Source organism: Mycobacterium sp., assembly GCF_032159565.1.
Classification (GTDB): Bacteria; Actinomycetota; Actinomycetes; order Mycobacteriales; family Mycobacteriaceae; genus Mycobacterium.
The window spans coordinates 1-56718 of sequence record NZ_JAVHWR010000108.1 but is presented as its reverse complement, the minus strand read 5'-3'; the positions used below and the strand labels follow the sequence as shown (position 1 = coordinate 56718).

Annotated in this window: 57 protein-coding genes (1 of these 57 only partly in view); 32 read left to right on the top strand and 25 right to left on the bottom strand. The window is 67.1% G+C overall.

Annotated features, from left to right (window positions below; genetic code table 11):
• Positions 1-13, bottom strand: partial view of a hypothetical protein gene (locus tag QOC76_RS13530; protein WP_526357346.1) — the start only. 209 nt of this gene lie to the left of the window's left edge; 13 of the gene's 222 nt are visible here — the first part of the coding sequence; the start codon lies at positions 11-13; the stop codon falls past the left edge of the window.
• 357 nt (positions 14-370) lie between these two features.
• Here QOC76_RS13530 and QOC76_RS13525 point away from each other — a divergent pair, with 357 nt between their 5' ends.
• Positions 371-2146: an acyl-CoA dehydrogenase family protein gene (locus tag QOC76_RS13525; RefSeq protein WP_526357345.1), complete on the top strand. Its 1776-nt coding sequence runs from the start codon at positions 371-373 to the stop codon at positions 2144-2146.
• A gap of 68 nt (positions 2147-2214) precedes the next feature.
• On the opposite strand, the gene QOC76_RS13520 is transcribed toward QOC76_RS13525, so the two are convergent.
• The gene (locus QOC76_RS13520) at positions 2215-3813 is read right to left on the bottom strand and encodes a PucR family transcriptional regulator (RefSeq protein ID WP_526357344.1); all 1599 of its coding nucleotides are present in this window, start codon (positions 3811-3813) and stop codon (positions 2215-2217) included.
• 94 nt (positions 3814-3907) lie between these two features.
• On the opposite strand from QOC76_RS13520, the gene pruA reads away from it, so the two are divergent.
• The 3 genes from pruA (at position 3908) to QOC76_RS13505 (ending at position 6832) form a co-directional block, all read left to right on the top strand.
• Positions 3908-5536: an L-glutamate gamma-semialdehyde dehydrogenase gene (gene pruA / locus QOC76_RS13515; RefSeq protein WP_526357343.1), complete on the top strand. Its 1629-nt coding sequence runs from the start codon at positions 3908-3910 to the stop codon at positions 5534-5536.
• A 2-nt stretch (positions 5537-5538) separates the two neighbouring features.
• Positions 5539-6504, top strand: coding sequence for a proline dehydrogenase family protein (locus tag QOC76_RS13510; RefSeq protein WP_526357342.1), 966 nt, complete (start codon positions 5539-5541; stop codon positions 6502-6504).
• A gap of 64 nt (positions 6505-6568) precedes the next feature.
• On the top strand, positions 6569-6832 hold the full coding sequence (locus QOC76_RS13505; protein WP_526357341.1) for a hypothetical protein: 264 nt from the start codon (positions 6569-6571) through the stop codon (positions 6830-6832).
• Positions 6833-6836: 4 nt separating this feature from the next.
• Here QOC76_RS13505 and QOC76_RS13500 read toward each other — a convergent pair whose 3' ends face one another.
• Both QOC76_RS13500 and QOC76_RS13495 read right to left on the bottom strand, forming a co-directional pair.
• Positions 6837-7322, bottom strand: a complete 486-nt coding sequence (locus QOC76_RS13500; RefSeq protein ID WP_526357340.1) for an Rv2253 family sensor-like surface protein — start codon at positions 7320-7322, stop codon at positions 6837-6839.
• A 62-nt stretch (positions 7323-7384) separates the two neighbouring features.
• Complete coding sequence (locus QOC76_RS13495; RefSeq protein WP_526357339.1) at positions 7385-7687, bottom strand: nuclear transport factor 2 family protein; 303 nt, start codon at positions 7685-7687, stop codon at positions 7385-7387.
• Positions 7688-7896: 209 nt separating this feature from the next.
• On the opposite strand from QOC76_RS13495, the gene QOC76_RS13490 reads away from it, so the two are divergent.
• Positions 7897-8739 (top strand): SDR family oxidoreductase, encoded by an 843-nt coding sequence (locus tag QOC76_RS13490; RefSeq protein ID WP_526357338.1) that lies wholly within the window; start codon positions 7897-7899, stop codon positions 8737-8739.
• Here QOC76_RS13490 and QOC76_RS13485 read toward each other — a convergent pair.
• Positions 8736-9272, bottom strand: a complete 537-nt coding sequence (locus tag QOC76_RS13485) for an NUDIX domain-containing protein (protein ID WP_526357337.1) — start codon at positions 9270-9272, stop codon at positions 8736-8738. The two genes, QOC76_RS13490 and QOC76_RS13485, sit on opposite strands and share 4 nt — an antisense overlap.
• A gap of 40 nt (positions 9273-9312) precedes the next feature.
• On the opposite strand from QOC76_RS13485, the gene QOC76_RS13480 reads away from it, so the two are divergent.
• From QOC76_RS13480 to QOC76_RS13460, 5 genes are all read left to right on the top strand, one after another.
• Positions 9313-10725 carry an acyl-CoA synthetase gene (locus QOC76_RS13480; protein WP_526357336.1) on the top strand — a complete coding sequence of 471 codons (1413 nt, stop codon included), beginning with the start codon at positions 9313-9315 and terminating at the stop codon, positions 10723-10725.
• Positions 10722-11072 carry a VOC family protein gene (locus QOC76_RS13475; RefSeq protein WP_526357335.1) on the top strand — a complete coding sequence of 117 codons (351 nt, stop codon included), beginning with the start codon at positions 10722-10724 and terminating at the stop codon, positions 11070-11072. Before QOC76_RS13480 ends, QOC76_RS13475 begins: the two co-directional genes overlap by 4 nt.
• 132 nt (positions 11073-11204) lie before the next feature.
• Complete coding sequence (locus tag QOC76_RS13470) at positions 11205-12128, top strand: phosphotransferase (protein ID WP_526357334.1); 924 nt, start codon at positions 11205-11207, stop codon at positions 12126-12128.
• On the top strand, positions 12128-14584 hold the full coding sequence (locus tag QOC76_RS13465) for an FAD-dependent oxidoreductase (protein WP_526357333.1): 2457 nt from the start codon (positions 12128-12130) through the stop codon (positions 14582-14584). The genes QOC76_RS13470 and QOC76_RS13465 overlap by 1 nt, the downstream gene beginning before the upstream one ends.
• A gap of 2 nt (positions 14585-14586) precedes the next feature.
• Positions 14587-15972, top strand: a complete 1386-nt coding sequence (locus QOC76_RS13460; protein ID WP_526357332.1) for an L-serine ammonia-lyase — start codon at positions 14587-14589, stop codon at positions 15970-15972.
• A gap of 12 nt (positions 15973-15984) precedes the next feature.
• Here QOC76_RS13460 and dapD read toward each other — a convergent pair whose 3' ends face one another.
• From dapD to QOC76_RS13445, 3 genes are read right to left on the bottom strand one after another with little or no spacing between them, the layout of a single operon-like run.
• Positions 15985-16932 (bottom strand): 2,3,4,5-tetrahydropyridine-2,6-dicarboxylate N-succinyltransferase, encoded by a 948-nt coding sequence (gene dapD / locus QOC76_RS13455; protein WP_526357331.1) that lies wholly within the window; start codon positions 16930-16932, stop codon positions 15985-15987.
• A gap of 44 nt (positions 16933-16976) precedes the next feature.
• Entirely contained in the window at positions 16977-17582 is a 606-nt protein-coding gene (locus QOC76_RS13450) for a TetR/AcrR family transcriptional regulator (RefSeq protein WP_526357330.1), read from the bottom strand.
• Positions 17582-18307 carry an SDR family NAD(P)-dependent oxidoreductase gene (locus QOC76_RS13445; protein WP_526357329.1) on the bottom strand — a complete coding sequence of 242 codons (726 nt, stop codon included), beginning with the start codon at positions 18305-18307 and terminating at the stop codon, positions 17582-17584. Before QOC76_RS13445 ends, QOC76_RS13450 begins: the two co-directional genes overlap by 1 nt.
• Positions 18308-18398: 91 nt before the next feature.
• Between QOC76_RS13445 and dapE the strand changes: the two genes are divergently transcribed.
• Both dapE and QOC76_RS13435 read left to right on the top strand, forming a co-directional pair.
• Positions 18399-19466, top strand: coding sequence for a succinyl-diaminopimelate desuccinylase (gene dapE / locus QOC76_RS13440; RefSeq protein WP_526357328.1), 1068 nt, complete (start codon positions 18399-18401; stop codon positions 19464-19466).
• 99 nt (positions 19467-19565) lie between these two features.
• Positions 19566-21161 carry an ABC-F family ATP-binding cassette domain-containing protein gene (locus QOC76_RS13435; protein WP_526357327.1) on the top strand — a complete coding sequence of 532 codons (1596 nt, stop codon included), beginning with the start codon at positions 19566-19568 and terminating at the stop codon, positions 21159-21161.
• A gap of 57 nt (positions 21162-21218) precedes the next feature.
• Here the strand turns inward: QOC76_RS13435 and QOC76_RS13430 are convergent, their stop codons facing one another.
• Positions 21219-23294, bottom strand: a complete 2076-nt coding sequence (locus tag QOC76_RS13430; RefSeq protein ID WP_526357326.1) for an AAA family ATPase — start codon at positions 23292-23294, stop codon at positions 21219-21221.
• Between the two features lie 58 nt (positions 23295-23352).
• On the opposite strand from QOC76_RS13430, the gene log reads away from it, so the two are divergent.
• From log to QOC76_RS13395, 7 genes are all read left to right on the top strand, one after another.
• Positions 23353-23913, top strand: a complete 561-nt coding sequence (gene log / locus QOC76_RS13425; RefSeq protein ID WP_526357325.1) for a cytokinin riboside 5'-monophosphate phosphoribohydrolase — start codon at positions 23353-23355, stop codon at positions 23911-23913.
• 58 nt (positions 23914-23971) lie between these two features.
• Positions 23972-25780, top strand: a complete 1809-nt coding sequence (gene fadD6 / locus QOC76_RS13420; RefSeq protein ID WP_526357324.1) for a long-chain-acyl-CoA synthetase FadD6 — start codon at positions 23972-23974, stop codon at positions 25778-25780.
• Positions 25781-25904: 124 nt separating this feature from the next.
• Positions 25905-26729 carry a dihydropteroate synthase gene (gene folP, locus QOC76_RS13415; protein WP_526357362.1) on the top strand — a complete coding sequence of 275 codons (825 nt, stop codon included), beginning with the start codon at positions 25905-25907 and terminating at the stop codon, positions 26727-26729.
• A gap of 91 nt (positions 26730-26820) precedes the next feature.
• A complete protein-coding gene (locus QOC76_RS13410; protein ID WP_526357323.1) occupies positions 26821-27768 on the top strand; it encodes a glucosyl-3-phosphoglycerate synthase in 948 nt (315 codons plus the stop codon).
• 51 nt (positions 27769-27819) lie between these two features.
• The gene (locus tag QOC76_RS13405; protein WP_526357322.1) at positions 27820-28188 is read left to right on the top strand and encodes a DivIVA domain-containing protein; all 369 of its coding nucleotides are present in this window, start codon (positions 27820-27822) and stop codon (positions 28186-28188) included.
• The gene (locus tag QOC76_RS13400) at positions 28185-28778 is read left to right on the top strand and encodes a DNA-3-methyladenine glycosylase I (RefSeq protein WP_526357321.1); all 594 of its coding nucleotides are present in this window, start codon (positions 28185-28187) and stop codon (positions 28776-28778) included. Before QOC76_RS13405 ends, QOC76_RS13400 begins: the two co-directional genes overlap by 4 nt.
• Before the next feature lie 139 nt (positions 28779-28917).
• Positions 28918-29085, top strand: coding sequence for a DUF3117 domain-containing protein (locus QOC76_RS13395; RefSeq protein ID WP_003406247.1), 168 nt, complete (start codon positions 28918-28920; stop codon positions 29083-29085).
• Here QOC76_RS13395 and glgA read toward each other — a convergent pair.
• Positions 29082-30248 (bottom strand): glycogen synthase, encoded by a 1167-nt coding sequence (gene glgA / locus QOC76_RS13390; protein WP_526357320.1) that lies wholly within the window; start codon positions 30246-30248, stop codon positions 29082-29084. The two genes, QOC76_RS13395 and glgA, sit on opposite strands and share 4 nt — an antisense overlap.
• Before the next feature lie 148 nt (positions 30249-30396).
• Between glgA and glgC the strand changes: the two genes are divergently transcribed.
• Entirely contained in the window at positions 30397-31611 is a 1215-nt protein-coding gene (glgC, locus tag QOC76_RS13385; RefSeq protein WP_526357319.1) for a glucose-1-phosphate adenylyltransferase, read from the top strand.
• Positions 31612-31653: 42 nt separating this feature from the next.
• Here glgC and QOC76_RS13380 read toward each other — a convergent pair whose 3' ends face one another.
• A complete protein-coding gene (locus tag QOC76_RS13380) occupies positions 31654-32511 on the bottom strand; it encodes a sigma-70 family RNA polymerase sigma factor (RefSeq protein WP_526357318.1) in 858 nt (285 codons plus the stop codon).
• Between the two features lie 68 nt (positions 32512-32579).
• On the opposite strand from QOC76_RS13380, the gene QOC76_RS13375 reads away from it, so the two are divergent.
• On the top strand, positions 32580-32969 hold the full coding sequence (locus tag QOC76_RS13375; RefSeq protein WP_526357317.1) for a hypothetical protein: 390 nt from the start codon (positions 32580-32582) through the stop codon (positions 32967-32969).
• On the opposite strand, the gene QOC76_RS13370 is transcribed toward QOC76_RS13375, so the two are convergent.
• The 6 genes from QOC76_RS13370 to QOC76_RS13345 form a co-directional block, all read right to left on the bottom strand.
• Complete coding sequence (locus QOC76_RS13370; RefSeq protein WP_526357316.1) at positions 32957-33631, bottom strand: methyltransferase family protein; 675 nt, start codon at positions 33629-33631, stop codon at positions 32957-32959. The two genes, QOC76_RS13375 and QOC76_RS13370, sit on opposite strands and share 13 nt — an antisense overlap.
• Before the next feature lie 2 nt (positions 33632-33633).
• Positions 33634-34308 carry a methyltransferase family protein gene (locus tag QOC76_RS13365; RefSeq protein ID WP_526357315.1) on the bottom strand — a complete coding sequence of 225 codons (675 nt, stop codon included), beginning with the start codon at positions 34306-34308 and terminating at the stop codon, positions 33634-33636.
• Between the two features lie 18 nt (positions 34309-34326).
• Positions 34327-35949 carry an ABC transporter permease gene (locus tag QOC76_RS13360; protein ID WP_526357314.1) on the bottom strand — a complete coding sequence of 541 codons (1623 nt, stop codon included), beginning with the start codon at positions 35947-35949 and terminating at the stop codon, positions 34327-34329.
• Entirely contained in the window at positions 35946-36884 is a 939-nt protein-coding gene (locus tag QOC76_RS13355) for an ABC transporter ATP-binding protein (protein ID WP_526357313.1), read from the bottom strand. Before QOC76_RS13355 ends, QOC76_RS13360 begins: the two co-directional genes overlap by 4 nt.
• Positions 36856-37542, bottom strand: coding sequence for a TetR/AcrR family transcriptional regulator (locus tag QOC76_RS13350; protein WP_526357312.1), 687 nt, complete (start codon positions 37540-37542; stop codon positions 36856-36858). Before QOC76_RS13350 ends, QOC76_RS13355 begins: the two co-directional genes overlap by 29 nt.
• Positions 37543-37696: 154 nt before the next feature.
• Positions 37697-38377 (bottom strand): O-methyltransferase, encoded by a 681-nt coding sequence (locus QOC76_RS13345; RefSeq protein ID WP_526357311.1) that lies wholly within the window; start codon positions 38375-38377, stop codon positions 37697-37699.
• Between the two features lie 189 nt (positions 38378-38566).
• Between QOC76_RS13345 and sigE the strand changes: the two genes are divergently transcribed.
• The 4 genes from sigE to tatB all read left to right on the top strand — a co-directional run bounded on the left by sigE (position 38567) and on the right by tatB (position 41780).
• On the top strand, positions 38567-39331 hold the full coding sequence (gene sigE, locus QOC76_RS13340) for an RNA polymerase sigma factor SigE (RefSeq protein WP_526357310.1): 765 nt from the start codon (positions 38567-38569) through the stop codon (positions 39329-39331).
• Positions 39332-39420: 89 nt separating this feature from the next.
• A complete protein-coding gene (gene rseA, locus QOC76_RS13335; protein ID WP_526357309.1) occupies positions 39421-39816 on the top strand; it encodes an anti-sigma E factor RseA in 396 nt (131 codons plus the stop codon).
• A 69-nt stretch (positions 39817-39885) separates the two neighbouring features.
• Positions 39886-41379 (top strand): serine protease HtrA, encoded by a 1494-nt coding sequence (gene htrA, locus QOC76_RS13330; protein ID WP_526357308.1) that lies wholly within the window; start codon positions 39886-39888, stop codon positions 41377-41379.
• Positions 41379-41780: a Sec-independent protein translocase protein TatB gene (gene tatB / locus QOC76_RS13325; protein WP_526357307.1), complete on the top strand. Its 402-nt coding sequence runs from the start codon at positions 41379-41381 to the stop codon at positions 41778-41780. The genes htrA and tatB overlap by 1 nt, the downstream gene beginning before the upstream one ends.
• Here the strand turns inward: tatB and QOC76_RS13320 are convergent.
• From QOC76_RS13320 to QOC76_RS13300, 5 genes are all read right to left on the bottom strand, one after another.
• On the bottom strand, positions 41777-42631 hold the full coding sequence (locus tag QOC76_RS13320) for a hypothetical protein (RefSeq protein ID WP_526357306.1): 855 nt from the start codon (positions 42629-42631) through the stop codon (positions 41777-41779). The genes tatB and QOC76_RS13320 overlap by 4 nt on opposite strands.
• An 88-nt stretch (positions 42632-42719) precedes the next feature.
• A complete protein-coding gene (locus QOC76_RS13315) occupies positions 42720-43862 on the bottom strand; it encodes a P-loop NTPase (protein ID WP_526357305.1) in 1143 nt (380 codons plus the stop codon).
• Between the two features lie 59 nt (positions 43863-43921).
• Complete coding sequence (locus QOC76_RS13310; RefSeq protein WP_526357304.1) at positions 43922-45262, bottom strand: lytic transglycosylase domain-containing protein; 1341 nt, start codon at positions 45260-45262, stop codon at positions 43922-43924.
• Between the two features lie 87 nt (positions 45263-45349).
• On the bottom strand, positions 45350-45904 hold the full coding sequence (locus QOC76_RS13305; protein WP_526357303.1) for a DUF1003 domain-containing protein: 555 nt from the start codon (positions 45902-45904) through the stop codon (positions 45350-45352).
• The gene (locus QOC76_RS13300; RefSeq protein WP_526357302.1) at positions 45897-47222 is read right to left on the bottom strand and encodes a magnesium transporter MgtE N-terminal domain-containing protein; all 1326 of its coding nucleotides are present in this window, start codon (positions 47220-47222) and stop codon (positions 45897-45899) included. Before QOC76_RS13300 ends, QOC76_RS13305 begins: the two co-directional genes overlap by 8 nt.
• Positions 47223-47247: 25 nt before the next feature.
• On the opposite strand from QOC76_RS13300, the gene QOC76_RS13295 reads away from it, so the two are divergent.
• Positions 47248-48204 (top strand): HpcH/HpaI aldolase/citrate lyase family protein, encoded by a 957-nt coding sequence (locus QOC76_RS13295; RefSeq protein ID WP_526357361.1) that lies wholly within the window; start codon positions 47248-47250, stop codon positions 48202-48204.
• Positions 48205-48214: 10 nt separating this feature from the next.
• Here the strand turns inward: QOC76_RS13295 and QOC76_RS13290 are convergent, their stop codons facing one another.
• Positions 48215-48667, bottom strand: a complete 453-nt coding sequence (locus QOC76_RS13290; protein ID WP_526357301.1) for a DUF4190 domain-containing protein — start codon at positions 48665-48667, stop codon at positions 48215-48217.
• 1 nt (position 48668) lies between these two features.
• Complete coding sequence (locus tag QOC76_RS13285) at positions 48669-49472, bottom strand: DUF4190 domain-containing protein (RefSeq protein ID WP_526357300.1); 804 nt, start codon at positions 49470-49472, stop codon at positions 48669-48671.
• Between the two features lie 128 nt (positions 49473-49600).
• Between QOC76_RS13285 and QOC76_RS13280 the strand changes: the two genes are divergently transcribed.
• The 6 genes from QOC76_RS13280 to QOC76_RS13255 all read left to right on the top strand — a co-directional run bounded on the left by QOC76_RS13280 (position 49601) and on the right by QOC76_RS13255 (position 55334).
• Positions 49601-50128: a general stress protein gene (locus tag QOC76_RS13280; RefSeq protein ID WP_526357299.1), complete on the top strand. Its 528-nt coding sequence runs from the start codon at positions 49601-49603 to the stop codon at positions 50126-50128.
• A 216-nt stretch (positions 50129-50344) separates the two neighbouring features.
• Positions 50345-51742: an ABC transporter substrate-binding protein gene (locus tag QOC76_RS13275; RefSeq protein ID WP_526357298.1), complete on the top strand. Its 1398-nt coding sequence runs from the start codon at positions 50345-50347 to the stop codon at positions 51740-51742.
• Positions 51739-52671 (top strand): carbohydrate ABC transporter permease, encoded by a 933-nt coding sequence (locus tag QOC76_RS13270; protein ID WP_526357297.1) that lies wholly within the window; start codon positions 51739-51741, stop codon positions 52669-52671. The genes QOC76_RS13275 and QOC76_RS13270 overlap by 4 nt, the downstream gene beginning before the upstream one ends.
• Positions 52671-53507: a carbohydrate ABC transporter permease gene (locus QOC76_RS13265; RefSeq protein WP_526357296.1), complete on the top strand. Its 837-nt coding sequence runs from the start codon at positions 52671-52673 to the stop codon at positions 53505-53507. Before QOC76_RS13270 ends, QOC76_RS13265 begins: the two co-directional genes overlap by 1 nt.
• Positions 53508-53511: 4 nt before the next feature.
• Positions 53512-54759 carry an ABC transporter ATP-binding protein gene (locus tag QOC76_RS13260; protein ID WP_526357295.1) on the top strand — a complete coding sequence of 416 codons (1248 nt, stop codon included), beginning with the start codon at positions 53512-53514 and terminating at the stop codon, positions 54757-54759.
• A complete protein-coding gene (locus QOC76_RS13255; protein ID WP_526357294.1) occupies positions 54756-55334 on the top strand; it encodes a suppressor of fused domain protein in 579 nt (192 codons plus the stop codon). The genes QOC76_RS13260 and QOC76_RS13255 overlap by 4 nt, the downstream gene beginning before the upstream one ends.
• 67 nt (positions 55335-55401) lie before the next feature.
• Here the strand turns inward: QOC76_RS13255 and corA are convergent, their stop codons facing one another.
• Positions 55402-56505 carry a magnesium/cobalt transporter CorA gene (corA, locus tag QOC76_RS13250; protein ID WP_526357293.1) on the bottom strand — a complete coding sequence of 368 codons (1104 nt, stop codon included), beginning with the start codon at positions 56503-56505 and terminating at the stop codon, positions 55402-55404.
• Between the last annotated feature and the right edge of the window lie 213 nt (positions 56506-56718).

Below are 56718 nucleotides of genomic sequence, written 5' to 3'. Positions count from 1 at the left end.
GGTAGTAATGCATTCCGCAAAGTCCCCGCGCTCTGTATTTACGGTCGCATCCGCCTACGGTACAGAACTCGGGCAGCCCCTTTGGCCTCCCCATACGACTAAATATTACGAGGAGTATGGGGGTGTTTAGCAAGGGCTATCCCGCAATTCTTCGAAATTAAGAGCAACGACCCCGTTTGGTTGCTTAACGCAAATAAAGATTCAATCTGGCCGCATTAATCTGGACAATATTTTCGCGCCACCGCTGTCAATACAAACCGCGGCTAGTACACGGCCGATAACGCACGCATTTCCGCTCCGCCACCGAGTCGATGACGACTGCGGGCTGCCGGTGCTTCACCCCACGCCGAACGTGCAATACCGTCGCGTCATGAGCGATTACAGCGTCGAGGCCGTCGACCGGCTGCCCTTCACGACGCCGGAGAAGTCCGCGCGCTACCGCACCGAGGACTACCGGGGAGCGGCCGGCCTCAATTGGTACGCCACCGACCCCACGCTGCAGGCCACCATGGCTTACTACTTGAAGCCGGACGAACTCGCGGTCGCCGAGCCGCATCTGACGCGCATCGGTGAATTGATGGCCGGCCCGGTCACCCGGTGGGCCGAGGAGACCGACCGCAACCCGCCAAGGCTCGAGCGCTACGACCGGTGGGGTCACGACGTCAGCCGCGTCGTCATGCCGACCTCATTCAACGAGTCGCGCCGTGCGGTGCTGGATGCCCAGAAGGCGCTGCGCGACGACGCCCGCGGCGCAGGGGTGAGCTCGTCGCTGCCGCTGTTCGCGTCCAACTATCTGCTCAACCAGGCCGACATCGGTATGGGGTGCGCGCTTGGCACCGGCGGCGGCATGGTGAAGGCGTTGGTCGCGGCGTACGCACCACAGGACGTGCGCGACCACGTGTTGGCCAAATTCGAATCCGGTGAGTGGGAGGGCCAAACCGCTCAGCTGCTCACCGAGCGAACCGGCGGCTCAGACCTGGGCGCGTTGGAGACGACGGCCACCCGTCGCGGCGATGCGTGGCTGCTCAACGGATTCAAGTGGTTCGCATCTAACTGCAACGGGGAGGCTTTTGTCGTCCTTGCCAAGCCAGAAGGAGCGCCCGACACCAGCCGCGGCGTGGCTAGCTTTCTCGTGCTGCGGACACGCCGCGACGGCTCGCACAACGGCGTGCGGGTGCGCCGACTCAAGGACAAGCTCGGCACCCGCTCGGTCGCGTCGGGCGAGATCGAGTTCGCCGACGCCGAAGCGTTCCTGCTCTCCGGTGAGGCCAGCGAGGATGCGGGCCCGTCCGACGGCAAGGGCCTGGGCCGGATGATGGAGTTGACGAACGCGGCGCGGCTCGGCATCGCGCTGTTCGCGCTCGGCAATGCACGACGCGCGCTGGTCGAGTCACTGTGTTACGCGCAGCGGCGACAGGCGTTCGGCGACGCGCTGATCGACAAGCCGTTGATGCGGCGCAAGCTGGCCGAGATGATCGTCGACGTCGAAGCCGCGCAGGCGCTCGTCTTCGACGGCACCGGCGCCGCCAACCATCGACAACCCAGGCAGGTCCGTCAGCGCATCGCCGTGCCCGTCACCAAGCTGAAGGTCTGCCGGCTCGGAATCACGATGGCATCCGACGCAATCGAAATCCACGGCGGCAACGGCTATATCGAGACCTGGCCGGTCGCACGGCTGCTGCGTGACGCGCAGGTGAACACCATCTGGGAGGGCCCCGACAACATCCTCTGCCTCGACGTCCGGCGTGGTATCGAGCGGGCGCAGGCTCACGAACCGCTGCTGCAGCGCCTGCACGACGCGGTGTCGGTGTCCGACGCCGACGACGCCACCGCCCTGGTTGCCCGCCGCGTCGAAGACCTCGATGCGGCGATCATCGCGTGGAGCAAGCTCGACGGCGCCGTCGCCGAAGCCAGGCTGTTTCCTCTCGCGCAATTCATGGGCGATGTCTACGCCGGTGCGCTTCTGATCGAGCAGGCAGCCTGGGAACGAGCCGAAAACGGAACTGACCGAAAGGCACTTGTGGCCCGGCTGTATGCGCAGCGGCAGTTGGCCGACCGGGGCCCGCTGCGCGGGCTCGACGCCGACGGTGACGAGGCCATCGAACGATTCGATGAGCTGATGGCCGGGGCGCTCGCGGTGACGTAATACGCGCGAGCAGACGCAAAATCGCACAATTTCGCGGCGCTTATGCGATTTTGCGTCTGCTCGCCGAACTAGGGTGAGCGCTCGGTTGCCCGCAGACCGAGGGCGAGCACGAGCCGGTCGTCGGGGTCGTCCAACGACGTCGACAGCAGCTTCTCGATACGACGGATCCTGTAGCGCACCGTATTCGGATGTACATGCAGCCGCTGCGCCACCTCGGCGATGTCGCCGAACCCGTCCAGATAGGCGGCCAGCGTGTCGGCGAGCATCGGGTCCCGCTCACGCAGATCGAGGACGCGCGGATCGACGAGCCGCTGCCTGCCGGCCACATGCGCGACGATCTCGTCGAGCAGCACCGTGGTGTGCGCCTCGCCCAATGACGTCACCTGACCGATCGCGCCGGGGTGTCGGTCGGCGCTGTCGAACACCCGATCAATCTCAGTGCGGGCCTGGGCCGCACCGGCCAACCCGGCCAGCGGCGCGGCGATCACCGCCCGCATCGTGAGGCCCAGCTCGCGGCGCAGTGCGGCGACCATACCCCGCACCCACGACGTCAGCGACGACGTCGCACCGATCTTCGGCAGTAGCACATATACGCGCTCACCCGTCGACGCCAACTGGGCGTCGGCGCGAAAAGCGCTCGCGCTCAAAGCGATCACGTTGGACGGCGCCGCGGTTCCTTCGCCGCGGAAGCCGACGAGGGCGGCGCGGCCGTCGGCGTCGATGCCGAGCTCACGGGCGATCGCTGCGACGTCGGCGGACTCCTCGCCGAGCCCGAGCCCGAGGAGGTCCTGCACCAGCACCGTGTGCGTCGACGGCGCCGACGCCAGCCGCGACATGATGCGGGCCGCCAGCACGGCTCCGCCGCGCAACACTTCTTCCACATCGTCGGCCAGCGGCGCTGAACCCTGCTGCAACCAGATCGTTCCCGCGAAGCGGGGCGGCCGGCGAACGTCCGTGGCCGGAAGGTGAATGGCAACGGCGAGCCGCGGGCGGAGGCCTAGTTCGGGGCGTTCGGCGACGCGAACCACGTCGCTGCTGGCCTGCAAGGCGTCGAAAATGCCCCACTGACCGATCCATTCCAGGTGTTCGGGCGGACCGGCGCGCCCGAGAATGGTCAGCCGGCGCAGGTCGTCGGCCTCCTCGTTGGACGCCGAGTAGGCCAGCACGTGCGACTGGTCGTCCTCGATGCTGATCATCCCGTGGGTGCGCTCGGCCATGGACTGCGCCAGCCCGAAGAGGTCGGTGCCGGAGTCGTGCAGCGGGTCGCCGCGGTCGCCGTGGTGCTCGAACGCGTGGTTCACCAATTTGTAGAGCAGTTCCCACCGGGCGCGCGGTTCGACGGCGACCACCGCGGTGCCCAGCGCCACGGCCTGTTTCACCGCGGCGGGCGACGGCTCCTTGACGAAGATGGCCGCGGGAACCTTGCCGGTGCCCTGGAACTGCTGCGCGATCCAGCCGACCGCCTCCGCGTCGGAAACTCCGAGCAGGAAGAACAGATCCGCGGCACCTGCTCCGACGGCCAAGCCCAGCCGGATGTCGTCCACGTCGACGAGTGCCACCGACCCCACCGGCATGTCGAGCCCGCGAGGCGCCTCGACCAGCGTCACCATCGTGCGGTCCAGCGTGAGCAGCAGCTGGCCGAGCGACAGTCCCTCCCGATCCGCCATCGAACGCTCCTTTGTCCGATCCGACTATAAGCCGCCAGCGGCATTGTCGGATCGACCATCGGCTGGAAAGGGGGCGAAAGGGCATCCTTACTGCATGGATGCCGTCACCGAGGTACCGACACCGGTCAACGAGCCGGTTCACGACTACGCACCGAGCAGTCCCGAACGCGCGCGACTCGTCACCGCGCTCGCCGAACTGGCCGACGACCCGATCGACCTGCCGCACGTCATCGGCGGCATGCACCGGATGGGCGGCGGTGAACGCATCGAGGTGGTGCAACCGCATCGCCACTCCGCCAAGCTGGGCACCCTCACCAACGCCCAACACTCCGACGCGACCGCCGCCATCGACGCGGCCATGGCAGCCAAGGAGGGTTGGGCGAACACCCCGTTCGACGAGCGCGCCGCCGTCTTTCTGCGCGCCGCCGACCTGCTGGCCGGACCCTGGCGCGCAAAGCTTTGTGCGGCAACGATGCTCGGCCAGTCGAAGTCGGCCTATCAGGCTGAGATCGACGCGGCCTGCGAGCTGATCGACTTCTGGCGGTTCAACGTCGGCTTCGCCCGCGAGATCATGGCCGAACAGCCGATCAACACCCGCGGCGTGTGGAACCGCACCGACTACCGGCCGCTCGAGGGCTTCGTCTACGCCATCACCCCGTTCAACTTCACCGCGATCGCGGGCAACCTGCCGAGCGCGGCCGCGTTGATGGGCAACACCGTGGTGTGGAAGCCGTCGCCGACGCAGACCTTCGCCGCCTACCTGACCATGCAGCTCCTGGAGGCCGCAGGCCTTCCGCCGGGCGTGATAAACCTGCTCGCAGGCGACGGGATCGCGGTTTCCGATGTGGCGCTTGCCGATCCGCGGCTGGCGGGCATCCACTTCACCGGCTCCACCGCGACGTTCCAGCACCTGTGGCGGGAGGTCGGCACCAACATCGACCGCTATCACACCTACCCGCGACTGGTCGGCGAGACCGGCGGAAAGGATTTTGTGCTGGCTCATCCGTCGGCGCGGCCCGACGTGTTGCGCACCGCCTTGATTCGCGGGGCGTTCGACTATCAGGGGCAGAAGTGCTCGGCGGCCTCGAGGGCGTTCGTTCCGCGTTCGGTGTGGCAGACGATGGGCGACGAGTTCCTCGGCGCGACCGAGGCGCTGCGCTACGGTGACGTCACCGACCTCAGCAATTTCGGCGGCGCGCTCATCGACGACCGCGCGTTCGCCAAGAACGTCAACGCCATCGAGCGCGCGAAGGGCGCCGCCGGGGTCACGGTCGCCGCAGGCGGCGAATACGACGACAGCGAAGGCTACTTCGTTCGGCCCACCGTGCTGTTGTCCGACGACCCGGGCGACGAGTCGTTCGCCACGGAATACTTCGGGCCGATCCTGTCGGTGTACGTCTATCCCGACTCGGACTACGAGCAGATGCTCGACGTGGTCGACAGCGGCGCGAAATACGCGCTCACCGGGGCGGTGATCGCCGACGATCGCACCGCCGTGCTGCAGGCAGAGAATCGCCTGCGGTTCGCCGCGGGCAACTTCTACGTCAACGACAAGCCGACGGGCGCCGTCGTCGGGCAGCAGCCGTTCGGCGGCTCCCGGGCTTCGGGCACCAACGACAAGGCCGGTTCTGCGCTGAACCTGCTGCGCTGGACGTCGGCGCGGTCCATCAAGGAATCGTTCGTTCCGGCAACCGATCACAACTACCCGCACATGGAGGGCTGACGATGGGGGTCTTCCACCGGGTCGCGCGCCCGGCGATTCTTGCGGCCAGCCGGTCGGACGGGCTGCGGCGCACCGCCGAGCGGTTGCCGGTCACAAGGGATGTCGTGCACCGTTTCGTGCCCGGCGAGACGGTCGCAGACGTACTGAAATCTATTGCACACCTGCGGGATAGCGGGCGCATGGTCAGCATCGACCATCTGGGCGAGGACACCACGGATGTCGGCGACGCCGAGAAGACGGTGCAGGCCTACCTGGAACTGCTCGATGCCCTCGGAACGCGCGACGAAACACGAAGTGCCGCTGTGCGGCCGCTCGAGGTGTCGCTGAAACTCTCGGCGCTCGGTCAGGCCTTGCCACGAGACGGCGAGAAGATCGCCCAGGAGAATGCCCACGTCATCTGCGAAGGGGCGCAGCGCGTCGGCGCATGGGTGACGGTCGACGCCGAAGACCACACCACCACCGACTCGACGTTGTCCATCGTGCGGGACCTTCGTGCCGACTTCCCGTGGCTCGGCATCGTTTTGCAGGCCTACCTGAAGCGCACTGTCGGCGATTGCAAGGAGTTCGCCGCCTCCGGCGCGCGGATCCGACTGTGCAAGGGCGCCTACGACGAACCGGCTGCGGTCGCCTACCGCGAGCCCGAGGAGGTCACCGACTCCTACCTGCGCTGCTTGCGGGTGCTGATGGCGGGGTCGGGCTACCCGATGGTGGCCTCGCACGACCCGGAGATCATTGACGCCGTGCCCGCGATGGCCGGCGAAAACAACCGCAGTGTGGACGGTTTCGAGTACCAGATGCTCTACGGGATCCGCGATGCCGAACAGCGACGGCTGGCGGATGCGGGCAACCACGTCCGGATCTATGTGCCGTTCGGCACGCAGTGGTACGGCTATTTCGTCCGCCGGATCGCCGAGCGGCCCGCGAACCTGACGTTCTTCCTGCGCGCCCTGGCCGAGCGGCGGCACTGACCGATCTCGGTGCCGGTCGGTGTAACCCGCGGCCCTATCTCTAGTCGTGAAGACATTTGCGATTATGATTGGCGCGGCCGGTGTTCTGGCGACCGCCATGCTGAGCCCAATGGGGGTGGCCGCGGCCGCTCCAACAGGCCCCGGGTCGGCAAGCGACGTCGTGCAGACCCTGACGGCGCAGGGTTACAACGTCATGATCAACGGCACCGTCGAGGGCCTACTGTCGGAATGTAGCGTCACCGGCGTCCACAATCCCGACACGTCGGGCCGCGCAGTCGGTTTCACGACCGTTTACGTGGATGTGGACTGCCCGCACTCCAACAACTGACGGGTCAACGCGCGGGAAACGCCGCGACGTCCATGATGACGGAGCCGTCGCAGGGGCCGCCGTAGATGTCGGTCCGCCAGCTGCCCCGCAGCGTTCCATCGGACTGCGGCGTGTAGTAGGCGACGGACTTCGCCGGGTTCCATACCTTCGGAACGCCTTCGCCCATATAGCAATCCCACCGCCACTCATAGATGTGCACCCAGGTGGAGCCGTTCCACGTATACCGAGGAGGCAGTGGGAGAGTCGGATTGGCCGGCTTGGGCCCGTCGACCACAGTGGAGACGCACTCGCGCGAGCAGTCGGTGACAAAGGTGTAGACGTCGCCGAAGTCCGGTTCGTGTTGGCGGGCAGCCAGGCTGGTGCCCGTCTTCTCGCCGGCGTAGCGCAGCAGCGAGTACCTGCCGTTCCACACCTGGCCCGCGGCACCGGCGACCGGCACGACACACACGCCGGCTCCGACAAGCGCGGCGGCGAACAGTGCGACGCTCACCCCGCGTAGCGCAGCCCTCACGAAGGCCAAAGCGTAGTCTCCCGCGCGGGCAATTCCGCGGATTACGAGGCCGTGTCAGGCAACGGAAACGAATGATGTTCGTGCACAACGCTCCAGCGGTCGTCGGCCTTGCGCAGCCCGATGGTGATCCGCAAGCGGTTATCGGGGTTCGCCTCGAAATCCGACGCTGTGCCGCAGCGCAACAGCGCGTAGGCGAACGCCACATCAGCGCCCGCGACGACGTCGAGTTGAAGAAGGTCGGACTGCGCACCGTGGCGAATCCAGTCGAAGAACGGCGGCCACGACTTCCGGTACTCGTCGATGCCGCGCACGCCGCTGTACGGCGGTGTCACGTCGAACGTCACGATGTTCGGATCATGATCGGCCAGAACGCCCTCCAGGTCCTGCTGCCCAATGCCTCTACCCAGCGGGTGATCAGGCCGCGGATCACCGATTCGTCACTCATGATGCCCGACCTGGTATTCGCCGCTGAGATTACCTTGGGTGATGGACATGTCGATAGAGACCGCCTCCGGCGGCCTGACTCATGGCGGCGTTTCACGAGGAGGCGGATATGGCAGCCGGCCAGGCACGGGTATGGCTCATCACCGGCGCAAGTTCGGGGTTCGGGCGTGCGATCGCCGAAGCGGCGCTAGCGGCCGGTGACATCGTGGTGGCCGCGGCGCGCAGGCCAGAGGCGGTCGCCGACCTCGTCGAGTCAGCGCCCGAGCGGGTCACCGCCCTGCAGCTCGACGTCACCGACCAGGACCGCATCACGGCTGCTGTCGGCGAGGTGCTCGACCGTCATGGTCAGGTCGACATTCTGGTGAACAACGCGGGTCGCGGCGCGATCGGCGCCGCCGAAGAGACCACCGACGCCGAGCTTCGCGACTTGATGAACCTGCACTTCTTCGGCCCTGCGGCGCTGACGCGTGCGGTGCTGCCGCGGATGCGTGAGCAGGGCTCCGGCGCGATCGTTCAGATTTCCAGCATGGGTGGGCGATTCTCGTTCCCGGGCGTCGGCGCGTATTCGGCGACGAAGTTCGCCCTCGAAGGTTGGTCGGAGGCACTCGCCAAAGAGGTCGACCGGTTCGGCATAAGGGTGCTCATCGTCGAGCCGCGCGCATTCCGCACATCGTTCAATGGAGCGGGGGCGCTGTTGGTTTCCGAGCCGATTGCCGCCTACGACGAACAGATCCAGCCGTTGCGCACGGATATGCCGCAGGGCGACGGTAAGCAGCCGGGCGACCCCGCGAAGGCCGCCGCCGCCATTCTGGCGGCCATTGATTCCGACGACCCTCCGCTACGGCTTGCCCTCGGCGCCGATGCCGTCGACGGAATCTCCGGCGTCCTGGAGCAGGCGAAGGCCGAATTGGCGGCGTGGGAGCGCGTCGGACGAGCCACGGGTATCTCCTAACGCTCGCTCAACAAAAACAGTGTCCATGCCGCCAGCGACTGAGCATCGGTGATTTCGCCGTCTCGCATCATCCGCTCGACGTCGGAGCGGGCGAACCACTCGCTGTGCATGTCCTGCTCGGTGTGCTCGCGCTCGTGGTCGCCCTCGGTGATGCCGGTGGCGACGAACACCCTGCCGCGCTGGCTGCTCATGCCCGCCGCCACGTCGAGCAGCCCGATCGGGACCATCGATTCGGCGCGCAGCCCTGTCTCCTCGCGCAATTCTCGGTGCGCGAGCTCCCTCGGGTCGAGATCGGCCCGCCCGGGCGCGGTGCCCTGCGGGAACTCCCAGCGGCGCAGTCCGAGCGGATACCGGAACTGCTCGACGAGCCGTAACCGGTCGCCGTCGTAGGCGATGATCAGCGCGTACCACGGCTTGTCGACGACGCCGTAGATGCCGTCCGAGCCGTCGGGCCTGCGCACCTGGTCCTCGCGTACCGTCATCCAGTCGTTGCGGTACATCTCGCGAGACGCGATGCGCCGTATCTCATCCACGCGCCAAGTATGCCGAGCGCCAGCGGGTAGCCTCTCTGACGTGCTGCTGGCTTCGTTGAACCCCGCGGCCGTCGCGGGCGGCGCCGACCTCGGCGACGCGGTGCGCATCGACGGTGCCGTGCTGAGCCGCAGCGATCTCGTCGGCGCCGCAACGTCGGTGGCCGAGCGCGTCGGCGGCGCGCAGCGGGTCGCGGTACTCGCCAGGCCGACGGCCACCACCGTGCTGGCCGTCACCGGCTGCCTGATCGCCGGTGTGCCGGTGGTACCCGTGCCCGCGGACGTCGGCGCGGCCGAACGACGGCACATCCTCACCGACTCCGGTGCGCAGCTGTGGCTGGGTGAGCAGCCGGAGGAACCGGAGGGGCTGCCGCAGATCCCGGTGCGGTTGCATGCGCGGTCGTGGCACCGCTATCCCGAGCCGCCGCCGGAGGCCACCGCGCTGATCATGTACACCTCGGGCACCACGGGGCCGCCCAAGGGCGTAGTGATGAGTCGCCGGGCCATCGCCGCAGACATCGACGCGCTGGCCGAGGCATGGCAGTGGACGTCCGACGACACACTGGTGCACGGACTTCCTCTGTTTCACATTCATGGCCTCGTGCTCGGCCTGCTCGGGTCGCTGCGGATCGGGAACCGCTTCGTGCACACCGGAAAACCGAAGCCGACGCTGTACGCCGAAGCGCAGGGCTCGCTGTACTTCGGGGTGCCGACGGTGTGGTCGCGGGTCGTCGACGACCTCGACGTAGCACGGGCGCTGTCCTCGGCCCGGTTGCTGGTGTCGGGCAGCGCGGCTCTGCCGGTGCCGGTGTTCGACCGGCTCGCCGAACTCACCGGCCACCCGCCGGTCGAGCGCTACGGCGCCAGCGAAACTCTGATCACCATCAGCACCCGCGCCGCCGGCGAGCGTCGACCCGGTTGGGTGGGTCTGCCGCTGACCGGTGTGCAGGCCCGGCTCGTGGACGACGACGGCGCGCCGTCGCCGCATGACGGCGAAACCGTTGGGAGCCTTCAGATTCAGACCCCGACGATCTTCGACGGGTATCTCAACCGGGCCGACGCCACCGCGGAAGCCTTCGATGCCGACGGTTGGTACCGCACCGGCGACGCGGCGGTCATCGACGGTGACGGCATGCACCGCATCGTCGGCCGCGAATCGGTGGACCTGATCAAGACCGGTGGCTTCCGGGTCGGCGCGGGAGAGATCGAGACGGTGCTGCTCGCTCATCCGGGTGTGAGCGAGGCGGCGGTCATCGGAGTGCCCGACGACGACCTTGGCCAGCGCATCGTCGCGTTCGTCGTCGGGGATGCCGAGCCGCGTGCGCTGATCGACTATGTCGCAGAGGAGCTTTCGGTGCACAAGCGGCCGCGGCAGGTTCGTGTCGTCGACAGCCTGCCACGCAACGCGATGGGCAAGGTGCTCAAGAAGGAGTTGGCGGGGGAAGCCGATAAATGACGCTGAGGTTCGACGAGATCTGCATCGACGCCCATGACGCCACCGCCCTCGGCGCGTGGTGGGCCGGGCTGCTGGGCTGGCCGCAGGACATCGACGACGATGGCGACGTGCGGCTTCACCCGCCGCCAGGCGGAGGCCCGGACTGGATCTTCATCGCGGTGCCCGACGAGAAGGTCGCCAAGAACCGCATTCACCTGGACTTCCGGCCCGACGATCAGCAGGCGGAGGTCGACCGCGCGATCGGAATGGGCGCGCGGCACGTTGACATCGGCCAGGGCGAACAGTCATGGGTGGTGCTGGCGGATCCCGAGGGCAACGAGTTCTGCATCCTGGCGCCCGGCGACTGACACTTTTGCCCCGCGCGAGGGTGCGCTCTTGTACGCGACACGCCGCCAAGTGGCGTGCAAACACGGGCGCTCGCGCGGCGACGGCGTGGCGATATCAAGGTACGTGAGCTGGGGGCGGCCTAGAGTGAGTCGGTGTCGCCACCGCTCACCGACGACGAGCTCAACGAGCTGTTCGAGGACATCCCCATCCTGGCCGGCCGGTCGCGGCAGCTGGAGGAATTGTCCGGCGGCCTGACCAACCGCAACGTCAAGATCACCACCCCGGACGGCGCGTACGTGGCCCGCTGCTGCGATATGGGCAGCAACTTACTTGGCATAGACCGTGATCGCGAGCACCACAACACCGTGGCAGCCGCGCAGGCCGGCGTGGGTGCGCAGGTGATCGACTATCGGCCGGACCTCGGGATCCTGCTGCTGAGCTACCTCGAGGGGCAGACCATGTCCAACGACGACTTTCAGAAGCCGGAAACGTTGCGCAAGGCCGCCGCCGCAGTCCGCGCTCTGCACTCGGGCCCGCGTTTCCAGGGGCGCTTCGACATGTTCGAGAGGCAACCGACCTATCTGAAAACCGTTATGGACAATGGGTTCCGGATTCCTGACGGCTACCTCGACCATGCGGAGACCTTCGCTGAAATTGCGCGTGTGCTGAGGGCGACCGATCAGACCACCGTCCCATGCAACAACGACCTGCTCGCAGGGAACTTCATCGACGACGGCGACAGGATGTGGCTGATCGACTACGAGTACTCCGGCAACAACGATCCGTGTTTCGAACTGGGAAACACCTGGGCCGAGGTCGGCATGTCCGCCGACCAACTCGACGAGTTCGTCACCGCGTACTACGGACGTCGGTTGCGCCGCAAGACCGCGCGTGCCCATCTGCAGGGCATCGTCGGCAAATACGGATGGACGCTGTGGGGCTGCATACAGAACGGCTCCAGCACAATCGATTTCGACTTCTGGGAATGGGCGATGGAACGATATGAGGGCGCGGTAGCCGAGTTCCACGGACCGAACCTGGCCCGCCTGCTCAACGATGTGCAGGCGGTCGACTGATGGCCACCGAGCTTCCCGATCGCGCACGGGTCGTCATCGTCGGCGGTGGTGTCATCGGCACCAGCGTCGCCTACCACCTCACCAAGTTCGGTCTCACCGATGTGCTGTTGATCGAGCAGGGCCAACTATCAAGCGGCACAACCTGGCATGCCGCCGGGCTGGTCGGACAGCTGCGGGCATCGGAGAGTGCGACGCGACTCGTGCAGTACTCCACCGAGCTCTATGCCGAAATCGAGGGCGAGACCGGTCTGTCCGCCGGCTACAAGCAGTGCGGCGGAGTGACGGTCGCCCGAAGCGAGGATCGGATGATCCAGCTGCGCCGCACCGCAGCCAACGCTGCGGCGTTCGACATGGAGTGCGAACTGCTCAGCCCGCAGCAGGCACTCGAGCACTATCCCGTGATGAGGGTCGACGATCTGGTCGGCGCCATCTGGCTACCGGCCGACGGTAAGGCGAATCCGACCGATCTGACATTCGCGCTCGCCAAGGGAGCGCGGATGCGGGGCACCCGCGTCGTCGAAAAGACCAGAGTCACTGACGTTCTCAACAGCGACGGCTCGGTCACCGGCGTGCGTACCGACAGGGGCGACGTCGAGGCCGAGATCGTCGTCAACTGCGCAGGCCAGTGGGCCAAGCAGGTCGGCGCGATGGCGGGCGTCAACGTGCCGCTGCATTCGGCCGAGCACTTCTACGTGGTCTCCGAACACATCGACGGTGTGCACCCCGACCTGCCGATCCTGCGCGACCCCGACGGCTACACCTATTTCAAGGAGGAGGTCGGCGGGCTTGTCATCGGCGGCTTCGAGCCGGAAGCCAAGCCGTGGGTATCCCCCGACGACATTCCGTACCCGTTCGAATTCCAGCTGCTGAACGAGGATTGGGATCACTTCGAGATCCTGATGGACAACGCGATGCTGCGTATTCCTGCCCTCGACGTCACCGGCATCAAGAAGTTCTACAACGGCCCGGAAAGCTTCACACCCGACAACCAATTCATCCTCGGCGAGGCCCCCGAACTCGACAACTTCTTCGTCGGCGCGGGGTTCAACTCGGTCGGTATCGCCACCGCGGGCGGCGCGGGCCGCGCGCTCGCGGAGTGGATCGTCAACGGCGCTCCCACCAGCGATCTCACCGGCGTCGACATCCGCCGCTTCGCGCCCTTCAACGGCAACAACCGCTGGCTGCACGACCGGGTCGCCGAAGTGCTTGGCCTGCACTACGAAATCCCCTGGCCCAACAGGGAGATGAAGACAGCCCGGCCGTTTCGGCGGTCGCCCGTGCATCACCTGCTGGAGGCGGCCAACGCCAACTTCGGCAGCCGCAACGGTTGGGAACGCGCCAACTTCTTCGCCCCCGCCGGAACCGATTCGACGATCGAATACACCTGGGGCAAGCCGAACTGGCTGACGTGGTCGGCGGTCGAACAGTCCAACACCCGAACCGCTGTCACGGTGTTCGATCAGACCTCGTTCTCCAAATATCTGATGGTCGGGCCCGACGCCGAGTCGGCGCTTCAGTGGTTGTGCACTGCAGACGTAAGCGGCGAAGCAGGTAAGGCCGTCTACTCCGGAATGCTCAACGAGCGCGGCACCTACGAGTCCGACCTCACCGTCACCCGCATCGGCGCCGACGAATACTTCATCGTCAGTAGCGCCGCCACCACCGAGCGCGACAAGGACCACATCCGCAGGAATCTCCCTGCGGGGGTCCGCGCGTCGCTCGTCGATGTCACCTCGGCGTACGCCGTATTCGGTGTGATGGGTCCACTTTCGCGCGGCCTCCTGTCCACCTTGACGTCCGCCGACCTGTCCGATGAGGCGTTTCCGTTCGGCACCAGCCGGCAGATCTCGCTGGGATATGCGACGGTGCGGGCGACACGGATCACCTACGTCGGCGAATTGGGCTGGGAACTCTACGTTCCCGCCGAATTCGCGGTCGGCGTATATGAGGATCTGATGGCCGCAGGCGAGCACTTCGGCGTCGGCCGCGGCGGCTACTACACCATCGAATCGATGCGGCTGGAGAAGGGGTACCGCGCGTTCGGCCGCGAACTGACGCCGAGCGAGAACCCCGTCGAGGCCGGATTGCTGTTCGCATGCAAGCTCAAGACCGACATCGAATTCCTGGGCCGGGCGGCCGTCGAGAAGGCCAAGGCCGAAGGCCCGCGCCGCAAACTCGTCGGTTTCAGCGTCGACACACCCGAAGCCATGCTGTGGGGCGGCGAACTGGTGTTGCGCGACGGCGGCGTCGCCGGCCAGGTCACCTCGGCGGCGTGGGGTGAGACGGTCGGCGGCTGCGTGGGACTGGCGTATGTTCGCGCGCCCGACAACTCCGTCATCGACGCCGACTGGGTGAAGGCGGGCAAGTACCAGGTCAACGTCGGTGGTCAGCTCTACCCCATATCGGTGTCGCTGCGGGCGATCTATGATCCAACCAGCACCAAGATTCGACCCTGACCATGGCCCTCAGCGTCTTCGATCTGTTCAAGATCGGCATCGGACCGTCGAGTTCACACACCGTCGGCCCGATGATCGCCGCGGACCGGTTCTCCCGCGGACTGGCGCAGGACGGGACGATCATCTCGACGCGGCGGGTCACCGTCGAACTGTTCGGCTCGCTCGGCGCCACCGGCAAGGGCCACGGCAGCGTCCCCGCCGTCGCCCTCGGCCTGATGGGGGAGCGGCCGGACGCCGTGGATCCCGAGCGGACACCTGAGCGGATCGCCACCATCACGACTTCCGGTCGGCTGTCACTGCTCGGCGAGCATCCGATCGCTTTCAGTCTCGCCGACGACATCATCCTGTATCGCAACAAGCAGGCTCGTTTTCACTCCAACGCCATGGTGTTTCGCGCCTTCGATGACACCGGTGAGGTACTGACGAAGCGGACGTTCTACTCCATCGGTGGCGGCTTCGTTCTCGACGACACCCAGGTCTCCGACGCCGACGAGCCCGTCGTGGTCGCCGACCAGACGCCGGTGCCTTACCCGTTCCGCACCGGCGACGAGCTGCTCGCCCATTCCGCGGCGACAGGGCTGCGCGTCAGCGACATCGTCATGGCGAACGAAATGGCATGGCACACCGAGGATCATGTTCGCAGTGAGTTGCTACGCATCTGGTCGGTGATGCAGGACTGCATCCAGGCGGGCATCAACGCCTCCGGTGTGCTGCCGGGTGGACTGAAGGTGCGCCGTCGAGCGCCGCAGCTGGCGGCAAAGCTCTCGGCCGCAACGGATTCAAGCGACGACCCGCTGATCGCTATGGATCGCGTCAACCTGTACGCCATCGCGGTGAACGAGGAGAACGCGGCAGGCGGGCGCGTCGTCACCGCGCCGACCAACGGCGCAGCGGGGATCATCCCGGCCGTGCTGCAGTATTTCCACGACTTCGTCCGGGGAGCCGACGACGACTGCACCGTGCGGTTCCTGCTCGTCGCCGCGGGTATCGGCAGCATCATCAAGGAGAACGCGTCCATCAGCGGTGCCGAAGTGGGCTGCCAGGGCGAGGTCGGCTCGGCGTGCTCGATGGCCGCGGCCGGGCTCACCGAACTGCTGGGCGGATCACCGTGGCAGGTGGAGAACGCCGCCGAGATCGGCATCGAACACAACCTCGGCCTGACCTGCGATCCGGTCGGCGGTCTCGTCCAGATCCCGTGTATCGAACGCAATGCCGTTGGCGCGGTCAAGGCCATCAACGCCGCGCGGATCGCGCTCAGCGGCGACGGGACCCATCAGGTGTCACTGGACAAGGCCGTCAAGACCATGCGCGAAACCGGCGCCGACATGAAGGACAAGTACAAGGAGACGGCGCGCGGCGGCCTCGCGCTCAACGTCGTCGAATGCTGAGCCACGTGCCGATCAGTTGGCGTGCAACGCCTCGTTGAGCGTGATGCCCGTGCCGTCGCGCTTGACGACCTCGACCGCGCCGCTGAGCGAATTGCGCCGGAACAGAAGGTTGTTCGCGCCCGACAGCTCGCGCGCCTTGACCGTCTGGCCGTCGGCCGTCTGCACCTTCGTGCCCGCCGTGACGTACAAGCCTGCCTCGACGACGCAGTCGTCGCCCAGTGAGATGCCCACACCGGAGTTGGCCCCCAGCAGGCATCGCTTGCCCACCGCGATCACCTCGGTACCGCCGCCGGACAGCGTGCCCATGATGGAAGCGCCGCCGCCGACGTCGGAGCCGTCGTCGACCACCACACCTGCCGAGATCCGGCCCTCCACCATCGAGGTGCCCAACGTGCCCGCATTGAAATTCACGAACCCCTCGTGCATCACCGTCGTGCCCGCGGCCAGGTGCGCACCAAGCCGCACCCGGTCCGCGTCGGCGATGCGAACCCCTGTTGGCGCGACGTAGTCCACCATCCGTGGGAACTTGTCGATCCCGTACACCGCGACGGCGCCGCGCCGCCGCAACCGGGCACGGGTGATCTCGAAACCGTCGACCGCGCACGGCCCGTAATTGGTCCACACCACGTTCGCCAGGACGCCGAAGATGCCGTCGACGCTGGCGCCGTGCGGCTGGATCAGCCGATGGGATAGCAGGTGCAGCCGCAGGTAGGCGTCGTAGGTGTCGGCGGGCTTGTCGTCCAGCGACCCGATCACCGTGCGCACCACGACGACCTCCACGTCACGGTCCTCGTCGCGGCCGGCCAACTCGGCCAGCTCGGGCGGAACCTCCGCCACCGACAGCCGCACGGTGCCCGACGGGCCGTCGCCGGCCAGCTCGGGAGCCGGGAACCACGCGTCGAGGACGGTCCCGTCGGCGGCGATGGTCGCCACGCCGACGCCAGAAGCTGCAGTTGTCATATTGCTCCCCGCGTGCGCATCACGCTGGTCGAGGCTACTCGAACTCAGCGCTTCTCTCGGAGCGCGGTGTCGAGGAGCGAAGCGGCTGCGGCGCGGGCACGGAGTGCAGCGGAGGGATCGCGATCCATCCGAGCACCGATTCCGGCGCCGTCATAGATGAGGTGGAGTTGGTGACCAAGCGCCGTGGGGTCAGGGGCTCCGGCTTCCTCGGCAAGGCGCACGAACAAACTGCGTATGTCGTGCCGGTACTCGTCGGCGGCTTGATGGACCAGACCACCCGGTGGTGACTCGGCACTGGCCGACACGAAGGCACAGCCGCGGAAGCCGGGCTGCGCGAAGATCTCCGCTTGAGCGTCGAACACCGCGAGCAGTCGGTCCGCTGGGACGGCGTGCTTCTCGACGGCGTCCGTGAGCCGCTGGGTAGTGCGCGCATGGCGCGACTTCAGATAGGCCAGTACCAACTCTTCCTTGCTGCCGAACGTGTTGTACAGCGATGCTTTCGCAACCCCAGCGCGCTCGATAATGCGGTCGACGCCCACCGTTTGGACGCCTTCGTCGTAGAAGAGCTCGTTGGCGGCGTCCAGCAGCCGGTCACGGGCGGACTCCCGGATTGCGGCATTCGTATCAGCTTTAAGGCGACTGGGGGTCATCAGATCGCCGTCCGTCCACCGTCGATGGGGATCAGCGCGCCGGTGATATAGCTGGCCTTCGACGACGCGAGGAAAGCGATGACTCCCGAAATCTCCTCGGGTTGCGCACCGCGCTTGAACAACGTGGTCGCCGCGAGGTTCTCGATGAGGTCGCGCTTGCCCTCATCGGTAAACACCGGCCCGGGAGCGACGGTGTTGACGCGGACGCCAGACGGACTGAACTCTGCGGCCCATGCGCGGGTCATCGCCGTCAGCGCGGCCTTGGTAGCGCCGTACGCCGCGGCGCCCGCCAACCCGACGTGACCGGCCATGCTGTCGACGCTAACGATGCTGCCGTGCCCGCGGGCGGCCATACCGGGAGCAAGCGCCGCGACGAGCTGGTACGCGGCGCGAACATTGCTACTGAACAGGTCGTCGAAGGTGTCGGTATCCAGATCTGCGGACGCTCCGAACCATGAGAATCCGCCGTTGTTGACCAGCACCTCCACCTCGCCGGCCTCTTCTGCCAGAGCCGCAACCGCGTCCGCATCAGCGAGATCGGCTGCGACGAACCTGGCCTGCCCACCCTCGGCCTTGATCCCGTTGACGGTCGCGGCACCGCGAACGGCATCGCGGCCGTGTACGACGACGTCGAACCCGTCTCTCGCCAGGTCGATCGCGACTGCCTTGCCAATGCCTGATGTCGCACCCGTTACCAAAGCGACGGGTCGTTTCTGTTGCGTCATGTGGACTCCTAGTTGAGTAGACCTGTCTGTCTAGTAGGGTAGACCACCAGACATGTCTGTCTATTCCGCACCCACCATCTAGCCTTCAGGTATGGGCCTGGATTTACGTGGCGATCCGATCGCGCTGACCGCGGCGCTGGTGGACATTCCCAGCGAGTCGTGCGACGAGCAGCGCATCGCCGACGAGGTCGAGGCCGCGCTGCGCGAGCAGACGAACGGGTTCGAAATCCTTCGCAACGGCAACACCGTGCTGGCCCGCTCCAATTACGGACTGCCGTCGCGGGTCATCCTTGCCGGACACCTCGACACCGTTCCGATCGCCGACAACGTGCCCAGCCGCCTCACTGACGGCGAACTGCACGGCTGCGGCACCTCGGATATGAAGTCGGGGGACGCGGTGTTCCTGCACCTGGCCGCCACCGTCGACGACCCGGCCCACGACATCACGCTGATCATGTACGACTGCGAGGAAATCGAAGCCGCCGCAAACAGTTTGGGCCGCATCGAACGCGAGTTACCGGACTGGTTGCATGCCGACGTGGCCATCCTCGGCGAACCGTCCGGCGGGTTCGTCGAGGCCGGCTGTCAGGGCACGCTGCGTGTCGTCGTCACCGCCGACGGCACCCGGGCGCATTCGGCGCGATCGTGGCTGGGCGACAACGCCATTCACAAACTGGGCGCTGTGCTCGACCGGCTGAGGTCCTACGAGGCCCGTAGCGTGGACATCGACGGGTGTGTCTACCGCGAGGGGCTGTCGGCCGTGCGCATCGACGGCGGTGTGGCGGGCAACGTCATCCCCGACGCGGCCTCGGTGGCCCTCAACTTCCGCTTCGCACCGGACCGCAGTGTCGAGCAGGCCGGCCAACACGTTCATGACGTGCTCGACGGTCTCGATGTCCATATCGAGCAGACCGACGCCGCCCCCGGCGCCCTGCCCGGGTTGACCGAACCTGCGGCCGCCGCGTTGGTCGACGCCGCCGGCGGTCAGGTGCGGGCGAAGTACGGATGGACGGATGTGGCCCGGTTCGCGGCGCTCGGCGTACCCGCCGTCAACTTCGGACCCGGCGATCCGAACCTCGCGCACCGCGTCGACGAGCGGGTCGAGGTGCGCCAGATCACCGCGGCCACCGACATGCTGCGGCGATATTTAACCGCTTGACTCGACGCATAGCCTGAAGGCATGTGAGTTGGCGCCATCTCCGGGTGACTCCGGATCGATGCTGTCGTCTTTTTCCGTGCGAACACGAAGAGCCCTCACATGTCTGAAACATCCATTGTCTGTTCGAATCTGTCCTTCTCGTGGCCCGGCGAGCCGGCGCTGTTGGAGGAGTTGTCCTTCACCGTCGGCGACGGCCGCACGGGTTTGGTGGCGCCCAACGGGGCAGGCAAGAGCACGCTGCTGAAGCTGATCGCGGGCGAATACCGGCCGTCGGCGGGTTCGCTGACCGTCGAAGGATCGGTCGGTTATCTGCCACAGACGTTGCCGTTCGACTCCCGGCGCACCGTGGCCGAGGTGCTCGGCGTCGCACCAATCCTCGAGGCGCTGAACGCGCTTGCCGGCGGTGACGCAGGCGATGCCGTCTTCGCCGCGATCGGCGAAGACTGGGACGTCGAGGAACGCAGCCGCGCCCAACTCGACCGAGTCGGCCTGGGGAGCGTCGCGCTCCATCGCAGGCTCGGATCGCTGAGCGGCGGCGAGGTGGTCTCGCTCGGGCTGGCCGCTGAAATGTTGAAGCGGCCCGATGTGCTGCTGCTCGACGAGCCGACCAACAACCTCGACGCTGAAGCACGCGCCAAGCTCTTCGACGTACTCGACGACTACAAAGGATGTCTGCTTCTGGTCAGCCACGACCGCATGCTGCTCGACCGGATGGATCGGATCGCCGAGTTACACCGTGGCGAGATCGCAATCTATGGAGGCAATTTCGCTGCGTACGAGGAGTCGGTGCGCGAGGCGCAGCGCGTCGCCGAGAGCAGCGTTCGCAACGCCGAGCAACAGCTCAGGCGCGAGAAGCGGCAGATGCAGCAGGCACGCGAACGCGCAGCCCGCCGGTCGAGCACCGCGGCACGCAACATCAAAGACGCCGGGCTGCCGAAGATCATCGCCGGCGCGATGAAGCGCAGGGCTCAGGAGTCGGCCGGCCGCATCGACGGCGTGAACGCGGGGAGGGTCGACGACGCCAGGGCCAGGCTCGACGACGCCGAACGCGCGCTGCGCGACGACTCGTCGATCGCGCTCGACCTGCCCGACACCGAGGTCCCCGCCAGCCGCGACGTGTTCTCTGGCAACGGAGTACGGATGAGCCGAGGCGGCCGTGCCTTGTTCGGCGACGGGCTCGACGTCTCGATCCGCGGACCCGAGCGCATTGCGCTCACCGGGCCGAACGGCGCAGGCAAGTCGACGCTGCTGCGCATCATCTCGGGAGAACTCCAACCGGACGACGGCACCATCCGGCGGGCCGACGGGCGGATCGCCTCCCTGTCGCAGCGTCTCGACCTCATCGATCCGGACCGGACCGTGCTCCAGAGTCTGGCCGCATACGCGCCGAATCTGAGCGAGACGCGGCGGATGCACCTGTTGGCACAGTTCCTGTTCGGAGGCAACATGATTCATCTGCCGGTGTCGGCATTGTCGGGTGGTGAGCGGCTGCGCGTCACACTGGCGTGCGTGCTGTTCGCCGAACCGGCGCCGCAGCTCTTGCTCCTCGACGAGCCGACCAACAACCTCGATCTCGCCAGCATCGGACAACTGGAATCCGCGCTGAACGCCTACCGCGGCGCGTTCGTCGTCGTCAGCCACGACGCACGGTTCCTGGAGAAGGTCCGCCTGGACCGGACGATGCGACTGCCCTGACCCGCGAAATAGAACTCCGGGTCGTTAATCCGGCGGGCGCTTTAACAGCCGCAAATGCTATTTCGCGGCTTTGGCCTGAGCCGAGGCGTCGGCGGCCGCGGCCATCATGCCGATGTCGGCAAACGCGGCCGATACCGCCTCCAACTCATCCGCATCGCCCGCGACGAAGGCGCGGGCGTGCTGCAACACCAGCCTGCCGACTACGCAGTCGACGTCGTCGATGAGCCGGGCGATGGAGTCGACTGCACGGATGTCGCCGAGCCGGACGGCATCGTGGAACGCACGCACTGCGATCGCCGACTGGCCGCCGCGCTCCGCCGCCCGTCCCGCATCGCGGGCCGCAGACCGCGCTCCTGCCGGGTCACGGCGCGCCATCGTCGTCCACGCCCGGGCCAACTGCAGCTCGGGCGCGAACAGCATCGATTTGAGCCCGTGTCGAGAGTCCGCCCGCGCCAGCGTCTTCGACGCTTCGCCCATCTCGCCCTGCTGACCGAGTGCCTGGGCCAGCAGCATCCATGCCAGCGGCCCCCACGAATAACCGGTCGGCGCCAATGCCTCGGCGGCCTCACGCAGCAGCTTCGCCGCCGCCGCTGATTCACCGCGGGCGATCAGCACGTCGGCCACCAGAATCTCGCCGATCGCCCGGCCCGGCTGCTGCATCTGCGCGAAGTCGGCGAGTTGTTGCGCGAGTTCCTGAGCGCGGTCCAGCTCGCCAGCCATCAGCAGGGCCGTCGTCTGGCCGAACCCGCTGGTGAACCTCAGCAGACCAGGATGCTGCGCCTCGGCCGCCCGCTCGGCCAGCGCGTCGACGTCGGCGAACCGGCCCATCCGGGCACAGCTGAGCGCCGCCGCCGCGGCCGACCAGCCGATCGCGGTGTCGTCGGCGTCCGGCGAGGCAAGCACTTCGGCCGCAAGCTCCATCGCCCGTCCGGGACGGCCGGCGTTCATCGCGAACGTCGCCGACAGTGCGTCCACGGTGGTCCGCGCCGCCGGTGACGTGACGTGATTGCGAGTGGTCTGCAGAAACGCCGTCGCCCGCTCCGGCTCGGACAGCATCCAGAACTGATTGGCCGCGCGCGGTAAGGCCCACGCCATCAACTCGGTGTCCGACAGGGTGGCCGGATCGACGGCGGCAAGCACCTCGTCGGCCTCACGGCCGCGGCCTTGCCACGCCAACGCCTGGGCCAACGTCAGCCGCGCATCCAGGTCGGGGTCGCGTGCGAGCACCGCCTCGCCGAGCCGCTCGCTCAACGGCAGATCGCCCAGCCGCAGTGCGTCGGCCGCAGCGGCCACCACCTCGGAAACGGCTTGCGAAGCACCGCTGTCCAGTGCCAGCACGGCCAGTCTCAACCGGTCGACGACGTCGCTGCGGCGCGGGGCCGACAGCTCGTAGAGCGCAGCCCGTCGGGCCTGCAGATCGTCGTCCGACATCTGCGCACGGGCGGCGTCGGTGTACAGCGGATGGGCCGCCCGCACGGCGTCGACGACCGTAAGCGCCTTCGCGGCCTCAGCGGCCCGCACAGAGTCTTCACCCGCCAACGCCGACAGGTCGGCCAACGAGATCGGGTCGGCGACGGCCAGAAACTCCAGCGCCACCCGTGCGTCCGACGGAAGCGACCGGACGAAATCCCGCACGGAGACGTCCAGCCGCGTGCGGTCAACGCTCGGCGGCTCCAGCTCGATCCGCGGCAGCACGTCGTGCAGCTGCAACGCCGAGATCGAATCCGGTGCGCCCTCGTCGGGATCGACGGTCACGATCAACCGCACCGCCCCGCTGACCGCCAACTGATAGACCAGCGCCGCGGACAGATCGTCCAGCAGATGCGCGTCGTCGACGATCAGAAGCAGCCCGTCGGCCACCGACTCGCGGGCCGCTCGAAGAACGGCCGCCGTCTTGCCGTCGTCGGGAACCTCGATCAGGTCGCGCACCGCCGCGAACGGGACGACGCGATCCGACACCGTCCCGGTGACCCACGCGGACGGCCCGCCGATGCGTTCGCTCGCCAAGCGAGCCACCGTCGTCTTACCGGCACCGACGGGCGCGATGATCACCGCGCCGCCGCGGTCCGCCACCGCCGACTCGACTCGCCCGGCCGCCGGCTCGGGCGGCGCGATATTCCAGTCGACGGGCACCCGCCGGAGTTTAGGGTGTGGCCGCTGCGGCCGTGCCGTACTCGTCTACGTTGACGTTGTGTCACCCGATCCCGACTCCGAATGGGCCGTCTGCGTGTACTGCGCCTCGGGGCCGAAACACCCCGCGCTTCTCGACCTGGCGAGCCGTGTCGGCGGCGCCATCGCGGAACGCGGCTGGACGTTGGTGTCCGGCGGGGGAAACGTCTCGGCCATGGGTGCCGTGGCCACCGGCGCCCGGGCGCGCGGCGGCCGCACCGTCGGGGTGATCCCCAAGGCGCTCGTACATCGCGAGCTCGCCGACGTCGACGCCGACCAACTCGTCGTCACCGAGACGATGCGGGAACGCAAGCAGGTGATGGAGGACCGCGCAGACGCGTTCATCGCGTTGCCCGGGGGCATCGGCACCCTCGAGGAGTTCTTCGAAGCGTGGACAGCGGGCTATCTGGGTATGCACGACAAGCCGGTGGTGATGCTCGATCCGTTCGGGCATTACGACGGGTTGCGCGCCTGGCTACACGGCCTTATCGACAGCGGCTACGTCAGCCAGACGGCATTGGATCGGCTCGTTGTGGTGGACGACATCGATGATGCGCTGGCGGCCTGCGCACCGGCCCGGTGATGGCGATCACCCATAGGGACTTAGGGTGTCGGGCAAGACACCGGAGGGGGATCGCCGCATGACCGACGAGAAATCTGGAACCCGGAGCAGCGTCGGGCTGCTCGACATCGCCAGCCGGGTACCCGGCCTCATCGCCGATGCGCCCACCATCGTGCGCGGTGTGATCACCGGGTTCGGGGCCCGCCCGTCGGCCAAGACCTCCATCGGCAAGGTGTTCCAAGTCCGCGCAGCGCAGAACGCCGACAAGGTCTTCCTCAAGTTCGAGGACCAGGAGCTCACCTACAAAGAGGCCAACAAGACCGTCAACCGCTATGCCGCGGTGCTGGCAGCGCGCGGGGTCGGCAAGGGCGACGTGGTGGGCATCATGCTTCCCAACTCAGCCGACCCGGTGCTGCTGATGCTGGCGGCGGTCAAGTGCGGCGCGATATCCGGGATGCTCAACTACAACCAGCGCGGCGACGTCCTCAAGCACAGTCTGGGATTGCTGTCGGCCACGGTGCTCGTCGCCGACCCCGACTTCGTCGACCCGATCAAGGAATGCGGTGCGGACACCGACGGTCTGGTGATCCTCGACGAGTTCAAGGGCCTCGCCGAGACCGCGCCGACCAACAACCCGGCAACCACGTCGGCCGTGCTCGCCAAGGATAAGGCGTTCTACATCTTCACTTCGGGCACCACCGGCATGCCGAAGGCCAGCATCATGACGCACTACCGGTGGCTGCGGGCGCTCGCCGGTTTCGGCGGCCTCGGGATGCGGCTGAACAGCAACGACACCCTGTACTGCTGCCTGCCGCTCTATCACAACAACGCGCTGACGGTCGCGTTGTCGGCGGTGCTCAGCTCGGGGGCGACGCTGGCGCTGGGCAAGTCGTTCTCGGCGTCGAAGTTCTGGGACGAGGTGATCCGGCACGACGCGACAGCATTCGTCTACATCGGCGAGGTGTGCTCGTATCTTCTGAACCAGCCGGAGAAGGACACCGACCGCAAGCACAAGGTGCGCGTGATCGCGGGCAACGGGCTTCGGCCGTCGATCTGGGACGAGTTCACCAAGCGCTTCGGCATCGACCGAGTGTGTGAGTTCTACGCCGCCAGCGAGGGCAACACGGCGTTCGTCAACGTGCTGAACGTCGACAAGACCACCGGCATCTGCCCGACGCCCGTCGCGTTCGTGGAGTACGACGAGGAGACCGGCGACCCCAAGCGCGACGACAAGGGCCGCGTCCGCAAGGTCAAGAACGGCGAGCCGGGGCTGCTGCTGTCGAAGGTCAGCAGCTTCCAGCCCTTCGACGGCTACACCGACAAGGAAGAGTCCGAGAAGAAGTTGGTGCGCGACGCCTTCAAGGAAGGCGACGTGTGGTTCAACACCGGCGACCTGATGCGCTCGCAGGGCTTCGGACACGCCGCGTTCACCGACCGACTGGGCGACACCTTCCGCTGGAAGGGTGAGAACGTCGCCACCACCGAGGTGGAGGCGGCGGTGTCGACGGACCCGCAGATCGAGGAGGCGACGGTCTTCGGCGTCGAGGTGCCCGATGTGGGCGGCAAGGCGGGCATGGCCGCCATCCAGCTCAAAGAAGGCAAGGACTTCGACGGCAAGGCCTTGGCGAAAGCCGTCTACGACCACCTGCCCTCTTATGCGGTTCCGCTGTTCGTCCGGGTCGTCACGGAACTGGCGCACACCTCGACGTTCAAGAGCCAGAAGGTCGAACTCCGCAAGGAGGGCTACGGCGGGAACTCCGGCGAGGGCGACGAGGAAGCCGACAACATCGAGGACCCGATCTACGTGCTGTCCGGCCCTGACGAGGGGTACGTCGAGTTCTACGACGACTACCTCGGCGAGGTGAAGGACGGCAAGAAGCCCAAGTAGGCGATTTCGGCGTGCTCATCGACGCAGAGCGCACGCCAGCGCGCCGAAATCACCCTGTCCGTAGCCTGGAGAGGTGCAGTCGATCTTCTGCGGCCGTCCGGTGGCCGGCGATCGTGCGCTCATCATGGCGATCGTCAACCGCACCCCGGATTCGTTCTACGACCGGGGCGCCACCTTCACCGATGACGCGGCTAAAACCGCAGCTCATCGCGCGATCGCCGACGGTGCCGACGTCGTGGACGTCGGCGGGGTCAAGGCCGGACCCGGCGAGGACGTCGGCGTCGACGCGGAGATCGCGCGGGTGGTGCCGTTCATCGAATGGGTCCGCGACAGCTATCCCGACCAGGTCATCAGCGTCGACACCTGGCGCTGCGCCGTCGCCAAACAGGCCTGCGCAGCGGGAGCCGACCTGATCAACGACACCTGGGGCGGCCACGACCCCGGCCTGGCCGAGGTCGCCGCGGAGTTCGGCGCCGGGCTGGTGTGCTCCCACACCGGTGGCGCGACGCCGCGCACCCGCCCGTTTCGGGTCAACTACGGCATATCCGAGCGCGGCGTGGTGGACGACGTGATCGCCGAGGTGACCGCCGCAGCCGAGCGGGCGGTTGCCGCCGGGGTCCCGCGAGACGCAGTGTTAATCGATCCGACTCACGATTTCGGCAAAAACACTTATCACGGTCTTAGTTTGTTGCGTCATGTGAAAGACCTTGTAAAAACTGGATGGCCTGTCCTTATGGCGCTGAGCAACAAAGATTTCGTCGGGGAAACTCTGGGTGTGGACCTGACAGAACGCTTGGAGGGCACCCTGGCAGCGACGGCGCTGGCCGCCGCGGAGGGCGCCGCGATGTTCCGAGTGCATGAAGTCGGGCCCACCCGGCGCGTTCTCGAAATGGTCGCGTCGATCCAGGGCGTGCGTTCGCCCACGCGCACGGTTAGGGGACTGGCATGACACTGAGACGAATCCGAGTGAGGATCGCAGCGAGGGACGAGCGAGGACCGGTGGGCCCACGCCCGCAGGGCAGGGGACGAGGAGTCGAAGCATGACTTTGACACCAGAGCTTCCCGGCACGGACGTCGTCGCCGGCAGATGGTTGGCCGACCACAGCTGGAGCCGGCCCACGTGGACCGTCTCGGAGCTGGAGGCGGCCAAAGCCGGCCGCACGATCTCGGTCGTGCTGCCCGCACTCAATGAGGAAGAGACCGTCGGCTCCGTGGTGGAGACCATTACGCCGCTTCTCGGCGGCCTGGTCGACGAGCTGATCGTGCTGGACTCCGGCTCCACCGACGACACCGAGATCCGCGCGCTCGCCGCGGGGGCGCGGGTGATCAGCCGCGAGATCGCGCTGCCCGAGGTGCCGCCGCAATCCGGCAAGGGCGAGGTGCTGTGGCGGTCGCTGGCCGTGACCACCGGCGACATCGTCGTGTTCGTCGACTCGGACCTGATCGACCCCGACCCGATGTTTGTGCCGAAGCTGGTCGGGCCGCTGCTGACCGTCGACGGCGTGCACCTGGTCAAGGGCTTCTACCGGCGTCCGCTGAAGGTGAGCGGCAGCGAGGACGCCAACGGCGGCGGCCGGGTCACCGAATTGGTGGCGCGCCCCCTGCTGGCCTCGCTGCGGCCCGAGCTGATGTACCTGATGCAGCCGTTGGGCGGCGAGTACGCGGGCACCCGCGAGCTGCTGACGTCGGTGCCGTTCGCACCCGGCTACGGCGTCGAGATCGGCCTGCTCATCGACACCTACGATCGGCTCGGCCTGGACGCGATCGCGCAGGTGAATCTGGGTGTGCGCGAGCACCGCAACCGGCCGCTGACCGAGCTCGCCTCGATGAGCAGGCAGGTCATCGCCACCCTGCTGTCCCGCTGCGACATCCCGGACTCGGGGGTCGGCCTGACGCAGTTCTTCGCCGATGGCTACGACTACACGCCCCGCACGTCGGAAGTGTCGCTGGCCGACCGGCCGCCGATGCTCACTCTGCGGCCGCGCTAGCGCGGGGGTGGTCCACTCTCTTCGTCGGACCGGTGAGGCAGTATCGGAAGCGTGACCCTGATCCTGCTGTATCTGGTGGTGCTGATCCTGGTGGCGATCGTGCTGTTCGGGGTAGGCAGCGTGCTGTTCGGGCGCGGCGAAGTGTTGCCGCCGCTGCCCCGCGCCACCACCGCGACGGCGTTACCCGCGTCCGGTGTCACCGGCGCCGACGTCGACGCGGTCAAGTTCAGCCAGGCGGTGCGCGGCTACAAGACCAGCGAGGTCGACTGGGTGCTGGACAGGCTGGGCCAGGAACTCGACCTGCTGCGCGGTCAGCTCGCCGCGGTGCAGGCCACCCAGGTGGGTGACGAGCATCCCGACGAGGAGCCGATCGACGGTGGCGTGCACGCGCTGCCGGCCGACGAACGGGCCGATTCGTGACGAAGGCGCCGGCGGACGACGGCCGCGTCCGATGCGCCTGGATCGATCAATCCCGTTTGGCCCCAGACGATTTCATTCTCTACCGCGACTACCACGATACTGAGTGGGGGCAGCCGCTGCGTGATTCCAAGTCGTTGTTCGAGCGGGTCAGCCTCGAGGCGTTCCAGAGCGGGCTGTCGTGGTTGATCATCCTGCGCAAGAGGGAGAACTTCCGGCGTGCCTTTCACCGGTTCGACATCGACAGGGTCGCCCGATACACCGACCGCGACATCGAGCGGCTGATGAACGACGCGGGGATCGTGCGCAACCGCTCGAAGATCGAGGCGACCATCGCCAACGCGCGCGCCGTCGCAGACCTCGACGTCGACCTCGGCGCGTTGCTCTGGTCGTTCGCACCGGACCCGCGGCGGCCACGGCCCGTAGACTTTGCCAGCGTGCCCGCGGTGACCCCCGAGTCGACGGCGATGGCCAAGGAGCTGAAGCGCCGCGGCTTCAAGTTTGTGGGTCCGACGACTGCTTATGCCCTGATGCAGGCCACCGGGATGGTCGACGACCACGTTGCTTCCTGCTGGGTCCCCGCCGCCGCCTGATCCGCACGTTGAAACGATCTTGACCGGGTCTTTGCACACCGAACGCCCCGGATAGGGAACAATGGAGGAAGTTCAGTAGCAGTTCAACGCCGGGAGCTGTCGACGGGTGGGCAGCCGGCTCATGTGGAGGGAGCACTCGATGGCGGCGATGAAGCCCCGGACCGGCGACGGTCCTCTGGAAGCAACCAAAGAGGGGCGCGGCATCGTGATGCGGGTACCACTGGAAGGCGGTGGCCGCCTCGTCGTCGAACTCACCCCTGATGAGGCCGCCGCCCTCGGCGACGAGCTCAAGGGCGTCACCAGCTAACTGGACACCTTCCGGTAGATCTCCAGAGTCTGCTCTGCGATGTGGGCCCACGAGAACTCTTCGATGCAGCGCTGCCTGCCGGCCTCCCCGTACTGGCGCGCGCGCTGCGGATCGGCGACCAACGAGTTGACCGCGTCGGCCAGCCGGGTCTCGAAGAAGTCCGGATCACCCGGGTCGTAATGGACCAATAGCCCGGTCTGATGGTCGGCCACCACCTCGGGGATGCCGCCGACGTCCGAGGCGACCACCGCCGTCGCGCACGCCATCGCCTCCAAGTTCACGATGCCCAACGGCTCGTACACCGATGGGCATACGAATACCGTTGCTGCCGAGAGGATTTCGCGGATCTTGCTGATCGGCAACATCTCGCGCACCCAGAACACGCCGGTCCTGGCGCGCGAAAGCTCCTGCACCGCGGCTGTCACCTCGGCGGCGATCTCCGGAGTGTCCGGCGCGCCCGCGCAGAGCACCAACTGCACCTCGGGAGCGAATCTGTGCGCGGCCGCCACCAGGTGCGCGACGCCCTTCTGCCGGGTGATCCGGCCGACGAACGCCACGATCGGGCGGGTGGGGTCCACCCCGAGCTCGGCCAGCACCGACTCTTGTGACTCCTGCGGCTGAACCGGGTACCAGACCTCGGTGTCGATGCCGTTGCGCACCACGTGCACCCGGTTGGGGTCCAGCGCCGGGTAGGTGTGCAGGACGTCGTCGCGCATCCCGGAGCTGACCGCGATGACCGCGTCGGCCGCCTCGACCGCGGTGCGTTCCACCCAGGACGAGATGCGGTAGCCACCGCCGAGCTGTTCGGCCTTCCACGGCCGCATCGGTTCGAGAGAGTGTGCGGTCAGCACATGCGGAACGCCGTACAGCAGGGCCGCCAGATGCCCGGCGAGCCCGGTGTACCAGGTGTGCGAGTGCACCACGGTCGCGTCCCGGGCGGCGTTGGCCATCACCAGATCGGCTGACAGCGTCGCCAGCGCCGGGTTGGCGCCCTTGAGCGCCGGGTCGGGCTGGTGAACGAAAGCGCCCTCGCGCGGGGCGCCCATGCAGTGCACCTCGACCTCGCACAGGTTGCGTAATTGTGCGACGAGTTCGGTGACGTGGACGCCGGCCCCGCCATACACCTCGGGCGGATACTCACGCGTCATCATCGCCACCCGCATGCTTACGACCGTAGTGGCCGTGGCCGGACCCCGCAGCTATGTAAGAGCGCCGATTTGGGTAATCACCAATTACTTTGACGGACAGCCGCACAGGTCTCAATCGTGCGAATGCCTGGTCAGCATCAACACCGGCGGATAGGTTTGGATCATGAGGGAGTTGCCACACGTCCTCGGCATCGTCATGGCGGGCGGGGAAGGCAAGCGGCTGTATCCGCTGACGGCGGACCGAGCAAAGCCAGCCGTTCCTTTCGGCGGCGCCTACCGGCTGATCGATTTCGTGCTGTCCAATCTGGTCAATGCCCGATACCTGCGCATCTGCGTTCTCACGCAATACAAATCGCATTCCCTGGACCGGCACATCTCGCAGAACTGGCGACTGTCGGGCCTGGCCGGCGAATACATCACCCCGGTGCCTGCGCAGCAGCGGCTGGGGCCGCGCTGGTACACCGGCTCGGCCGACGCCATCTACCAGTCGCTGAACCTGATCTACGACGAGGACCCCGACTACATCGTCGTGTTCGGCGCGGACCACGTGTACCGGATGGATCCCGAGCAGATGGTGCAGTTCCACATCGAGAGCGGCGCGGGTGCGACGGTCGCCGGAATCCGGGTGCCGCGGGCCGAGGCCACCGCGTTCGGCTGCATCGACTCCGACGAGTCGGGCCGCATCCGGGAGTTCGTCGAGAAGCCCGCCGACCCGCCGGGCACTCCCGACGACCCCGAGCAGACGTTCGTGTCGATGGGCAACTACATCTTCACCACCAAGGTGCTGATCGACGCGATCCGCGCCGACGCCGACGATGACGACTCCGATCACGACATGGGCGGCGACATCATTCCGCGGTTGGTGGGCGACGGAATGGCGGCGGTCTACGACTTCAAAAACAACGAGGTGGCGGGAGCCACCGAGCGCGACCACGGCTACTGGCGCGATGTCGGGACGCTGGACGCGTTCTACGACGCCCACATGGATCTGGTGTCGGTGCACCCGGTGTTCAACCTGTACAACAAGCGCTGGCCGATCCGGGGCGAGTCGGAGAATCTTGCGCCAGCCAAGTTCGTCAACGGCGGCTCCGCGCAGGAGTCGGTGGTCGGCGCGGGCAGCATCATCTCGGCGGCGTCGGTGCGCAACTCGGTGATGTCGTCCAACGTGGTCGTCGACGACGGCGCGATCGTGGAGGGCAGTGTGCTGATGCCCGGTGTCCGGGTGGGCCGCGGCGCGGTGGTGCGCCACGCGATCCTCGACAAGAACGTCGTCGTCGGGCCCGGTGAGATGGTCGGCGTCGACTTGGAGAAGGACCGGGAAAGGTTCGCGATCAGCGCAGGCGGCGTAGTGGCGGTGGGCAAGGGCGTCTGGATCTGATCGCAGTTGGGGGCTTGGCGGATACGTGCGGCTGACTAGAGCTCAGCCGAATACCGCGAAGTCGAACCGCCCCAGCCGTATCGGGTCTGCGCAGATGTCGATACCGACGATGACGCCCGCGGTGCTGGCGAAGCGCAGCACCAGCGTCAGCTCGCCCTCGGGCGCGACGACGACACCGGCTGCCCCGTCGACGAGCGCCACCTCCGCAAACGCCGAGTTGGCCGCGAACCTCGACGCCCGCGACGCCACCTCGACGCCGCCGCGCACCAGCACCGGATTCCCGCCCGCGGCTGCGGCGTCGGCACGCAACTCAACGTCGGGGTGCAACAACGCCAGCAGGCCGTTGAAGTCGCCCTCGCGCGCGGCGGCCAGGAACGCCTCGACGACGCGGCGTTGGTCCGCGACGCCTGCGTCGTGTTCCCAGTCCGCGCCGCGTACGCGCCGCCTGGCCCGCACCGTCAGCTGAGCCGTCGCGTTGGCGGACCGGTCGATGATCGGAGCGATCTCGGCGAACGGCATGTCGAAGACGTCGTGCAGCACCAGCGCCAGACGTTCATCAGGGGCCAGCGTCTGCAGCACCACCATCAGTGCGACGCCGACGGAATCCGCCAGCACTGCGTGGTCCTCGGGATTGACCGTCTCACCCGGGTGATCGGCCTCGTCGAGCGGCTCCTGGGGGCGGGCGGATCGCGACCGCAACATGTCCAGGCAGATCCGTGCGACGACCGTCGTGAGCCAGCCGCGCAGATTGGCCACGTCGGCCGGGACGGCGCGGTTCATCCGCAGCCAGGTCTCCTGCACCGCGTCGTCCGCCTCGCTGCGTGACCCCAGCATGCGGTAGGCGACGCCGTGCAGGTGTTCGCGGTGCGCCTCGAAGTCCACCGGTTCCGCTCCCGTCATATTCGACGACGGTTCATCGTCATATCAGTGACGATCCGCAGAGCCGTTTCATGACAAGGAGCACCGACATGTACCGCCCACTTCGCATCGTGCTGTTGGTGCACGGCCTCATCACGCTCGCCGGCGCCGTCGTGCTGACGGTGTTCCCGACCGCGATCCCGTCGGCGGTGGGCATCACGGTCGAGCGGCCGGATTATCTGCTGGTCTATCTCGTCGGGGCGGCCGAGTTGGCGGTCGCGGTGTTGTCGTTCGGCGCGACCCGCCTGACGGATCCGGCCGCGCTGGGGCTCGTCGTGATGACGTTCGTAGTCCTTCACGGCGCCAGCGGGATCGTCGATGTCGTCTACATGGCGGTTACCGACGTGAACGGCACGATGATCGCCAACACCGTCGCGCGGTTCACCGTCGTGGTGGTGTTCATTCTCGCCTGGCGGACAACGAAGCGTCACCAGACGTAGGGCACCAGCCGGTAGTGCACCTTCTGCATGTACTCGCGGTAACCGGCCAACTGCTGGGCCAGCAGCGCCTCCTCGTCGTTGATCCGTAGGGCCAGCACGGCCAGGCCGGCGACGACGAATAGCAGACCCCAGTAAGAGCCGAGCGCGAGCGGAATACCGATCATCAGGACCACATTGCCGAGGTACATCGGATGCCGGACCAACCCGTACCACCCCGTCGACGACAGCTGCTGTCCGGATTCGACTGTGACATTGGCTGCGGCATAACCGTTCTGGATGGTCACCAGCATCGCGATGACGAGGCCGATCGTGACAAGCGCGGCGCCGGCGACCGAGACGGCGGCGGGCACCGTCGACCACGAGAAGCGGAAGTCGAGCACGCTGACGACGATCATGGCGGCCATCGTGACGAACGCGAAGGCGATGACGAGCTTTTGAAGAGGTCGGTGTTCCGCGCCGGGGCCTGCCTGCATGCGGCGGCGAAGCGCCTGCGGATTCGTCACCGCCAGATATGCGCCGGGAATCAGAGTTGCCGCGGCGAACACGGCGATGAAAGTCCAGCCCCGCGGATAGTCGAAGGTGCCCGCGGGCAGGAACACCAGCAACGCGAAGACGACGAGACCGACGACCGACGTGATGGCAGCCTGCACAGCGGTTCTCATGGTCACCACACTCCGGGGACCAGGCGGTAATGGACCTTTTCGGTGTACTCGTGGTAGCCGTCGAGTTGGTCGCGCAGCGCCTTTTCCTCGTCAGTGATGCGGGCGGCGAAGACCAGCGCAATCGGGATGAGGGTGAGCAAGCCCCAATAAGAGCCCAGTGCGACTGGCATGCCGACCATCATGATCAGCGCTCCGACGTACATCGGGTGCCGCACCACGCCATACAGGCCGGTGGAGACCACCGGTTGCTCCGCCTCGACGGTGATCGTCGCTGCCGCGTAATTGTTCTGGACGACGACGACTTCGGCCAGCCCGAGACCGGCGAGGACCAGGACGTCGCCGACGACGACGACCGCGGTGGGCACAGTCGACCAGCCGAACCGGTGGTCGAGGCTGCTGATCACTCCAACGGCGACGACCGACAGCGAGACGCCGGCCATGATGAGCTTTTGCACCAGCCGGGTTTCGGACCAGGGTCCGGAGGTCATGCGGCGCCGCAGCGCCTCCGGATACTTCACTGCGAGGTAGACGGTCGGGGCCATGGTGCCGACGATGAACACCGCGATGAAAACCCATGCCTGCCAGTAGTCGAATGTGCCTGCCGGAACGAACAGGATCACACCCATGAACAGAATGGCGCCGATGGTGGATGCCAGTAGTTGAAGCGTGACCTTCACGATTGCTCCTTCGGTGTCTCAGACGGCGTCGCGGCGGCGATAGATTGCGCCTGCGATGAGCGTCAGCGCTGCGGCGGCGACCACCAGTGCGGTCAGGGCGACGCCCGAGTACTCGATCGGCGCTTTGGTCTGACCGATCGGCGACGCGTCGAGCAGCCACTGCGGTAGCCGCAACAACGCGCCGAGATACAGCGAGATGATCACGAATGTCACTGCCAGCCAACCAATCCACGGGTGCCGCAGCGCAACTGCGAGCGCCGCGACCCCCGCCATGGCTGCCATTGCGGGCACGAAAGCAAGGGCCGCCAGTGTCAGACGCCAAATGGTTTGCGGATCGCCGATGGTGATGCCCGCGCCGAGACCCATTCCGACACCTGCGAAGAACATCAACACCGCTGACCCGGCGGTGGCGGCCGCGACGGCGGTGAGGAGCCACCGCCACCGCGACACCGCGCCGGCAAGCACGGCCTCGCCAAGGCCGGACTCCTCGTCGGTGTAGACGCGCAGCACGGCGGAGACGACGTAGGCGGTGGTCGCCGCGGCGAGGAACTGCGTCAACGTGGTGTACACACCGTCGGTGCCCTGTTGGGCCAGTAAGCGCTCGAGCAGTTCGTTGCCCGCGGCCGCGTCCAGCAGCGACTTCGTCATCGAGCCGAATGCCAAGCCGGACAACAACAGTCCGACGGCCCAGCCGATCGTTTGGCCCCGTTGCAGGGCAAGGTGCAGGCCGAACACAGACTTGATCGAGTGCGCGTTCGGGTGCTCGCCGGACGACGGGACGACGCCGTCGTCGTATTGCCGGCTGCCCTCCAGCGCCGAGGCAAGTGCCATGAGGCCGACGGCGAGCGCGACCAGCATGGCGAACGGCCACCATCGCAGGTCGACGAACGGACGCATCTGCTGTGCCCACGCGATGGGGGAGATCCAGGACAGTGCGCTGCCGGAGTTGTCGATCACATCGCCGACGCCGCGCACGAGCGCCGCCAGCGCAAGCACGCCCATTGCGGCGCCGGTTGCGGCGCGCGCCGTCCGCCACAGCTGTGCCGTGACCGCGGCGACGGCGCCGAACACCATCGACACGCCTGTGACCCCGAGACACATCGCTGCGGTATCGACCACGCCGAACCCGGTAGAGGCCATCGCCAGCGTCATCGTCACTGCGAGCACGGCGTTGACACCGCCGACCACGATCAGGGCGGCATACGTCCGGGCGTGGCGGCCCACCACCGATGACATGACGAGTTCGGCTGCACCGCTTTCCTCTTCGGTGCGGGTATGCCGGATTACGGTGAGAATGGACAGAATCGAGGCGGCGATGACGAGGGTGAGCATCAACTCGTTGGCCATCATCACGCCCAAGTCGGTTTCGTTGACGCCGAACATGGGGCCACCCAACATCATTCCGGCAGGGCTCCTGAGCAGGTCTACGCGGGCCTGCCGCTGCGCCTCCTCCGGGTAGGCCAGCTTGATGGCATTGGGTGCGTACGCCATCATCAGCGTGAGGGCGGCGATCCACACGCTGAGCCGGACGCGGTCACGGCGCAGCGCCAGCCTGATCAGGCTGCCGACGCCGGTGAACGAGGACGCCGCAGGCAGGGCTTCATGGCGGCCGGTGCCCGGCGCGACGACGCCGGCAGTCATCGGGCGGGCCCCTGGTACTCGCGCAGGAACATGTCTTCCAGCGAAGCCGGCGCGACAGTCAGGTCGATGATGCCCAGCTCGGTCAGCAGCGCCATTGCTCGGTCGAGGTCGTTGCGGTCAACCGAGAAGACGTAGTGGCCGTCACGGATCGATAAGTCTTGTACGAATGGGGTGCTCTGGAGTTTCTTGCCGTCGCTGCGGGTGCGCGCCGTGACCGTGGTCCGCATCAGGTGGCGCAGCTCCTCCAGCGTGCCGGACCGCACGGCGCGGCCGGCGCGGATGATCGTGACCGACTTACAGAGTTTCTCCACCTCGGCGAGAATGTGGCTGGACAGCAGCACCGCTGCGCCGCGGTAGGTGACCTCTTCGACACAGGCCTGAAAAGCCCTCTCCATCAACGGGTCCAGGCCCGTGGTCGGCTCGTCGAGGATGTAGAGCTCTGCGTCGCTGTAGAATGCCGCGACGATGGCCACCTTCTGCCGGTTGCCCTTCGAGTAGGTGCGCGCCTTCTTGTGCGGATCCAGTTCGAACCGCTCGATGAGCTCGTCGCGCCGTCGGGTGTCGACAGCGCCATCGCCTCGCAGCCGCGCCAAGAAGTCGATGGCTTGCAGCCCGGTCAGGTTCGGCCACAGCGTCACATCACCCGGTACGTAGGCGATGCGGCGATGAAGTGCCACCGCATCCTTAAACGGGTCACCGCCGAGCAGTCGTACCGTGCCGCTGTCGGCGCGCAGCAGTCCGAGCAACACCCGGATCGCGGTGGATTTTCCCGCGCCGTTGGGTCCGAGGAAGCCGGTGACGTCGCCCGGAGCAACGGTCAGGTCCAGCCCGTCGAGAGCCCTGGTCCGGCCGAATGTCTTGACCAGGCCGTGTATCTCGACAGCGGGCCGGGTGCCCTCGCCGGTGCTAGCCCGTTGCAGGGACGTCGCCGTCATTCTGATCTCCTTCAGTCGAATTGCTGAACGGGATGCCTTGTTCGTGTTGCGCGAGAAACGCTTCGTACATCGACGAGTCGGCCATCAGGCCGTTGGAGTACAGCTCCAGGGCGGGCAGCATCATGTCCTCGGCGTAGTCGCGTAGCACCGCGCGCAGGTCCGACGGGTTGTCGTGCATCTGCAGGTAGAGCAGCAGACCGCCGCCGTTGTTCATGCCGAGAAACCTGGCCCTGGCTTTCGGGTCGCGACTCGGCTTGAGGGTGCCGGCGCGAACGCCCTCTTCGAGATACTCTTCGGCGTTGTCGATCATGCGCCGCCAGAACTCTTTGGCCAGCGCGCTGCCTGATTGCAGGCTCCGCAGGAGGTAGGCCGTCATCGGCGCATAGCTGTCGATCTCGGCCATTTGGCGCAGCCAGGTGGAGGGGTCAGCAGAACGCAGTGACTCCGACTTCGCCTCGTAAATCTGCGCAGCGATGTGCTCGTCGCAGGCCCGCAGCAGGCCTTCCTTTGATCCGAAGTGGTGGATCACCAGTGCGGCGCTGACGCCTGCTGCCTGCGCGATCGCCCGCAACCCGACGCTGAAGCCGTGCTGGCCCACCTGGTCGATCGCGGCGTCGCGGATCCGCGCGAGGGCCGTGAGATCGTCCGCTGAACGCATGTTTAGTACGCTAAACGCGCGTTCAGCACACCGTCAAGGGGTAGGCGGTCAAAATGGCGTAAATCCCGCCACTTCTCCTCGCGAGCAGACGCAAACTCGCGCAAATCTGCAGCTATCGATGCGATCTTGTGTCTGCTCGCGCGAAGAAGGCGAGCTAGTCCTCGTCGCGGGATGGCCAGTCGCGGGCCGCGGCCAGCAGCCCGTCGCCCAGCGGCACCAGCACCGGCGTCAGGCGCTCATTCTCGGCGATCAGTCGCGCGGCCTCGCGCACCGCGGTCACCTCGGCGTCATGGGCCTTGGCGTCGCCGGCGCGGCCGCCGAGCGCCGCCCGGTGCACGACGATCGCACCGCCGGGCCGCAGCAACCGCACGCCCTCGACGACGAAGTCCGGCTGGTCGGCGGGGTCGGCGTCGATGAACACCAGGTCGTAGGACTCGTCGGCCAGCCGGGTCAGTACTTCCTGGGCCCTGCCGCTGATCAGCCGTGTCCGGGACGGCCCGATGCCCGCTTCGTTGAACGCCTGTTTGGCGAGGCGCTGATGCTCGGGTTCGACGTCGATCGTGGTCAGCACACCGTCCTCGCGCATGCCGGAGAGCAACCACAGCCCGCTGACACCGGCTCCCGTACCGACCTCGACGACCGTTTTCGCGCCGCTCAGTTTGGCCAGCACGCTCAGCAGCGCGCCGACGGCCGGCGTGACGGCGCCGGCTCCGGTCTCGACGGCGCGGTCGCGCGCCGCGGCGACGATGGCGTCCTCGGAGATGGAATGTTCGGCGTGATTGACGATCGACTCGGCTCGGCTGAATTGCGGCTGGCTCGCCGGGTCATCGGGCATGCCCGCAGCGTAGAGCGGTGCCCGATGGGCCACCACCGCGACACGCCCGTGCCGCAATGCTGAAATCCGGCGGAAATTGGGTGATTTGCCCTGGTTAGAAGTGGGGTAATTGGGTAACAAGTTCATTTCTCAGGGAAAGTTCAGTCAGCTCATATGCCAGCCACACCACCATCGGAAAAGGTAATTCGCATGGAACACGGCGGACGCTGGCGCTCTGGGAATAACCATGTTGACCGTCATGTTGTCGCGGATGTCGCGTTGCCGACAAGCGGCGAACGCTGTGATCTGGAGGATCCGACGAGCACCACCACTACGGCCGCCCATCTGGCGCCGGTTTCGATGCCGCATCTCGAGCGGTTCACCGACGGGGAATGGGTCGAGCCTTCCGAAGAACCACAGGGCACCGCGGTTTTCGACGCCACCGGTGACCACTCCACCATGCCGTCGTGGGACGAGCTGGTGCGTCAGCACGCCGATCGGGTGTACCGGCTGGCCTACCGGCTCTCCGGCAACCAGCACGACGCCGAGGACCTGACCCAGGAGACCTTCATCCGCGTCTTCCGGTCCGTGCAGAACTATCAGCCGGGCACCTTCGAGGGCTGGTTGCACCGCATCACCACCAACCTGTTCCTGGACATGGTCCGCAGGCGCGGGCGCATCCGCATGGAGGCGCTGCCCGAGGACTACGACCGGGTGCCCGCCGACGAGCCCAACCCCGAGCAGATCTATCACGACTCGCGGCTCGGACCCGATCTGCAGGCCGCGCTCGACTCGCTGCCGCCGGAATTCCGCGCGGCGGTGGTGCTGTGCGACATCGAGGGCTTGTCCTACGAGGAGATCGGCGCAACGCTCGGCGTGAAGCTGGGCACCGTACGCAGCCGCATCCACCGTGGTAGGCAGGCCTTGAGGGACCACTTGGCGAGCCATTCCGCCGACACCGCCAGGTCAGCCTGACCGTTCCCGGGTGTCGGACGACGTGTCCCGCGCTACATTCAAGTGAGTACCGTCTGTCGCGATAGTGATGGGCCGAGAGGAGCGGGGTGATGGCCGACCCGGGGCATGTGTTTCGTCGCGCGTTCTCCTGGCTGCCCGCCCAGTTCGCCTCGCAGAGCGATTCGCCGGTAGGACCGCGCCAGTTCGGCTCCACAGAGCACCTGTCCACCGAGGCGGTCGCCGCCTTCGCCGACGGCGAACTGCGGATGACCGCCCATCTGCGCGCGGCACACCATCTGTCCCTGTGTACACAGTGCGCCGCCGAGGTAGAGGCCCAGCGCCAGGCCCGCGCCGCGCTGCGGGATTCCCGTCCGATTGCCATTCCCACTTCGCTACTGGGCCTACTGTCGCAGATTCCGCAGGACACAGCGCAGGTAGCGCCTGAGGAGAACGAGCAGACGCAGTTTGCTGACGACACGATCCGCGGCCGGCGCAAGCGCCGGTAATGTGGGTGGCAGTCCAAGCATCGACGCGCGCCGGCGAATAGCGGCGACCAAATAGAGAGTGATACACGGGTGACCAAGCAGGACCAGACCGACGGCAGCCACCGGGTCGAGCCGCGCCCTGTCTCGCGTCCACCGGTCGACCCGTCCACGACCAGGGCGTTCGGCAGGCCCGACGGCGTCAACGGCTCCTTCAACGGCGCGGAGACCAAGCCCGACCAGGGCGAGTTCACCCCGACCGACCAGCCGCCCGATCCCGTCCTTCACGAAGCCTTCGGACGGCCGAACGGCCGGGGGGACTCCCTGCAGCGCCATCCCGCCGACATCGGCGCGCTGGACGCCGAGCGCGACAGGCAGAAGCCGCAGGAGCTAGACGATCCGTGGCGCGATCCCGGCGCGGCGGCCGCACTCGGGACGCCCGCCGTCCCGACGCCCGCAGCCCAACCCGCCGCAGCGAACGTCGGCAAGCTCGGCGTTCGCGACGTCCTCTTCGGCGGTCGGGTGTCCTATGTAGCGCTCGCCGTGCTGGCGATCGTCGCGCTGGTGATCGGATTCGCCGGCGGTTGGGTTGGTCGCAAAACCGCCGAGGTCGTCGAGGCGTTCACCACGTCGAAGGTGACGCTGTCCACCGACACCAACTCCGAACAGCCGCAGGGGCGCTTCGCGAAAGTAGCTGCCTCCGTAGCGGATTCGGTTGTCACCATCGAAGCGGTCGGTGACAACGAAGGTGCACAGGGCTCCGGCGTGGTCGTCGACCCCCGCGGTTACATCGTCACGAACAACCACGTGATCTCCGAGGCCGCCACCAACCCGAGCCAGTACAAGCTGTCGGTGGTGTTCAACGACGGCAAATCGGTGCCTGCCAATCTCGTTGGCCGCGATCCGAAAACCGATCTGGCCGTGCTGAAGGTCGACAACGTCGACAACCTCACGGTGGCGAAGCTGGGCGACTCCGACGAGCTGCACGTCGGTGACGAGGTCATCGCCGCGGGCGCCCCGCTCGGCCTGCGCAGCACCGTCACCCAGGGCATCATCAGCGCGCTGCACCGGCCTGTTCCGCTGTCCGGCGACGGCTCCGACACCGACACCGTGATCGACGGTGTGCAGACCGACGCGGCCATCAACCACGGCAACTCCGGTGGCCCACTGATCAACATGAACTCCGACATCATCGGCATCAACACGGCAGGAAAGTCGTTGTCCGACAGTGCCAGCGGGCTCGGCTTCGCGATCCCGGTCAACGAGGTGAAGAATGTCGTCGAGGCGTTGATCAAGGACGGCAAGATCGCGCACCCGACGCTGGGGCTGACTGCGCGCTCGGTGAGCAACGACCTCGCTTCCGGCGCGCAGGTGGCCAACGTCAAGGCGGGCGGCCCGGCGGAGAAGGCGGGCATTCTCGAGAACGACGTCGTGGTGAAGATCGGCGATCGCACGGTCGCCGACGCGGACGAATTCGTGGTCGCGGTGCGGCAGTTGAAGATCGGCCAGGACGCCCCCGTCGAGGTGGTTCGCGACGGTCGTCATGTGACGCTCACCGTGAATCCCGGTTCCGACAACAGCACCTGATGTTCGCCAACGTCGGCTGGGGCGAGATGCTGGTCCTCTTGATCGCGGGACTGGTGATCCTGGGGCCGGAGCGGCTGCCCGGTGCCATCCGCTGGACGTCTGACGCGATGCGCCAGGCCCGTGACTACATCAGCGGGGCGACCAAACAGCTGCGCGACGACCTCGGTCCGGAGTTCGACGACCTTCGGGAGCCGCTGAGCGAACTGCAGAAGCTGCGTGGCATGACACCGCGCGCCGCGCTGACCAAACACCTTCTCGACGGCGACGACTCGATCTTCACCGGCAAGTTCGACGACCCGCAGAACAAACCTGTCGTCCAACCCACCCCTGCGGAGCCGGCGGGGCCGACGCCAACGCCGCCCAAGCCGCTCGCGACGCCGTTCGACAGCGACGCCACCTAGCACCCGGCGCCTGGGCTCGCCCCCGCTGCGCGTTCGCTGTGCGATACGGCCCAATAACGAAGTCCGACCGCCCATCCGGCCCAGGCGACGAGCGCCACGACGTTGGAGGGCAGTGTCCGTGGGTCATGCGATGCGCTGATCACGATCGCCACGACGGCCAGCACGATCAACGCCAGCCAGAACCAGTAGACGATCCGCGCGATGTTGGCGCCAACGCCCGTGAGCCGGCACAAGAGCAACGCATCACGCACCGTCATCCGGCGTTGCGGCGCATCCGCGGTGAGCGACTCCTCGGCGCGCAGCGCCCAGAAGCGAAACGCCATCGCGACGAGTGTGTAGACGACGATGCCGAGGAGATCGGCGTAGATGAGGCCGCCGGAGAAGTAGTTCGGGACACCGAGGGTGTCGGTTCTGCCGAACGCCGAGCCCAGCGCTCCGGAGACCTGCAGAACCACCACGCCGAGGAAGAAGTAGTAGAAGCCGCGAAGGACACGCGCGCCGCGACGGTGCATCGGGTAGGCGAGGAGCAACCGCCGAGCGGTCACGGACCGCTTCTGCGAGCGCGGCGGTGGCTTGGATTCGGCGACGAGGTCAGACGCTTCGTCGAGCCAAACCTGCGCCCGTGCCGCGGCCTGCTGCTCCTGGTCCGGTGCGATTTCCCTGCTGGCCTTGTACCAGTCAGCCGCGAATTCGACTTGCCTGCTGGCATCTTCGAACGAGATCTTGCGCCGGCCGGCCTGCGTTCTGCGTTCGCGCCAGTCACCGATCACCAGCGCAACGATCCCGATCCCCGCCGTCAGAATCGGCGTGACAACCGTCAACGCAATGCGGATGAGCTGTTCGGAGTCCATCGCGCCCAGTCTTGCCGCGAAACGGCATTCCGGCAGGGAAACGTCGAGTAGACGCTGCGGGAATTCCGTCTCGCGACGAGCGGTAGCGCTAGCGGCCGGCCGGATCCAGACCCAGCGACATCCCCGCGAGCCCGCGCTTGCGGCTGGACAGCGCATCGGCGATGCCGCGTAACTCCTTGCCTGCGGCCGAATCCGGCGCGCTGAGCACCAGCGGCACCCCGGAGTCGCCCGCGGAGACGAGCGCGGGATCCAGCGGCACCTGCCCGAGCAGCGGCACGTCCGCGCCGACCGCCGTCGTCAGCCGCTCCGCGACCTGACGGCCACCGCCCTCGCCGAACACCTGCATCGTCGTACCGTCCGGCAGCACCAGGCCCGACATGTTCTCGACGACGCCGACGATGCGTTGACGCGTCTGCAACGCGATGGCGCCCGCGCGCTCGGCGACCTCCGCCGCGGCCAGTTGCGGCGTCGTGACGACGAGTATCTCGGCGCCGGGGATCAACTGCGCCACCGAGATTGCGATGTCGCCGGTGCCCGGTGGTAGATCGAGCAGCAGCACATCCAGATCGCCCCAGTACACATCGGCCAGGAACTGCTGAAGCGCCCGATGCAGCATCGGTCCCCGCCACACCACGGGCGTATTGCCCTGGGTGAACTGGGCGATGGAGATGACCCGGACGTCGTGGGCGATCGGCGGGAGGATCATCGACTCGACCTGCGTGGGCCGTTCAGTCGTGCCCATCATCCGCGGAATGGAGTGCCCGTAGATGTCGGCGTCGAGCACACCGACCGACAGTCCGCGGGTCGCCAACGCGGCGGCGAGGTTGACCGTCACGCTGGACTTGCCGACGCCGCCCTTGCCCGAGGCGACGGCGTACACCCGCGTCAGCGAGCCGGGCTGGGCGAACGGGATGACGGGTTCTCGGGCGTCGCCGCGCAGTTGCTTGCGCAGTTCGGTGCGCTGCTCGTCGCTCATCACGTCGAGGCTGACCTTGACTGACCCGGTGCCGGGCACGTCGGTGACGGCGGCGGCGACCCGCTCGGAGATCTCCGTTTTCTTCGGGCACGCCGCGGTGGTCAGATACACCCCGACGTGCACACCGCCGTCGGCGTCCACGTCGACGCTCTTGACCATGCCGAGTTCGGTGATCGGCCTGCGCAACTCGGGATCGATCACCTTGGTCAGCCCGGCGCGGACCGCGGCTTCCAGCTCAGTGGGATGTGTTGACATCACCGCCGAGTGTAGGCGGGTGCGGTGAGGCGGATTCGCGCGCGGCCTGGAATCCGGGGTCAGGCAGCCGGACCGGGCGCCGGTCCGACGCCTTGCGGTCCGATGGGGGCTTGTGCCGGTGGCGCCTCTCCCGGCGGGGGTGGCGCGAGTTCGGCGGCCGTGCCCGGCGCGAGCCCGGGAGGCCCGGCCTGCGGCGCGACGACGCCCGGGGGCAGCGCCTCGGGCGGCAATTGCGGCTGCACCGCAGCAGGCGGATTGTTGCCGAGGCAGAACACGGCACAGTTCTGTTGCGGCGGCTGTTGCATCCACGGCGGCATACCCTGGGCCGGGACGGGCGTGGCGACCCCTTGTGCGCCCGATTCCGTGGGTCCCGGCAGCGGTCCGAACATCTGCCCGGGCATCTGCATCTGGCTGGCCACGTCCGTGCGGCCCATGTCGGCCAACGGAACCAACGCGAGCGGATCGTCGGCGGGCAGCCCGAGCACACTCATCGGCAAGCCGGGTCCGAGACCCTGGTAATTGTCCAGGTGTACGTCGGCGATCGGCGGAATTGGACCCGTGATCGGCGGGAGGTCCACCGGCACGACTCCGGTCGCGTAAGCCGCCGCCCAGCCCAGCACGTTCTGGGCGTACGCCATCGAGTTGTTGTAGCGCAGGATCGCGGTCATCACCTGCGACTGATCGCGCAGGTTCAGCCCGCCGCTGCACAGGTAGCGGGCCGCGGCCAGGCTCGCGTCGAACACGTTCTGGACGTCGGCCTTGCCGTCGCCGTTGCCGTCGGATGCGTAGCGCGACCAGGTGCCGGGCAGGAACTGCATCGGACCTATCGCGCGGGCATAGGTGACGCGGTTGGAGTTGCGGCTCAACTCGATGACCTCGTTGCCCGGCAGGGTGCCGTCCAGCGAGGGCCCGTAGATGGGCCGCACCGGAGAACCGGACACGTCCGTGGCGCCGCCGTTGGCGTGCATCGACTCGATGCGCCCGATACCTGCGAGCAGGTTCCAACTGATGCCGCAGCCCGGGTAGGAAACGGCCATCATCCGTTCCGCGTTCTGATACGCGTTCAGCGCGATCATCGGAATGCGAAGTGTGCCAGGCGAACTCACCACTACCGCGGGCGGCGGCCCCGAGATGTTGGTGGTCGAAGCGATATGGAAAGCGGTCGGCGTCTTGGTGGCAGCCACGACTGAGGCACCGTCGGGATTCATGGGTGACGGGGCGACGGCTGCCAGCGGTGTCACCGCCGAGTCGCGAACCGGCGCCATCGTCGGCGGCGAGCCTGCGACGGCCCCGGCGAAGACGATCGGGGTGATGGCGGCAATGCCGAACGCGGGTGTGCGCATCACCCGCGTAGCGCCGCGCCGTACCGCCTCGATGGCGGCTCCTCCCCCTATGTGCACCCAACCGTCCTAAGTTCGCGATGGCTTGTGAACCAAGTCACCATACCTAGTCGGCACGGAGCGCGTTACAGCAATGCCTGACCTGGGTTAACCAGATTTTTTCGCGCGGCGCTCGCCGGAGTGGGATTTGCCGGCGCCGTCCCTGCCTCCGTCGGTGGCCTCCGGCGGCCGCAATTCGGTCAGCAGCTCGCGCAACTCGTCGAGTTCGCGACGGAGGTAGTCACGGGTGGCCACCTCGCCGACCGCCAGACGCAGGGCCGCCAGCTCGCGGGCCAGGTACTCGGTATCGGCCTTGGTCTGCTCGGCCCGACGACGGTCCTCTTCCAGGCTCACCCGGTCGCGGTTCTCCTGGCGGTTCTGCGCCAGCAGAATCAGCGGGGCCGCGTAGGCGGCCTGCGTCGAAAATGCCAGGTTGAGCAGGATGAACGGGTAGGGATCCCAGCGCAGCCTGACGGCGAACAGGTTCAGTCCGATCCAGACGATGACCATGATGGTCTGCCACAGCAGGAAGCGCCCCGTGCCGAGGAATCGCGCGATGGACTCACTGAATTGCCCGACGGTCTCAGCGTCGACGGTGAAGGTGAAGCGGCGCCGGGAGGTGCGCGGAGTGTCGAGCCGTTGGCGCGCCGACGCTTCACTCATATGCCTCGGCTCCCGCTCGGCCGGTGACCTCTGGCAGAGCGCCGTTGAGGTCGGGTTCCTCGCGCTCCCGCCAGTCGTCGGGCAGCAGGTGGTCGAGCACGTCGTCGACGGATACCGCGCCCAACAGGTGGTTCTCCTCGTCGACCACCGGACCGCAGACCAGGTTGTAGGCAGCGAAGTAGCGGGTCACCGCCGCAAGCGGGTCGTCGGGACCGAGGCTGGGCAGATCCTTGTCCATGATGCCGCCGACAAGTGCGGCGGGCGGCTCCCGCAGCAGCCGCTGCAGGTGCGCACAGCCCAGGTAGCGGCCGGTCGGAGTGGCCGTTGGCGGGCGCACCACGAACACCAGCGAAGCCAGCGCCGGGGTCAGGTCGGGATCGCGGACGCGGGCCAAGGCCTCGGCAACCGTGGTGTCGGGGGCGATGGCCACCGGCTCGGAGGTCATCAAGCCGCCTGCCGTGTCGGGGGAGTGGGCCAGCAGCCTGCGCACATCCTCGGAGTCCTCGGGATCCATCCGGCGCAGGAACAGCTCGGCATCGGCCGGGGTCATCGTGCCCAGCAGGTCGGCGGCGTCGTCGGGATCCATCGCTTCGAGCACGTCGGCAGCGCGTTCGGGTTCCAGCTGCCGCAGCACGTTGGCCTGCTCGTCCTCCGGCAGCTCCTGGAGCACGTCGGCGAGACGCTCGTCGTCGAGGGCCCTGACCACCTCGAAGCGCCGCTTCTCCGGCAGTTCACGGATCGCCTCGGCCACCTCGACCGGCCGTTGCCCCTGGAATTGTTCGAGCAGTTGGGCGACGCCCTGCCCCGGCATCGCCAGACCCGACGGGGTCAGGCCCTGCACCCGCTCCCATTCGACGATGTCGACGTTCCTGCGGCGGCCGAGCCTGCGTGCCAGCGGCCGCACGGCGACCCTGGTGACCAGCCAGTCGCGGGTTCGGGCCTGCTCGATGCCCAGGTCGACCACCACGACGTCGACGCCCGCGAGCTCGGGCAGATCGGGGTCGTCGACGCGCACCCGCGTCTCGATCACCTGACCGAGCACCAGCACCTCGCCGGGCCGCTGCGAGAACTTGCGCAGCGAGACGTTGGCGGTGACCAGCGTGACGGCACTGGGATCGATGGCTGTCACGCGGCCGATCGGCACGAAGATGCGTCGACGGGTGAGCAGTTCCACGACGAGTCCGAGCACCCTGGGCTGGTGGCGGACGATGCTTATGCTGATCACCACGTCGCGGACACGGCCGATGGACTCACCGTCGGGGCCAAGGACCACCAATCCCGCGAGTCGGGCCGCATAGACCCTGTTCACCGCCGCCATGACTCAAAGGGTAGAGAGTGTGCTTGTGGAAAACCGCTATCGACCCCGCCGAACGATCCTTTCCGTTCCCGGCAGCAGCGCCAAAATGATCGAGAAAGCGAAGTCGCTGCCCGCCGACGAGGTGTTCCTCGATCTGGAAGACGCTGTCGCCCCGGACGCCAAGGCGGAGGCGCGCACTCAGGTCGCGATGGCGTTAGCCGATCCGGGTTGGGCGGGACAGCTGCGCGGGGTGCGGGTCAACGACTGGACGACGCCGTGGACCTACGCCGACGCCATCGAGGTGGTCTCCACCGCAGGCGCCGCACTTGACGTCATCGTGTTGCCCAAGGTGACCGACGTGTCCCACATCCACGCGCTCGATCTGCTGCTGAGCCAGTTGGAGACCACGCACGGGTTGCCCGTCGGCCGGATCGGGATCGAGGCGCAGATCGAGAACGCGCGGGGGCTGACCAACATCGATGCGATCGCGGCCGCCCCCCGCGTGCAGGCGCTGGTGCTCGGCCCGGCGGACATGGCGGCCAGCCTCAACATGCGCACGCTCGAGGTCGGCGAACAACCGGAGGGATACGACGTCGGCGACGCCCATCACCACGTGCTGATGCGAATCCTGATCGCCGCGCGCACCCACGGCGTGCTCGCGATCGACGGGCCCTTTCTCAAGGTGCGCGACGTCGACGCGTTCCGGCGGGTGGCCGGCCGGTCGGCGGCGCTGGGTTACGACGGCAAGTGGGTTCTGCATCCCGACCAGATCGCCGCAGGCAACGAGATTTTCAGCCCCCGTCAGGCCGACTACGACCACGCGGAGCTGATCCTGGAGGCCTACGAATGGCACACCTCACGCGCAGGCGGGGCGCGCGGCGCGGTGATGCTCGGTGACGAGATGATCGACGAGGCCAGCCGCAAGATGGCGCTGGTGATCGCGGGCAAGGGCCGCGCGGCGGGCATGGCGCGCGAGGGCGAGCGGTTCCAGCCGCCGAGCTAGGCGCGAAAGTTCATGGCGCCCACTGGAATCCAGAGGCGGCGATGCCGATCATGAAGATGAAATATAGCGTGAACATGGCGACCACCAGTCCGCCGATGATCGTCCCTGCCAGCGCGAGCCCGTAGCCGTCCTGCCCGGTGCGCCGGCATTCGCGCATCGCGATGATGCCCAGTATCAGGCCGGCGATCGACGGCAGACCGCAGAACACCAGTCCGGCGAGCGCGGTCACCAACGCGGCGAGCGCCTTGCCGTTGGTGCCGGGCGGCTTGCCTGCCCGGTACGGGTCGTACGGCGGATAACCCGGATACCCGACCGGGTAGGCGCTGCCCTGCGGGTAGACCGGAGGCGGCAACGGTGAATAGCCCGTCGGATAGTCGACCGGCGCATAGGGATCCGGCTGCGCCGAATGCTCCAACGGCGCGAACTCGCCACCGCGGTACGGCTGCTCCGGCGGGATGCTCACGTCATCCGCTGAGGGCGTAGACAGTCCAGATGATGCTGATGATCAGCGTCGCGACTCCCACCGCGATACCTGCGATCGCCAGCCCGTGGCCACCTTGGCGCCTTTCCTTGATCTGGTTGAGCGCGATTACCCCGAGCGCGATACCGACGAGCGATCCGATGGTGCACAGGATTCCGATCAGCGAGGCCACCAGCGACCAGATCGCCAACTGATTCGTTTCTGGCTGCGGCTGGCCGTAGCCACCGGGGTACCCCGCACCCGGATACGACTGCGGCGGATACCCCGGGGTCGCGCCGTAGGGCGGGGGCGGCGGAGGTGGATAGGACTGGGCACCGTAATTGGGCTGCCCGCCGAACGCCGACGGGTCGGGATAGGGCGGCGGGTAGCCCTGCTGCTGCGCGCCCGGTGACTGATAGTCGGGCGGTGGCGGGTACGCCTGCGAAGGCGGGTAGGCAGGCGGATAACCGCCCTGCTGATAGTCGGTGGGCGGCTGATAGCTCGGCGGCGCCTGGTAACCGGGCGGCGGCTGATACCCAGGCGGTGCTTGGTATCCGGTTGACGGCGGGGCGTAGCCGCCCGGCGGGGTGAAGTGCTCGGTGGCAGGCTGAGCCGGCGGGATGAACGCTTCGGTGGGCGCGGCAGGCGGGGTGAACTGCTCGGTGCCAGGCTGCGGCTCGGACTGCTCGTCGGGCTGCTGTGAATGCTCGATCGACGGCGCCTCGTAACCGCCGGACGACGGCTCCGACGAGCCGGAACCTGAGTCGGATGCTGGCGTTTCGGAGGAGTCCCCACCCGGATTTGTCATGCTGTTCAACCTAGCGTATGTGCTGGTACCCGTGGCGGAGTGGACGCGGGGCACCAACGCCCGCGCCGGATCGTTGACCGTGTGTGACCGAGGGAAATCTCGGCGCGAACAGAGGAGAACGAGGACCGATGACCAGTCCCTTCCAGCCAGGACAAAATCCCGGCGTGACACCTGGCGCGCCGACATCCCCGGCCCGCGGACCGGCCGCCCTACCGACCCCGCCGAAGGGCTGGCCGATCGGCTCCTACCCGACCTACGCCGAGGCGCAGCGCGCGGTGGATCACCTCTCCGACCAAGAGTTCCCGGTCCAGCAGGTGACGATCGTCGGCGTCGACCTGATGCAGGTCGAACGGGTGACCGGACGGCTGACCTGGCCCAAGGTGCTCGGCGGCGGTGTGATCAGCGGTGCCTGGCTTGGCCTGTTCATCGGCTTGATCCTCGGCTTCTTCAGCGAGAATCCGTGGGCGTCGCTCATCACCGGCCTGGTCGCAGGCGTCTTCTTCGGGCTGATCACCTCGGCGATCCCCTACGCGATGGCACGCGGCACAAGAGATTTCAGCTCCACGATGCAGCTCGTCGCGGGTCGTTATGACGTGCTGTGCGACCCGCAGAGCGCCGAGAAGGGTCGGGATCTGCTGGCGCGCTTGACCATCTAGCGTCGGAATTCGCACGCTGACGTCGCGCCCGCGAGGAGCGGTGATTGCAGGTCACGATCCTGCTGCGGCTACCGACGCGCCGTTGCGAAGTGTTGCAAATCACGCACAGCTGGCTCTACGGTTCTGGCGCGGGAGTTCCCCGCGCAGCCGCTCCGGCGGCGACATCGGACGCGGAGCCGCTCCGGCGGCGACATCGGACGCGGACAGGAGGCGGGTGTGCGCGCACGTCGACTGTTTGCCGCGGCGTTGGCCGCCGCGACGACGGCGTCCCTGGCGACGTCGTGTAGTTCGGGCGACGGCGGGCTCGTCATCAACTACTACACACCGGCCAGCGAAATGGCGACGTTCACCGCCGTTTCCAAGCGGTGCAACGAGGAGCTGGGCGGCCGCTTCACCATTCAGCAGATCAGTTTGCCGAAGGAGGCAGACGCGCAGCGGCTGCAACTGGCGCGGCGACTGACCGGTAACGACAAGACCCTCGACCTGATGGCGCTCGACGTGGTGTGGACCGCCGAGTTCGCCGAGGCGGGTTGGGCGTTGCCGCTGTCCGACGATCCGTCCGGCCAGGCCGAGGCCGACGCCACCAGCAACACCTTGCCCGGACCGCTGGAAACGTCCAGGTGGCAGGGCAAGCTCTACGCGGCCCCGATCACGACCAACACCCAACTGCTCTGGTACCGCGCCGATTTGATCAGCGAGCCGCCGACCACGTGGGACGGCATGGTGGCCGAGGCGACGCGGCTGCACGACGAAGGCAAGCCGAGTTGGATCGCCCTGCAGGCCAAGCAATACGAGGGTCTGGTGGTTTGGTTCAACACGCTGCTGGAAAGTGCTGGCGGCCAAGTGCTTTCCGACGACGGCAAGTCGGTGACGCTGACCGACACAGCCGAGCATCGCGCGGCAACCATCAAGGCGCTGCAGATCATGAAGGCCGTTGCCACCGCACCCGGCGCGGACCCGTCGATCACCCAGACCGATGAGGGCACCGCCCGACTCGCGCTCGAACAGGGCAAGGCCGCCCTCGAGGTGAACTGGCCGTTCGTGCTGCCGTCGATGTTGGAGAACGCCGTCAAGGGCGGCGTGGGTTTCCTCCCGCTCGACAAGGACCCCGCGCTGGCGGGCAGCATCAACGACGCCGGCACGTTCTCGCCCTCCGACGAGCAGTTCGAGGCCGCCTACGACGCCAGCAAGAAGGTGTTCGGGTTCGCTCCGTACCCGGGCGTGAAGGCAGGTGAGCAGGCGAAGGTGACGCTGGGCGGGCTCAATCTGGCGGTGGCCCGCACCACCCAGCACCGTGCCGAGGCGTTCGAGGCGATCCGGTGCCTGCGCAACGTCGAGAACCAGCGCTATACGTCTGTCGAAGGCGGACTGCCCGCGGTGCGCACGTCGCTGTACGACGATCCGGCGTTCCAGGCCAAGTACCCGCAGTACGCGATCATCCGCGATCAGCTGACCAACGCCGCCGTGCGCCCGGCCACGCCCGTCTACCAGGCCGTGTCCACCCGGATCTCTGCGACGCTCGCGCCGATCACCGACATCGATCCGGAGAAGACGGCCGACAAGTTGACCGATGCGGTCCAGAAGGCCATCGACGGTAAGGGGCTGATCCCGTGACGGCCACCGTGCCCGCACAACAAACCCGGGCCGCTCCGGCACAGGGCACCGGCGACGACCGCAGATCCGATCGCAAGCTGGCATATCTACTGATCGCGCCCGCGGTGATCCTGATGCTGGCCGTCACGGCGTACCCGATCGGCTATGCGGTGTGGCTGAGCCTGCAGCGCTACAACCTGGCCGCACCCGACGACACCGCGTTCGTCGGGCTGTCGAACTACCAGACCGTACTGACCGACCGGTACTGGTGGACGGCCTTCGTCATCACGCTCGCCATCACGATCATCTCGGTGGCGATCGAGTTCGTGCTCGGGATGGCGCTGGCGCTGGTCATGCACCGGACCATCTTCGGCAAGGGCGTTGTGCGCACAGCGATCCTGATCCCGTACGGGATAGTCACCGTCGCCGCGTCGTACAGCTGGTACTACGCGTGGACGCCCGGCACCGGCTACCTGGCCAACCTGCTGCCGGAGGGCAGCGCGCCGCTGACCGAACAGATCCCGTCGCTGGCCATCGTTGTCCTCGCCGAGGTGTGGAAGACCACCCCGTTCATGGCGCTGCTGTTGCTCGCCGGGCTGGCGCTGGTGCCGCAGGATCTGCTCAACGCCGCACAGGTCGACGGCGCAGGCGCATGGAAGCGGCTGTTCAAAATCACTCTGCCGCTTATCAAACCGGCGATCCTGGTGGCGCTGCTGTTCCGCACGCTCGACGCGTTCCGCATCTTCGACAACATCTATGTGCTCACCGGCGGCGCCAACAACACCGGCTCGGTGTCGATCCTCGGCTACGACAACCTGTTCAAGGCCTTCAATCTGGGTCTCGGGTCGGCGATCAGCGTGCTGATCTTCCTGTCGGTCGCGATCATCGCGTTCATCTACATCACGATCTTCGGCGCGTCGGCACCGGGATCCGACGAGGAGAGGCGCTGATGGCCGAAAGGGTCGGCGCGAGCCGCGCGACGGGGTGGATCGTCGTCAACGTTCTCGTGGTGATCTACGCGTTGTTACCGGTCCTGTGGATCCTGTCGCTGTCGCTGAAGCCGACGTCAACGGTGAAGGACGGCAAGCTGATTCCGAGTCAGATCACGTTCGACAACTACAAGGGTATCTTCTCCGGTGACGCGTTCAGCTCGGCGTTGATCAACTCCATCGGCATCGGGCTCATCACCACGGTGATCGCCGTCATCGTCGGGGGCATGGCGGCCTACGCGGTGGCCCGGCTCGCCTTTCCCGGCAAGAAACTGTTGGTCGGTGTCGCGTTGCTGATCGCCATGTTCCCGCAGATCTCCTTGGTGACACCGATTTTCAACCTGTGGCGCAGTATCGGGCTGTTCGACACCTGGCCCGGCCTGATCATCCCGTACATCACGTTCGCGCTGCCGCTGGCCATCTACACGCTGTCGGCGTTCTTCCGCGAGATCCCCTGGGATCTGGAGAAGGCGGCGAAGATGGACGGCGCCACACCGGCGCAGGCCTTCCGCAAGGTGATCGCCCCGCTGGCGGCGCCGGGGATCGTCACCGCGGCCATCCTGGTTTTCATCTTCGCCTGGAACGACCTGCTGCTGGCGTTGTCGCTGACGGCAACCCAGCGGGCCATCACCGCGCCGGTGGCGATCGCGAACTTCACCGGCAGTTCGCAATTCGAGGAGCCGACGGGTTCAATCGCGGCAGGCGCGATGGTGATCACGATTCCGATCATCGTCTTCGTTCTGATTTTCCAACGACGGATCGTCGCCGGGTTGACGTCCGGTGCGGTGAAAGGATAGTTCGATGGCCGAGATCGTGTTGGACCGGGTGACGAAGAGTTACCCCGACGGCGCCACGGCCGTGCAGGATCTGTCGATCACCATCGCCGACGGCGAGTTCATCATCCTGGTGGGTCCGTCCGGCTGCGGAAAGTCCACCACGCTGAACATGATTGCGGGGCTCGAGGAGATCTCGTCCGGCGAGCTGCGGATCGCCGGCCAGCGGGTGAACGAGAAGGCGCCCAAGGACCGCGACATCGCGATGGTGTTCCAGTCCTACGCGCTCTACCCGCACATGACCGTGCGCCAGAACATCGCCTTCCCGCTCACCTTGGCGAAGATGAAGAAGGCCGAGATCGCCGGCAAGGTGGAGGAGACCGCGAAGATTCTCGACCTGACCGCGCTGCTGGATCGCAAGCCCGGTCAACTGTCGGGCGGTCAGCGTCAGCGGGTGGCGATGGGCCGCGCGATCGTGCGTGACCCCAAGGCGTTCCTGATGGACGAGCCGCTGTCCAACCTGGACGCGAAGCTTCGTGTGCAGATGCGCTCGGAGATCGCGCGTCTGCAGAGTCGGCTGGGCACCACCACGGTGTACGTGACACACGACCAGACCGAGGCGATGACACTCGGTGACCGTGTCGTCGTGATGCGCGCGGGGGTCGCTCAGCAGATCGGCACGCCGGAGGAGCTGTACGCGAGGCCTGCCAACCTCTTCGTGGCGGGCTTCATCGGATCGCCCGCGATGAACTTCTTCCCGGCGACGCTGACCGATGTCGGGGCCGGCCTGTCGTTCGGCGAAATCACGCTGACCCAGGAAGTGCACGACGTGCTCGCGCAGCACAAGAGGCCGAACAACGTCATCGCCGGCATCCGGCCCGAGCACATCGAGGACGCCTCCCTGATCGACACGTACGCACGCATCCGCGCGTTGACATTCGAGGTCACGGTCGACTTCGTCGAATCGCTCGGTGCGGACAAGTACGTCCACTTCAAGACCGAGGGTGCGGGTGCCCGGGCGGCACAGCTGGCGGAGCTGGCGGCCGAATCGGGCGTGGGCGAAAACGAGTTCGTGGCAAGGGTTTCCACCGAGTCGAGGGTGACACCGGGGCAGACGGTGGAACTGGCCTTCGACACCACGAAGCTGTTCATCTTCGACGCCGACACCGGCGCCAACCTCACCATCCCGCCTGCGGGCGCGCGCGAGGAACAGGCTGCACCGCCGCCACCTTCGGCTGGGGCGGACGTGGAGCAGTCCACACCCGCAGCGGAGTGACCGACGTCCTTGCGGAGGTCCGGGCTCGCCTGAGCGCGCACTTCGCCCGGGAGCCCGACGCCGCAAGTGTGACGTTTCTGGGCACGCAGTCCTTCGATGTGCTGCGGTTCGGGCCCGGTGATGACGGCGTCGTCCACTATGTGTCCCTTGGGTGTTCGCGCGAGCCCATGACTGATCCGGCCGACCTCGCCGCCGATCCGGTGCGTGGTCCCCGCGCGGAAGTGGCGGTTTCGTTGCGTGGGCCGACGCCGACGGGGCTGGCCCGCAACGTGGCCGTGCTGGCCGCCGCGCCCGCCGTGGAAGGACTGGTGCTGGCGCCCGACGCCCTGGTCGATCTCGGCACGCCGCTGTGGAGCGGTGCCCCGTTCACGGCGTTCCTGCTCGGTCGCAGCGAGATCGCCGACGTCGAGCTCCCCGCGCCCAGCGACCCCGTCGCTGTACTGTCGGCAATCCCGATCACCGCCACGGAGGCGGCGTGGGTGCGACTCAAGGGCGCCGAGGCGATGCGCGAGGCGTGGCGGACCGACGGCGTTGACGTGCTCGATCCGCGACGTAAGGCGTCGGCGCCGAGCTGAGCACGTCTGCGGGCGGACGACTCTAGAGGTCCCCGATCGGGGGCGCTGCGCCCTCAGAGTAGCGGGCCTACAACCAGTTGTTGCGCCGGAAAGTGCGGTACAGCGCGAAGCAGACGCAGAACATCAATGTGAGCACCGCCGGGTAGCCCCACGTCCACTTCAGCTCGGGCATGTGCTCGAAGTTCATTCCGTAGATGCCGGCCAACGCCGTCGGCACGGCGGCGATCGCCACCCACGCCGAGATCTTGCGCATGTCGACGTTCTGCTGCATCGCGACCTTGCCCAGGGCGGCCTGCACCAATGAGCTCAGCATCTCGTCGTAGCTGGTGATCCGATCGGACGCCTGGATGTTGTGGTCGAGCACGTCGCGCATGTAGCGCCGGACCTCGATCGAGATGAGGTCGTTGTGGTCGGTGTGCAGTCGCTGCAGCGCCAGCGTCAGCGGGTTGACGGCACGGCGCAGCTCGACCACCTCCCGCTTCAGCAGGTAGATGCACTCGATGTTGGTGTGCGCCAGCGGTGAGAAGATGTCTTCCTCCATGGCGTCGATGTCGACCTCGATCAGATCGGTGACATCGAGATAGTCGTCGACCACGTGGTCGGCGATCGCGTGCATGATCGCGTAGGGGCCCAGCTTGAGGATCGCCGGTGAGCCCTCGAGTTTCTTGCGGACACCGGCCAGCCCCGAGTGCTCGCCGTGACGGACCGTCACCACGAAATCGGCGCCGACGAAGACCATGATCTCGCCGGTCTCGACGATCTCCCGCGCCTTGGCCATCGACTCGTGCTCGACATAGTTCACCGTCTTGAGAACCAAGAACAGCGTCTTGTCGTAGCGCTCCAGCTTCGGCCGCTGATGTGCGTGCACCGCATCCTCGACGGCCAGTTCGTGCAGTCCGAACACGTCGGCGACGGCCTGCATCTGGTGCTCGTCGGGTTCGTGCAGGCCAATCCACACGAACGCGTCCTTACCCTCGTTTTCCAGCTCGTGAACCTTGTTCAGCGCCGCCGCGTGGGTGTACTTACCGGGCAGCCGCTTGCCCTCGACGTAGATGGCGCAGTCGACCATGGCGCGCGCGACCGGAACATGGATGGTTCGGGCGTCGGGGTGGGTGTGCTTGGTGCGGGCGGGGCGAAGGGCAGGCGGCAGCGCGCCGCGGAACGAAGGCATCGGTTAGACCTCCTCTTGCAGCGCAGGGCTGATCAAGCCCGGCTAATGCTACGCGCGCTGCCTGGGATTTCAGGCGGATAACCGGACGGGTAGTCGCTTGAAGGTGTTGTTGAGATTCGACCGGATCCGCACCGGTTCGCCCGTCAACTCGATCGTGGCGAATGAATCGAGTAGTTCCTCGAAGAACACCCTGCCCTCGAGCCGGGCCAGGTG

Coding starts and splice junctions, on each gene's coding strand:
- QOC76_RS13320 (WP_526357306.1), bottom strand. CDS start 42,631: ATGGACTCCGAACAGCTCATCCGCATTGCGTTGACGGTTGTCACGCCG.
- corA (WP_526357293.1), bottom strand. CDS start 56,505: ATGCCTTCGTTCCGCGGCGCGCTGCCGCCTGCCCTTCGCCCCGCCCGC.
- QOC76_RS13435 (WP_526357327.1), top strand. CDS start 19,566: ATGTCTGAAACATCCATTGTCTGTTCGAATCTGTCCTTCTCGTGGCCC.
- QOC76_RS13300 (WP_526357302.1), bottom strand. CDS start 47,222: ATGGCGGCGGTGAACAGGGTCTATGCGGCCCGACTCGCGGGATTGGTG.
- QOC76_RS13265 (WP_526357296.1), top strand. CDS start 52,671: ATGGCCGAAAGGGTCGGCGCGAGCCGCGCGACGGGGTGGATCGTCGTC.
- rseA (WP_526357309.1), top strand. CDS start 39,421: ATGGCCGACCCGGGGCATGTGTTTCGTCGCGCGTTCTCCTGGCTGCCC.
- QOC76_RS13475 (WP_526357335.1), top strand. CDS start 10,722: ATGACGCTGAGGTTCGACGAGATCTGCATCGACGCCCATGACGCCACC.
- QOC76_RS13525 (WP_526357345.1), top strand. CDS start 371: ATGAGCGATTACAGCGTCGAGGCCGTCGACCGGCTGCCCTTCACGACG.
- QOC76_RS13505 (WP_526357341.1), top strand. CDS start 6,569: ATGATTGGCGCGGCCGGTGTTCTGGCGACCGCCATGCTGAGCCCAATG.
- QOC76_RS13355 (WP_526357313.1), bottom strand. CDS start 36,884: ATGACGGCGACGTCCCTGCAACGGGCTAGCACCGGCGAGGGCACCCGG.
- QOC76_RS13305 (WP_526357303.1), bottom strand. CDS start 45,904: ATGAGTGAAGCGTCGGCGCGCCAACGGCTCGACACTCCGCGCACCTCC.
- QOC76_RS13410 (WP_526357323.1), top strand. CDS start 26,821: ATGACTTTGACACCAGAGCTTCCCGGCACGGACGTCGTCGCCGGCAGA.
- QOC76_RS13350 (WP_526357312.1), bottom strand. CDS start 37,542: ATGCGTTCAGCGGACGATCTCACGGCCCTCGCGCGGATCCGCGACGCC.
- fadD6 (WP_526357324.1), top strand. CDS start 23,972: ATGACCGACGAGAAATCTGGAACCCGGAGCAGCGTCGGGCTGCTCGAC.
- QOC76_RS13370 (WP_526357316.1), bottom strand. CDS start 33,631: ATGAGAACCGCTGTGCAGGCTGCCATCACGTCGGTCGTCGGTCTCGTC.
- QOC76_RS13375 (WP_526357317.1), top strand. CDS start 32,580: ATGTACCGCCCACTTCGCATCGTGCTGTTGGTGCACGGCCTCATCACG.
- QOC76_RS13490 (WP_526357338.1), top strand. CDS start 7,897: ATGGCAGCCGGCCAGGCACGGGTATGGCTCATCACCGGCGCAAGTTCG.
- QOC76_RS13395 (WP_003406247.1), top strand. CDS start 28,918: ATGGCGGCGATGAAGCCCCGGACCGGCGACGGTCCTCTGGAAGCAACC.
- QOC76_RS13260 (WP_526357295.1), top strand. CDS start 53,512: ATGGCCGAGATCGTGTTGGACCGGGTGACGAAGAGTTACCCCGACGGC.
- dapE (WP_526357328.1), top strand. CDS start 18,399: ATGGGCCTGGATTTACGTGGCGATCCGATCGCGCTGACCGCGGCGCTG.
- QOC76_RS13315 (WP_526357305.1), bottom strand. CDS start 43,862: ATGTCAACACATCCCACTGAGCTGGAAGCCGCGGTCCGCGCCGGGCTG.
- QOC76_RS13510 (WP_526357342.1), top strand. CDS start 5,539: ATGGGGGTCTTCCACCGGGTCGCGCGCCCGGCGATTCTTGCGGCCAGC.
- QOC76_RS13450 (WP_526357330.1), bottom strand. CDS start 17,582: ATGACCCCCAGTCGCCTTAAAGCTGATACGAATGCCGCAATCCGGGAG.
- QOC76_RS13285 (WP_526357300.1), bottom strand. CDS start 49,472: ATGACAAATCCGGGTGGGGACTCCTCCGAAACGCCAGCATCCGACTCA.
- glgA (WP_526357320.1), bottom strand. CDS start 30,248: ATGCGGGTGGCGATGATGACGCGTGAGTATCCGCCCGAGGTGTATGGC.
- QOC76_RS13280 (WP_526357299.1), top strand. CDS start 49,601: ATGACCAGTCCCTTCCAGCCAGGACAAAATCCCGGCGTGACACCTGGC.
- QOC76_RS13520 (WP_526357344.1), bottom strand. CDS start 3,813: ATGGCGGATCGGGAGGGACTGTCGCTCGGCCAGCTGCTGCTCACGCTG.
- glgC (WP_526357319.1), top strand. CDS start 30,397: ATGAGGGAGTTGCCACACGTCCTCGGCATCGTCATGGCGGGCGGGGAA.
- folP (WP_526357362.1), top strand. CDS start 25,905: ATGGCGATCGTCAACCGCACCCCGGATTCGTTCTACGACCGGGGCGCC.
- pruA (WP_526357343.1), top strand. CDS start 3,908: ATGGATGCCGTCACCGAGGTACCGACACCGGTCAACGAGCCGGTTCAC.
- QOC76_RS13345 (WP_526357311.1), bottom strand. CDS start 38,377: ATGCCCGATGACCCGGCGAGCCAGCCGCAATTCAGCCGAGCCGAGTCG.
- QOC76_RS13445 (WP_526357329.1), bottom strand. CDS start 18,307: ATGACGCAACAGAAACGACCCGTCGCTTTGGTAACGGGTGCGACATCA.
- dapD (WP_526357331.1), bottom strand. CDS start 16,932: ATGACAACTGCAGCTTCTGGCGTCGGCGTGGCGACCATCGCCGCCGAC.
- QOC76_RS13380 (WP_526357318.1), bottom strand. CDS start 32,511: ATGACGGGAGCGGAACCGGTGGACTTCGAGGCGCACCGCGAACACCTG.
- tatB (WP_526357307.1), top strand. CDS start 41,379: ATGTTCGCCAACGTCGGCTGGGGCGAGATGCTGGTCCTCTTGATCGCG.
- QOC76_RS13460 (WP_526357332.1), top strand. CDS start 14,587: ATGGCCCTCAGCGTCTTCGATCTGTTCAAGATCGGCATCGGACCGTCG.
- QOC76_RS13360 (WP_526357314.1), bottom strand. CDS start 35,949: ATGACTGCCGGCGTCGTCGCGCCGGGCACCGGCCGCCATGAAGCCCTG.
- sigE (WP_526357310.1), top strand. CDS start 38,567: ATGGAACACGGCGGACGCTGGCGCTCTGGGAATAACCATGTTGACCGT.
- QOC76_RS13465 (WP_526357333.1), top strand. CDS start 12,128: ATGGCCACCGAGCTTCCCGATCGCGCACGGGTCGTCATCGTCGGCGGT.